This is a genomic window from Rhizobium sp. FY34 (assembly GCF_005222845.1).
Taxonomy (GTDB): domain Bacteria; phylum Pseudomonadota; class Alphaproteobacteria; order Rhizobiales; family Rhizobiaceae; genus Neorhizobium.
Genome location: NZ_STFZ01000011.1, coordinates 27,996 through 84,608 on the forward strand (window position 1 = coordinate 27,996; position 56,613 = coordinate 84,608).

55 protein-coding genes and 1 riboswitch (1 of these 56 cut by a window edge) are annotated in these 56,613 nt (G+C 59.9%); of the genes, 29 read left to right on the plus strand and 26 right to left on the minus strand.

From position 1 onward, the window contains the following. Positions 1–96: 96 nt before the first annotated feature. Positions 97–552, plus strand: coding sequence for a DUF3828 domain-containing protein (locus E8M77_RS07290; protein WP_137129974.1), 456 nt, complete (start codon positions 97–99; stop codon positions 550–552). Positions 553–1,928: 1,376 nt separating this feature from the next. Beyond that, a complete protein-coding gene (locus E8M77_RS23860; protein ID WP_170975778.1) occupies positions 1,929–2,081 on the plus strand; it encodes a hypothetical protein in 153 nt (50 codons plus the stop codon). Positions 2,082–2,338: 257 nt separating this feature from the next. Here the strand turns inward: E8M77_RS23860 and ribB are convergent, their stop codons facing one another. The 5 genes from ribB to E8M77_RS07320 all read right to left on the minus strand — a co-directional run bounded on the left by ribB (position 2,339) and on the right by E8M77_RS07320 (position 7,659). After that, complete coding sequence (gene ribB, locus E8M77_RS07300; protein WP_137129975.1) at positions 2,339–2,974, minus strand: 3,4-dihydroxy-2-butanone-4-phosphate synthase; 636 nt, start codon at positions 2,972–2,974, stop codon at positions 2,339–2,341. A gap of 113 nt (positions 2,975–3,087) precedes the next feature. After that, positions 3,088–3,232, minus strand: a riboswitch (FMN riboswitch). Positions 3,233–3,308: 76 nt separating this feature from the next. Then, positions 3,309–4,097 carry an SDR family oxidoreductase gene (locus E8M77_RS07305; protein WP_137129976.1) on the minus strand — a complete coding sequence of 263 codons (789 nt, stop codon included), beginning with the start codon at positions 4,095–4,097 and terminating at the stop codon, positions 3,309–3,311. A 15-nt stretch (positions 4,098–4,112) separates the two neighbouring features. Beyond that, positions 4,113–5,606 (minus strand): sugar ABC transporter ATP-binding protein, encoded by a 1,494-nt coding sequence (locus E8M77_RS07310; protein ID WP_137129977.1) that lies wholly within the window; start codon positions 5,604–5,606, stop codon positions 4,113–4,115. Positions 5,607–5,626: 20 nt separating this feature from the next. Beyond that, entirely contained in the window at positions 5,627–6,562 is a 936-nt protein-coding gene (locus tag E8M77_RS07315; RefSeq protein ID WP_137129978.1) for a substrate-binding domain-containing protein, read from the minus strand. 122 nt (positions 6,563–6,684) lie between these two features. Beyond that, the gene (locus E8M77_RS07320; RefSeq protein WP_137129979.1) at positions 6,685–7,659 is read right to left on the minus strand and encodes an ABC transporter permease; all 975 of its coding nucleotides are present in this window, start codon (positions 7,657–7,659) and stop codon (positions 6,685–6,687) included. 212 nt (positions 7,660–7,871) lie between these two features. Here E8M77_RS07320 and E8M77_RS07325 point away from each other — a divergent pair, with 212 nt between their 5' ends. From E8M77_RS07325 to E8M77_RS07345, 5 genes are all read left to right on the plus strand, one after another. Then, the gene (locus tag E8M77_RS07325) at positions 7,872–8,681 is read left to right on the plus strand and encodes a transketolase (RefSeq protein WP_137129980.1); all 810 of its coding nucleotides are present in this window, start codon (positions 7,872–7,874) and stop codon (positions 8,679–8,681) included. Next, positions 8,681–9,649: a transketolase family protein gene (locus tag E8M77_RS07330; protein ID WP_137129981.1), complete on the plus strand. Its 969-nt coding sequence runs from the start codon at positions 8,681–8,683 to the stop codon at positions 9,647–9,649. Before E8M77_RS07325 ends, E8M77_RS07330 begins: the two co-directional genes overlap by 1 nt. A 76-nt stretch (positions 9,650–9,725) precedes the next feature. Further along, the gene (locus E8M77_RS07335) at positions 9,726–11,195 is read left to right on the plus strand and encodes an FGGY-family carbohydrate kinase (protein WP_137129982.1); all 1,470 of its coding nucleotides are present in this window, start codon (positions 9,726–9,728) and stop codon (positions 11,193–11,195) included. Positions 11,196–11,217: 22 nt separating this feature from the next. After that, positions 11,218–12,168, plus strand: a complete 951-nt coding sequence (locus E8M77_RS07340) for a sugar-binding transcriptional regulator (protein WP_137129983.1) — start codon at positions 11,218–11,220, stop codon at positions 12,166–12,168. Positions 12,169–12,219: 51 nt separating this feature from the next. Beyond that, positions 12,220–13,005 (plus strand): SDR family oxidoreductase, encoded by a 786-nt coding sequence (locus E8M77_RS07345; protein ID WP_137129984.1) that lies wholly within the window; start codon positions 12,220–12,222, stop codon positions 13,003–13,005. 280 nt (positions 13,006–13,285) lie between these two features. Here the strand turns inward: E8M77_RS07345 and dusA are convergent, their stop codons facing one another. Next, positions 13,286–14,428 (minus strand): tRNA dihydrouridine(20/20a) synthase DusA, encoded by a 1,143-nt coding sequence (gene dusA / locus E8M77_RS07350; protein ID WP_137129985.1) that lies wholly within the window; start codon positions 14,426–14,428, stop codon positions 13,286–13,288. A gap of 99 nt (positions 14,429–14,527) precedes the next feature. On the opposite strand from dusA, the gene E8M77_RS07355 reads away from it, so the two are divergent. Then, a complete protein-coding gene (locus tag E8M77_RS07355) occupies positions 14,528–15,283 on the plus strand; it encodes a hypothetical protein (protein WP_205910470.1) in 756 nt (251 codons plus the stop codon). Between the two features lie 8 nt (positions 15,284–15,291). On the opposite strand, the gene E8M77_RS07360 is transcribed toward E8M77_RS07355, so the two are convergent. From E8M77_RS07360 to E8M77_RS07395, 8 genes are all read right to left on the minus strand, one after another. After that, positions 15,292–16,305, minus strand: coding sequence for an aldo/keto reductase (locus tag E8M77_RS07360; RefSeq protein ID WP_137129986.1), 1,014 nt, complete (start codon positions 16,303–16,305; stop codon positions 15,292–15,294). A gap of 103 nt (positions 16,306–16,408) precedes the next feature. Next, the gene (locus E8M77_RS07365; RefSeq protein WP_170975779.1) at positions 16,409–18,019 is read right to left on the minus strand and encodes a carbohydrate porin; all 1,611 of its coding nucleotides are present in this window, start codon (positions 18,017–18,019) and stop codon (positions 16,409–16,411) included. Positions 18,020–18,275: 256 nt separating this feature from the next. Continuing rightward, positions 18,276–19,529 (minus strand): cytochrome P450, encoded by a 1,254-nt coding sequence (locus E8M77_RS07370; RefSeq protein ID WP_170975780.1) that lies wholly within the window; start codon positions 19,527–19,529, stop codon positions 18,276–18,278. Positions 19,530–19,669: 140 nt separating this feature from the next. Then, complete coding sequence (locus E8M77_RS07375) at positions 19,670–20,908, minus strand: FAD-dependent oxidoreductase (RefSeq protein WP_137129989.1); 1,239 nt, start codon at positions 20,906–20,908, stop codon at positions 19,670–19,672. Next, positions 20,908–21,222 (minus strand): 2Fe-2S iron-sulfur cluster-binding protein, encoded by a 315-nt coding sequence (locus E8M77_RS07380; RefSeq protein ID WP_246659187.1) that lies wholly within the window; start codon positions 21,220–21,222, stop codon positions 20,908–20,910. Before E8M77_RS07380 ends, E8M77_RS07375 begins: the two co-directional genes overlap by 1 nt. Before the next feature lie 356 nt (positions 21,223–21,578). After that, on the minus strand, positions 21,579–22,454 hold the full coding sequence (locus E8M77_RS07385; protein WP_137129991.1) for an SDR family oxidoreductase: 876 nt from the start codon (positions 22,452–22,454) through the stop codon (positions 21,579–21,581). A gap of 333 nt (positions 22,455–22,787) precedes the next feature. Then, positions 22,788–24,254, minus strand: a complete 1,467-nt coding sequence (locus E8M77_RS07390) for an aldehyde dehydrogenase family protein (RefSeq protein WP_170975781.1) — start codon at positions 24,252–24,254, stop codon at positions 22,788–22,790. A 103-nt stretch (positions 24,255–24,357) separates the two neighbouring features. Beyond that, positions 24,358–25,902 carry an aldehyde dehydrogenase gene (locus E8M77_RS07395; protein WP_246659166.1) on the minus strand — a complete coding sequence of 515 codons (1,545 nt, stop codon included), beginning with the start codon at positions 25,900–25,902 and terminating at the stop codon, positions 24,358–24,360. 510 nt (positions 25,903–26,412) lie between these two features. On the opposite strand from E8M77_RS07395, the gene E8M77_RS07400 reads away from it, so the two are divergent. Genes E8M77_RS07400 through E8M77_RS07425 form a run of 6 tightly spaced genes read left to right on the plus strand, consistent with a single transcriptional unit; the run spans position 26,413 to position 33,293 of the window. Beyond that, on the plus strand, positions 26,413–27,546 hold the full coding sequence (locus tag E8M77_RS07400; RefSeq protein WP_137129993.1) for a thiolase family protein: 1,134 nt from the start codon (positions 26,413–26,415) through the stop codon (positions 27,544–27,546). A 4-nt stretch (positions 27,547–27,550) separates the two neighbouring features. Further along, positions 27,551–27,961, plus strand: a complete 411-nt coding sequence (locus tag E8M77_RS07405; RefSeq protein ID WP_137129994.1) for an OB-fold domain-containing protein — start codon at positions 27,551–27,553, stop codon at positions 27,959–27,961. Beyond that, positions 27,961–28,740: an enoyl-CoA hydratase/isomerase family protein gene (locus E8M77_RS07410; RefSeq protein ID WP_137129995.1), complete on the plus strand. Its 780-nt coding sequence runs from the start codon at positions 27,961–27,963 to the stop codon at positions 28,738–28,740. The genes E8M77_RS07405 and E8M77_RS07410 overlap by 1 nt, the downstream gene beginning before the upstream one ends. Next, positions 28,737–31,061 carry a CoA transferase gene (locus E8M77_RS07415; RefSeq protein ID WP_170975782.1) on the plus strand — a complete coding sequence of 775 codons (2,325 nt, stop codon included), beginning with the start codon at positions 28,737–28,739 and terminating at the stop codon, positions 31,059–31,061. Before E8M77_RS07410 ends, E8M77_RS07415 begins: the two co-directional genes overlap by 4 nt. Positions 31,062–31,085: 24 nt before the next feature. Beyond that, on the plus strand, positions 31,086–32,573 hold the full coding sequence (locus E8M77_RS07420) for a CoA transferase (protein ID WP_137129997.1): 1,488 nt from the start codon (positions 31,086–31,088) through the stop codon (positions 32,571–32,573). Positions 32,574–32,615: 42 nt separating this feature from the next. After that, positions 32,616–33,293 (plus strand): GntR family transcriptional regulator, encoded by a 678-nt coding sequence (locus E8M77_RS07425; RefSeq protein ID WP_137129998.1) that lies wholly within the window; start codon positions 32,616–32,618, stop codon positions 33,291–33,293. A gap of 41 nt (positions 33,294–33,334) precedes the next feature. Here the strand turns inward: E8M77_RS07425 and E8M77_RS07430 are convergent, their stop codons facing one another. Both E8M77_RS07430 and E8M77_RS07435 read right to left on the minus strand, forming a co-directional pair. Beyond that, on the minus strand, positions 33,335–33,982 hold the full coding sequence (locus E8M77_RS07430; RefSeq protein WP_137129999.1) for a TetR/AcrR family transcriptional regulator: 648 nt from the start codon (positions 33,980–33,982) through the stop codon (positions 33,335–33,337). Between the two features lie 239 nt (positions 33,983–34,221). Next, the gene (locus tag E8M77_RS07435; RefSeq protein ID WP_137130000.1) at positions 34,222–34,428 is read right to left on the minus strand and encodes a hypothetical protein; all 207 of its coding nucleotides are present in this window, start codon (positions 34,426–34,428) and stop codon (positions 34,222–34,224) included. 3 nt (positions 34,429–34,431) lie between these two features. On the opposite strand from E8M77_RS07435, the gene E8M77_RS24370 reads away from it, so the two are divergent. Then, complete coding sequence (locus E8M77_RS24370; protein ID WP_281408176.1) at positions 34,432–34,554, plus strand: hypothetical protein; 123 nt, start codon at positions 34,432–34,434, stop codon at positions 34,552–34,554. Between the two features lie 862 nt (positions 34,555–35,416). On the opposite strand, the gene E8M77_RS07445 is transcribed toward E8M77_RS24370, so the two are convergent. Further along, on the minus strand, positions 35,417–36,127 hold the full coding sequence (locus E8M77_RS07445; protein ID WP_137130001.1) for a GntR family transcriptional regulator: 711 nt from the start codon (positions 36,125–36,127) through the stop codon (positions 35,417–35,419). 200 nt (positions 36,128–36,327) lie between these two features. Here E8M77_RS07445 and E8M77_RS07450 point away from each other — a divergent pair, with 200 nt between their 5' ends. The 12 genes from E8M77_RS07450 to E8M77_RS07505 all read left to right on the plus strand — a co-directional run bounded on the left by E8M77_RS07450 (position 36,328) and on the right by E8M77_RS07505 (position 46,650). Beyond that, entirely contained in the window at positions 36,328–37,365 is a 1,038-nt protein-coding gene (locus E8M77_RS07450) for an extracellular solute-binding protein (protein WP_137130002.1), read from the plus strand. Next, positions 37,365–38,438, plus strand: coding sequence for an ABC transporter ATP-binding protein (locus E8M77_RS07455; RefSeq protein WP_137130003.1), 1,074 nt, complete (start codon positions 37,365–37,367; stop codon positions 38,436–38,438). The genes E8M77_RS07450 and E8M77_RS07455 overlap by 1 nt, the downstream gene beginning before the upstream one ends. Beyond that, positions 38,435–39,298, plus strand: a complete 864-nt coding sequence (locus E8M77_RS07460; RefSeq protein ID WP_137130004.1) for an ABC transporter permease — start codon at positions 38,435–38,437, stop codon at positions 39,296–39,298. The genes E8M77_RS07455 and E8M77_RS07460 overlap by 4 nt, the downstream gene beginning before the upstream one ends. After that, positions 39,295–40,092, plus strand: a complete 798-nt coding sequence (locus E8M77_RS07465) for an ABC transporter permease (protein ID WP_137130005.1) — start codon at positions 39,295–39,297, stop codon at positions 40,090–40,092. The genes E8M77_RS07460 and E8M77_RS07465 overlap by 4 nt, the downstream gene beginning before the upstream one ends. Before the next feature lie 4 nt (positions 40,093–40,096). Then, positions 40,097–41,005: a polysaccharide deacetylase family protein gene (locus E8M77_RS07470; protein ID WP_246659167.1), complete on the plus strand. Its 909-nt coding sequence runs from the start codon at positions 40,097–40,099 to the stop codon at positions 41,003–41,005. Then, the gene (locus E8M77_RS07475) at positions 41,002–41,670 is read left to right on the plus strand and encodes an aspartate/glutamate racemase family protein (protein ID WP_281408177.1); all 669 of its coding nucleotides are present in this window, start codon (positions 41,002–41,004) and stop codon (positions 41,668–41,670) included. The genes E8M77_RS07470 and E8M77_RS07475 overlap by 4 nt, the downstream gene beginning before the upstream one ends. Positions 41,671–41,844: 174 nt before the next feature. Then, the gene (locus E8M77_RS07480; protein ID WP_137130007.1) at positions 41,845–42,588 is read left to right on the plus strand and encodes a FadR/GntR family transcriptional regulator; all 744 of its coding nucleotides are present in this window, start codon (positions 41,845–41,847) and stop codon (positions 42,586–42,588) included. A 65-nt stretch (positions 42,589–42,653) separates the two neighbouring features. Then, positions 42,654–43,001, plus strand: a complete 348-nt coding sequence (locus E8M77_RS07485) for a cupin domain-containing protein (protein ID WP_137130008.1) — start codon at positions 42,654–42,656, stop codon at positions 42,999–43,001. A 140-nt stretch (positions 43,002–43,141) separates the two neighbouring features. Then, positions 43,142–44,164 carry an ABC transporter permease gene (locus tag E8M77_RS07490; protein WP_137130009.1) on the plus strand — a complete coding sequence of 341 codons (1,023 nt, stop codon included), beginning with the start codon at positions 43,142–43,144 and terminating at the stop codon, positions 44,162–44,164. Continuing rightward, positions 44,164–45,048, plus strand: a complete 885-nt coding sequence (locus tag E8M77_RS07495; RefSeq protein WP_137130010.1) for an ABC transporter permease — start codon at positions 44,164–44,166, stop codon at positions 45,046–45,048. Before E8M77_RS07490 ends, E8M77_RS07495 begins: the two co-directional genes overlap by 1 nt. Before the next feature lie 4 nt (positions 45,049–45,052). Further along, positions 45,053–45,889: an ABC transporter ATP-binding protein gene (locus tag E8M77_RS07500; protein ID WP_137130011.1), complete on the plus strand. Its 837-nt coding sequence runs from the start codon at positions 45,053–45,055 to the stop codon at positions 45,887–45,889. Beyond that, complete coding sequence (locus E8M77_RS07505; protein WP_137130012.1) at positions 45,889–46,650, plus strand: ABC transporter ATP-binding protein; 762 nt, start codon at positions 45,889–45,891, stop codon at positions 46,648–46,650. The genes E8M77_RS07500 and E8M77_RS07505 overlap by 1 nt, the downstream gene beginning before the upstream one ends. 24 nt (positions 46,651–46,674) lie before the next feature. On the opposite strand, the gene E8M77_RS07510 is transcribed toward E8M77_RS07505, so the two are convergent. The 5 genes from E8M77_RS07510 to E8M77_RS07530 form a co-directional block, all read right to left on the minus strand. Beyond that, positions 46,675–47,205, minus strand: coding sequence for a hypothetical protein (locus tag E8M77_RS07510; RefSeq protein WP_137130013.1), 531 nt, complete (start codon positions 47,203–47,205; stop codon positions 46,675–46,677). Positions 47,206–47,360: 155 nt separating this feature from the next. Next, positions 47,361–48,959 carry an ABC transporter substrate-binding protein gene (locus E8M77_RS07515; protein ID WP_137130014.1) on the minus strand — a complete coding sequence of 533 codons (1,599 nt, stop codon included), beginning with the start codon at positions 48,957–48,959 and terminating at the stop codon, positions 47,361–47,363. Positions 48,960–49,040: 81 nt separating this feature from the next. Then, positions 49,041–49,670, minus strand: coding sequence for an SGNH/GDSL hydrolase family protein (locus tag E8M77_RS07520; RefSeq protein WP_137130015.1), 630 nt, complete (start codon positions 49,668–49,670; stop codon positions 49,041–49,043). A gap of 6 nt (positions 49,671–49,676) precedes the next feature. Further along, positions 49,677–50,825 carry a mandelate racemase family protein gene (locus tag E8M77_RS07525; RefSeq protein ID WP_137130016.1) on the minus strand — a complete coding sequence of 383 codons (1,149 nt, stop codon included), beginning with the start codon at positions 50,823–50,825 and terminating at the stop codon, positions 49,677–49,679. A gap of 231 nt (positions 50,826–51,056) precedes the next feature. Continuing rightward, entirely contained in the window at positions 51,057–51,320 is a 264-nt protein-coding gene (locus E8M77_RS07530; protein ID WP_281408183.1) for an oxidoreductase C-terminal domain-containing protein, read from the minus strand. Positions 51,321–51,582: 262 nt separating this feature from the next. Between E8M77_RS07530 and E8M77_RS07535 the strand changes: the two genes are divergently transcribed. Next, on the plus strand, positions 51,583–52,428 hold the full coding sequence (locus E8M77_RS07535; RefSeq protein ID WP_137130018.1) for a hypothetical protein: 846 nt from the start codon (positions 51,583–51,585) through the stop codon (positions 52,426–52,428). A gap of 129 nt (positions 52,429–52,557) precedes the next feature. Here the strand turns inward: E8M77_RS07535 and E8M77_RS07540 are convergent, their stop codons facing one another. The 4 genes from E8M77_RS07540 to oiaX are packed head-to-tail and all read right to left on the minus strand — an operon-like array spanning position 52,558 to position 56,403. Beyond that, a complete protein-coding gene (locus E8M77_RS07540; protein ID WP_137130019.1) occupies positions 52,558–53,013 on the minus strand; it encodes an RpiB/LacA/LacB family sugar-phosphate isomerase in 456 nt (151 codons plus the stop codon). Positions 53,014–53,026: 13 nt separating this feature from the next. After that, on the minus strand, positions 53,027–53,794 hold the full coding sequence (locus E8M77_RS07545) for a triose-phosphate isomerase (protein WP_137130020.1): 768 nt from the start codon (positions 53,792–53,794) through the stop codon (positions 53,027–53,029). After that, positions 53,791–55,143, minus strand: coding sequence for a four-carbon acid sugar kinase family protein (locus E8M77_RS07550; protein WP_137130021.1), 1,353 nt, complete (start codon positions 55,141–55,143; stop codon positions 53,791–53,793). The genes E8M77_RS07545 and E8M77_RS07550 overlap by 4 nt, the downstream gene beginning before the upstream one ends. A gap of 3 nt (positions 55,144–55,146) precedes the next feature. After that, on the minus strand, positions 55,147–56,403 hold the full coding sequence (gene oiaX, locus E8M77_RS07555; RefSeq protein WP_137130022.1) for a 3-oxo-isoapionate-4-phosphate decarboxylase OiaX: 1,257 nt from the start codon (positions 56,401–56,403) through the stop codon (positions 55,147–55,149). Positions 56,404–56,551: 148 nt separating this feature from the next. On the opposite strand from oiaX, the gene E8M77_RS07560 reads away from it, so the two are divergent. Continuing rightward, positions 56,552–56,613 carry the 5' portion of a transcriptional regulator NanR gene (locus E8M77_RS07560; protein ID WP_137130023.1) on the plus strand. Its footprint extends 655 nt past the window's final position, so the window shows 62 of its 717 coding nt (coding positions 1–62); it begins with the start codon at positions 56,552–56,554; the stop codon falls past the right edge of the window.

The window sequence follows — 56,613 nt, forward strand, 5'->3', positions numbered from 1 at the left end:
CTCCATTGCCCTTGCAATTGCACCCAGAAATGTCCCTGGTCTCCCGCCCTCCGTTCATGTACCAATCAAACATACGCAACCAGGAGTTTACACATCATGCGCGCAGCATCCCTTTTCTTCGGTGTCCTCCTGCTGGCCCTCTCAGCAGCCGGTGCCTGGGCGCAGACCTTCAAGACCCCCGAGGTGCTGATCAAGGCACTCTACGCCTATGACATCGAAAAGACGCCAGAATCTGCACCGACCTTCTACACACCCTTCTTCTCGAAGGACCTGATCGCCCTCTTCCGGACCTACAACGAGGCATTGCAGGGCGAAGTGGGCCCGCTGGAATTTGATCCGGTGATCAATGGACAAGATGGTGCGGCGACAAACCTCAAGATCGGCACGCCCGCCATACAGGGCGACAAGGCCCAGGTGACCATCACCTTCCGCAATGGTAAAAAGGTTACGCTCCTCTATTCGCTGGTGCGTGAACAAGGCGGCTGGAAGGTGGACGACATCGCCGAGCCGAACTCGCAATATCCCTGGCGCCTGCGCAAGCTGCTGGAATAGGCGTCCTATTTGGAGTGTAGAGCAGAGCCACGACTCACTTCTCCCCGTCAAGACGGGGAGACGGTGGCGGTAGCCGGATGAGGGGCACTCCCTCCCCCACGTGGGGAGATCGGCAGGACGCACGGCCTCCACCCCACCAACCTATCGTATGCCAGCAACCGCCACCCAGCACGCCGTCATTCTTCGGCCTTGAGCCGAGGATCTACGCACGGTCCCGCAAACACGGCGGTGCAGTTGGTCTTTGCGCAAGAACGCCCCCCTCTGCCCTGCCGGGCATCTCCCCCTCCAGGGGGGAGATCACCGTGTGGCCGATGCTTCCTCTTACAATAGACCTTTCGTTCAACGCTGCAGCGTCTTTCGGACTGAGCGCGGTCTACTGGCCGATCTCCCCCCTTGAGGGGGAGATGTCCGGCAGGACAGAGGGGGGTGCGCCACCCGCACGCCGACAACGGTCGTCGTTAAGAACCCAAAACCCCTCCCAACCCTCCCCACAAGGGGGAGGGCTTTAACCCAGCCGACCCGCTTACGCCGATCGGAGCCTGGGCGGGTGCCGCCTACGGTCTCCCCCTTGAGGTGGGGTGAGGAGCGGTTCGCGAAGCGAAGCAATCGATCCTGTGAATCGATTGCAGGGACGAACGTGGCAGCCAGTGTGGGTCCTTTTTCCTCGCCCGACAAAAAATCTCATCCCCGCCGCCACACGCCATGCCTACACTCTCCCTGTCCCGCAGCGGATACACCGGCAGGCGTGCCGGCGATGCGGGGCCGGTCCGGGTCATGGGGGCAAGACGCAAAACCCCATCATCCGAGTCCGTCAAAACGGTCTCCCCCCGACGACACGGGAGGAAGGAGAGGCGCGTCGGACGAAAGCGCCAATCCTTGTCAAACCGCCCAGCGGCGCGTCGGGTGTGTGAGCATGTCCCGTTCGGCGCAGCCGAACGAAAGCTACATGCTCCAATATTTGAATCGAAGCCAGCTTGCCGCGATCGAAGATCGCGGGCGGCTTCGTGGGGCACGCAAGGGGAAGGACGGTTCGGGGCCTCATCGCCCGTTGTCCGCTCGGGTTTTCCACCCATGGAAACACCGGGAACGGCGATGGAAAAAGGCAACAGCCGATCCTTTCAGGCAGAGAGGCCGAACCGGCGGATAAAAATGCCGAACGGGGCGCAGAAAGGTGTCACCCTAACAAACCCTTACGAGGCAGCTTTCAGCGCCCCGACCGAGAAAAGCGCATGGCAGCGGCCATGCGACGACGACATCAGGAACACAGCACGGGCCGCCATGGGTCGCGTGACGGCAAAGCCGTGTCCGCGCATGAGCGGCCAAAGGTTGAGGCAAAAGCAGACACAGCAGGACACCAGAGGCGGGAGACCGGACAGATGCAAGACAGTATGGAGGATGACCAGAAGATCCGCCTTCTGGCGGCGGCGATGAGGGATGCCGGCCTGCCCACCCAGTCCTGCCGGATCGTCTGGCGACCGCCATCGCCACGCTGCACCACAGCCTGCCAAAGCGAGACTGGCGGCCGTTGAAGCGCTGGCTTGTCACCGCCGGTGTGTTCCACAGCGCTGATCCGGCGTCTGCAGCCTGTGAGCAGGCCAGCTGGGAGAACAGTCAGCCGGGCAGCCGGGCGCCGGCGCCCGCGCCAATCCCCTGCCCCTTGCTCTGATCGGAGCCAGAGCCCCTGCTATGGCCAGAGCAATGGCCATGGCCATTGCCTGAGCTTCCCGATGCGGCTTTTGCACCGCCTCCGTCCACCTGACCTGTCTCCCAGCCAGACGCGCAGTATTCAGGCAGCAACCGCAGATACCGGCGTACCTTGCGTCTTGCGATAGGCAATGAGGTCCTTGATGCTGATCAGCGGCAAGCCGTGAAACTGGCAAAATGTCATGAGGTCCGGCAATCGCGCCATCGTACCATCGTCATTGGCCACTTCGCAGATAACGCCGGAGGGCCGCTTGCCCGCCAGACGCGCCAGATCGACAGCGGCCTCCGTATGTCCAGGCCGTCCCAGCACGCCGTTTGGATGCGCGCGCAATGGGAAGATGTGGCCGGGCCGGGCGAAATCCTCGGAGCCGGCTGTCTCGTCCATCAGCGCCCGCACGGTCGCCGCCCGGTCGGCGGCGGAAATTCCCGTTGTCGTCCCCTTTATGTAATCGATTGAGACGGTGAAGGCCGTCTTCAGATATTCCGTATTCTTGGGAACCATCAGCGGTATGTCGAGCGCATCCAGCCGCTCGCCTTGCATGGCCACGCAGACAAGTCCACGGGCATGCTTCATCATGAACGCAATGGATTCGGGGGTCACGGCATCGGACGCGATAATGATATCGCCTTCGTTTTCGCGATCCTCATCATCCACGACGACAATCATGCCGCCGTCAGCCAATGCGTGGATTGCTTCTTCAATCGTCGAAAGTGTCATTCCTGTGCCTTTCAAGGGTCACCGCGTCAGCGGCCAAACCACGACCTTACGGTCGCCATCCATCCCTTGGGCGAACAAAGCCTACGCCTTCCCCTTGCGGGTGGCGTCGCAGACGATGTCCTCTTCCATCCGGACTATAACCGTCGGCTCCGGCATCGCACCGGATCTGCTGCCTTCCACCGAAATGGAAGCGCTCGCGGGCTCCCGGCAAAGCCGGATACCGCCGGTGGGGAGTTACACCCCGCCCTGAGAACATTGTAGAGATAAGAGCACTTGCAGCATAATTTCAAGCGCTAAAGTCAGACTGTCACCGATCCGGAAATGTTTATCCGGCTCACCAGCAGCAGAATCCACCATCGACGAGAAGATCGACACCGGTGACAAAGCTTGCGGCATCCGAGAGAAGAAACACGGCAGGTCCCACCATTTCATTCACCGAGGCCATGCGCTGCATCGGGGTCTGTTCCTCGAAAAGCTTCGTCTGGTGCACCATTTCCGCCCGCGTGTTCATCGGCGTTGCCGTATAGCCGGGGCTGATCGTGTTGACGCGGATGCCGCGCCCGACCCATTCCATGGCCATGGATTTCGACATGTGGATCACGCCGGCCTTGGACGCATTGTAATGGCACTGGTTGAGGCCGCGATTGACGATGACGCCGGACATGGAGGCAATATTGACGATCGATCCGCGCCCGTTCTTCAGCATGGCACGCGCTTCAGCCTGGCAGGACAGGAAGACGCCTTTCAGGTTGATGTCCATCATCGTCTGGAACTGGCTTTCCTCCATTTCCTCTGCCGGATTGGCATTGGCAATGCCGGCCGCATTGACGGCAAGCGTCAGCGGCCCCAGTTCCATCTGGCAGCGTTCGACTGCCTCGGTCAGTGCAGCCGACTGCGTGACGTCAGCGGCAATCTGGATGCTGCGACGGCCAGCCTGTTCAATCATCCGCGCGGTATCGGAAAGACCCGCATCCGTGCGCCGATCAAGCAGCGCGACATCGGCGCCGCATTGGGCCAATCCGATGGCGATCCGCTGGCCGATGCCGCTGCCGGCGCCCGTCACCAGCGCGACATTGCCACCAAGATCAAACAGCTTCGGGGCGTTCAGTGTGATGTCCGACATGATGTCCATTCCTCTTCAAATCGTTGCCAGTTCCATGACCGAGACGTCGTTTGCGTCCCTCCGGTCCAGAATGCCGGCCTGCTTTCCCTGCGCCATGACCATGATCCGGTTGGAAACGCCAAGCACTTCCTCCAGATCAGAGCTGACGACGATAACCGCGACACCTTCGCGGGCCAGATCCATGATCGTGTCATAGATCGATGAGCGCGCGCCGACATCGATACCGCGTGTCGGCTCATCCAGCACGACCACCTTTGGCTTGCGCGCCAGCCATTTTGCCAGGACGACCTTTTGCTGATTGCCACCGGACAGTTCGCCGGCATTCTGGCTGCCCCGGCCCTTGACCCCGAAGGTTCCAATATATGCATCGGCAAATTGGCTCATCTGGCGCGATGTGACCACACCGCGGCGCGCCACCCTATCCAAGTTCGCATAGCCGATATTTTCCTGGATGGAATGATCAAGGACAAGTCCCTGCAGCTTTCGGTCTTCGGGCACAAGCACAATGCCGTTCCGGATCGCATCGCGCGGCGAGCGCGGCGTGATCGTCACACCGTCAAGAATAACCTCGCCGCTCGAAATCGGATCGGCGCCGGCAATGGCCCGCACCAGTTCGGTGCGCCCTGCCCCGACAAGGCCGGCAATCCCGAAGACTTCGCCGCGCTTGACCGAAAAATTGATATTGTTGAACGTGCGCGCCGGCGATGAGAGGTCCCGCACCTCGATCATCACATCCGTCTGCGGCACGGGAATGGCTGGGAACATACGCTCCAGCGACCGGCCGACCATGGCTTCCACGATGGTGCGCACCGGCACATTGCCGCTGTCGAATTCCTGCACCTTGGCACCGTCGCGCATGACGACGACGCGATCGGCGACCTGGCGGATTTCATCCAGGCGATGGGAAATATAGATGATACCGACACCATCGGCCTTCAGCCGTTCGATCTGCCGGAACAGCAATTGTGTTTCTTCGCCGCCCAGCGCCGCCGTCGGTTCGTCAAGGATCAGAAGCCGTGCATTGAGCGTCATCGCCTTGGCAATTTCGATCAGCTGCTGCTTGGCCGTCGAAAGACCTTCAACCACACGGCGTGGCGAGATATCGAGCCCGAGGCGCTGCAGACCGGCATGCGCCCTCTCTTCCATGCCGCGCCGGTCAATGCGGCCGCCCTTCATCAGGTAGCGCCCCATGAACACGTTTTCGGCAATCGACAGCTGCGGCAGAAGCTTTAGCTCCTGATGGATCATGCCCAAGCCGGCATCCATGGCTGCACGGGGGCTGGCCGGGGCGTAAGGCGCCCCGAACCATGTCATGTCACCGCCGGAGGGCTGGACGGCGCCGGAAATGATTTTCGACAGGGTCGATTTTCCGGCGCCATTTTCACCCAGCAACGCCACGACTTCGCCTGGCCTCACATCGAGATCGATGCCATGCAGCACCTGCAATGATCCATAGACTTTACGGATCTGGCGCAGGGAGAGAATGGGAGTAAGGTCCTGGGCGGTCATGGCACTGCCTTCCGTTCAGATCAGGGATGCTCGGCGACGAACTTGGCCGCATTGTCCGGCGTCGTCAGGAAGCCGGGAAGCAGCTGCTCGGCGGGAAGCTTTTCGCCGGCGGCCAGCTTGATCGCGCTGTCAACGGCCAGACGGCCGATACCGCGCACCTGCTGGGTAGCTGTCGCATCGAAGCCACGCTGTGCAAGGATCGGCAGAGCCGTCGTATCGCCGTCAAAGCCGCCGATATAGACGCGCTGCGACAGGCCGGAGACCTTGACTGCCTGGGCAGCGCCCAGAGCCAGGCCATCCGACTGCGAGAAGATCAGCGTAACGTCGGGATGGGCCTGAAGAAGGTTCTGACCGATATTGAGGCCTTCAGCCTGCGACCACTGCTCGCTCCACTGCTCGGCGACAACCTTGACGCCCGCATTCTCGCCAACGGCCTTCATGCAGCCCTTGGTGCGCTCGACTTCCGGCGTCGTGCCCTTCTGGCCGTGGATCATCAGCATATTGCCCTTGCCGCCGGCAAGACCGATGATGTGCTTGCACACTTCATAGGCCGACGTGGCATTGTCGGTGGCGATGAAAGTATCGCCCGGCGCGTCAGCCGCATTGCGATCGACGTTGACGACCGGAATGCCGGCCTGCTTGGCAAGACGGGTCGGAACGGCGGCAGCGGCGGCACCGGCAGGAATGTAGATGAAGGCGTCGATGCCCTGCGTCAGAAGATCCTGGACCTGGCTGACCTGCGTGGCGCCGTCATTCTTGGCGTCCACGGTGATGACCTTGATGCCCTTCTCCTTGGCATAGGCTTCAACGCCGATCTTGATCTGGTTGAAATAGTCGGCCTGAAGGTTGGAAACGGCAAGGCCGATCTTCTTCACTTCGGCAGCCGAAGCGCCGAGCGGGTTCAGGGCGGTGGTGGCGAGCGCGACGGCTGCCAAAAGAACTGTCTTGAATGTCATGGTAGATCTCCTCCGTTGAATTCGGGCACCTGCTACCATCGCAGGGCCGAAGTTTTGCCTGGCATGATCGCCCGGCGTTGAACTGGCAGCGCCGCCACCAGGGTTTGGCGCAACGCCAAATTTCATTTTTGCTTGACGGCTTCGGCGGCCACCGCAAGGGCAATCACCACACCGATGACAACCGCCTGCAGGAAGGGCGAAACACCCAGAAGATTGAGACCGTTGCGCAGCACGCCGATGATCAGCACGCCGATAATGGTGCCGATAATGCCGCCCTTGCCGCCGCTAAGGCTGGTGCCGCCGATCACGACCGCTGCAATCGTATCAAGCTCGTAGGAAACGCCGGCGGTTGGCTGCACCGAATCCAGCCGCATCGCCAGAACGACACCGGCAAGTCCGGCCAGCAGGCCCGAGACCACATAGACGCCGATCGTATAGAAGCTGACATTGATGCCGGCGAGACGGGCGACTTCCTGATTGCCGCCAATCGCATAGAGGGACCGGCCGCCGGGCGTATAGCGCAGATAGAGCCAGCCCAGCACGAAGACGACCAGCATGATGGCCACGGTCAGCGTCAGGAATCCGCCAAAGCGGGTATAGGCAAGCAGGCTGAACCAGGACGGAAAGCCGACGATCTGCTGGCCATCGGTGATCATATTGGCAAGCCCGCGCGCCACCGACATCATGGCCAGCGTCGCGATAAAGGCCGGCACACCGAGCGCCGTGATCAGCACACCGGATATAGCCCCCGTGACCGCCGCAACCGCCAGCGCCAGGAGTATTCCCGCTCCAAGCGGAAGACCGATCTGGCTGGAAAGATAGCCCATCACCATCATTGTCAGCGCCATGACCGAACCGACCGCAAGATCGATCCCGCCGATCAGGATCACCAGCGTCATGCCGACGGCCATGATCCCGAGCACGGTGATCTGGTCGAGGATATTGAGGAGGTTGCGCGCAGACATGAACTTGTCTGTCGCAAAAGAGAGAAAGATGCAGAGCAGGATAAGCCCGATCAGCGGCCCCGTGGCGCCTCTCAACACGGAAAACACGCCGGCACCGGCGTTTCGGTTGTCATCTTTTACGGATGCGAGCATCCAGCCCTCCCAAATGCACATGCAGAGCCATTAGTTGAATGGCACAGCATAATTATTCATGCTTGTGTGTAAATTCGTATCCGATCGAACTTGGACCTGTCAACCACCGCATAAGCAACAGATGAACAATAATTTCTGCGGCATACGCTTGACACCCTGCCAACAAATGCAATTATATTACCTAACGCATATTTATTCAAAGTGAGGATTCCATGCAGCCGAATGATCTCGAGCGCATCGCCAGACAGATACGTCTTCGCGATCTTCAAGCGGTCTATGACGCCGGTGCCGGCCATATCGGTGGAGAAATGTCGGCCATCGATATCTTGACAGCGCTTTATTTCCAGGTCCTGCGCATCTGGCCGGAACAGCCCAAGCATCCCGACCGGGATCGTTTCATCCTGTCGAAAGGACATGTGGCGCTGGCGCTCTATGTGACGCTTGCCAAGCGCGGCTTCCTGCCGGAGGACGAGATCTCGACCTTCCTCAAGCCGCATTCGCGGCTGAATGGCCACCCGAACTGCAATAAAGTGCCCGGCGTCGAAACCAATACCGGACCGCTCGGCCACGGATTGCCGGTCGCGGTCGGCATCGCAAAGGCTGCAAAGCTGACCGGTGCGGGCTATCATACCTATGTCCTGACCGGCGACGGCGAGATGCAGGAAGGTTCGAACTGGGAAGCGATTTCCTCAGCAGCGCAGTTCGGCCTCGACAACCTGACACTGATCATCGACCACAATCGCTTCCAGCAGGGTGCCGCCCTGAAGGATACCAATGATCTGGCCCCCTTCGCCTCGAAGCTTCAGGCATTCGGGTGGGACGTGACCGAGATCGACGGCAATGCGATGAGTGAGATCATTCCAGCCCTGCAACACCGCACGACCCGCCCGCATTGCATCGTGGCCCATACCAACAAGGGGCATGGGATTTCCTTCATGCAGGACACGGTCGACTGGCACCACAAAGTGCCCAATGCAGAACAATATAAGATTGCCCTAGCCGAGCTTTCCGAGGTGCTTTGATGAACGCCGTGACGACACCTGCCAAACTTCACGATTGCCGCGATGCCTTTGTCTCCGTTCTGGAGCGGATGGCGGCGGACAATTCCAAGATCGTCGCCGTGTGCAATGATTCCGTCGGCTCCTCGAAGCTCGGTGGCTTCAAGGCCAAATGGCCGGAACGCCTGGTCAATGTCGGCATTGCCGAGCAGAACATGGTCGGCGTTGGCGCAGGCCTTGCCAATGGCGGCCTCCTGCCCTTCGTCTGCGGCGCCTCCTGCTTTCTCACCGGGCGCTCCCTGGAGCAGGTCAAGGCCGATATTGCCTATTCGAATGCCAATGTGAAACTTGTCGGCATTTCGTCGGGCATGGCCTATGGCGAACTTGGACCCACACACCATTCGATCGAGGATTTCGCCTGGATGCGGGTGCTGCCGAACCTGCCGGTGATCGCGCCCTGCGATTCGATCGAGACAGCGGCTGCCGTGGAATGGGCGGCGCAGTATGAGGGACCCGTCTTCCTGCGCCTGTCGCGCGTCGGCGTGCCGGATCTCCTGCCACCCGGCCACATATTCGTGCCCGGCAAAGCCAATCTACTGCGGGACGGCGATGCCATCACGCTGATTGCCAACGGCACCTTGACGCATCGCATGATGAAGGCCGCCGCCATTCTGGCTGCACAGGGCATTGAAGCGCGCGTGCTGAACATGGCAACCGTGCGCCCGATTGACGTGGAGGCCGTGATTGCGGCAGCCTCCGATACCGGCGCCATTCTGACGGCGGAAGAACATTCCACCTTTGGGGGCCTTGGTTCAGCCATTGCCGAAGTCGTCGTTGCCGAAGCGCCCGTTCCGATGAAGATCCTCGGCGTGCCGGGCATTTTTGCACCCACCGGATCGGCAGAATTCCTGCTTGACGAATTCGGCATGTCGCCTGATGCCATTGCCACAGCAGCCCAGGCCTTGATCGCGCGCAAAACCGGCCGCGCCTGATCGCCAGACTGCCCCATCGTCCCTCTGAAGCGGCCGGCAGCTTTTGCGGCCGCTTCCTTTCCTTTGCGGAGCCAGCATGACCACGGCGATCCTTGCCATTGACCAGGGCACCACCAATTCGAAGGCGGTACTTGTTTCGACACGCGGCGAAATCCTGTCGCGGGGCGCCTCTGCCGTCGGGATTTCCCACCCGCAGCCGGGCTGGGTCGAGCAGAGCCCTGAGCGGATCTGGGCCTCTGTCCTGGAGGCGATTGCCGCATGTCTCGGCAAGGCTCCTGCCGTCGAAATTGTCGGGATTGCCATCTCGAACCAGCGCGAATCCGTCACCATCTGGGATGCCGAGACCGGCAAGCCGCTTGGCCCGGTGATCAGCTGGCAATGCCGGCGCTCGGCACCGGCCTGCGCCGCACTGAATGCGGCCGGCCATTCTACAAAGGTTCAGGCCCTGACTGGCCTGCCAATCGACCCGATGTTTCCCGCCCCGAAGATGAAATGGCTGATCGATCGCGCACCCGCCGACCGGCCCATTCGGCTGGGCACGATTGATTCCTGGTTGATCCATTGCCTGACGGATGGCGCAGTGCATGCCTGCGATGCATCGAATGCAGCCCGCAGCCAGCTCTATGATCTCAATCGCCGCGACTGGAGCGACGATCTCTGCCGCCTGTTTGAAGTGCCACGCTCCGCTCTGCCGCAGGTGCGCGACAGCGCGGCCCGGTTCGGCGAAACGCGCAATGTGCCAGGCCTTGCCGATGGCATTCCGATTGCCTCCGCGATCGGCGATAGCCATGCCGCGCTGTTTGGCCACGGCGCTTTCAATCCCGGCGACGGCAAGGTGACCTTCGGCACCGGATCGTCGATTATGACCACGCTGCCAAACTTCATTGCGCCAAGCCTTGGCATCACCACCACCATCGCCTGGTCGATTGGCGGGCGGCCGACCTATGCATTCGAAGGCAATATTCTTGTGTCGGCGGCGGCCCTGCCATGGATGGTGGAAATCCTCGGGCTTGCCGATGTGCAGGCACTCGTTGATCTGGCCGCGACCGCTGCACCGGAAGGCCCCGGCTTCGTGCCGGCCTTTGTCGGGCTTGGCGCCCCCTATTGGCATGCCGATGCGCGAGCGCTGTTTTCCGGCATCACCTTCAACACATCGCGCGCCCAGATGGCGCGGGCGGTGACTGATTCCATGGCCTTCCAGGTTTACGATGTCTTCCAGGCCATGGCCGCCCAGTCGCCTGCGCCGCTTGGCCACCTCTATGCCGATGGCGGGCCAAGCCAGAATACATTTCTCATGCAATGCGTGGCCGACACGCTGGGTCACGCCATCTTCCAGTGCGATGCCCCGGAAGCATCGGCACTGGGTGCCGCCTATCTGGCGGGTCTCACGCTCGGCGTATGGCCGGATCTCGCCGCCATCGCAGCCCTGCCGCGCGCAAGGACAGCGCTTTCCCCGCAACCATCCGATGCAAACGCCCGGCTTCAGGTGTGGCAGGATGCAATCTTCCGCTCGACCGCTCCCGCGACTTCAACTATGGGTGAATAAAAATTCACACCCTGGAGGGATCATGGGACGTCTCAACGAGCTTCGACTGATTGCCCGCGTTGCGCAGATGTATCATGTCGAAGGCAAGCGCCAGGCAGAGATTGCGCTTACCATGCACATGTCGCAGGCAACCGTGTCGCGCATGCTGAAGCGGGCCGAGGTGGAAGGCATTGTGCGCACCACCGTCATTCCGCCGCCCGGTACATTTGCCGATCTGGAGACGGCACTGCGTGAACGATATGGCCTGACAGAGGCGATCGTCATCGACTGCTCGGAAGATCGCGATGGCGCCATTATGGCGCGCATCGGAGAGGCGGCGGCGCATTTCCTCGAAGTGACGCTTCAACAAGACGAAATCATCGGCGTGTCCAGCTGGAGCCAGACCATTCTGCGCATGGTCGACAACATCCATCCGCTGAAGAGCGGCAAGGCCAAATATATTGTGCAGATCCTTGGCGGCATGGGTGAGGCCGCCGTCCAGACCCATGCCACGCAACTGACCGCGCGTCTTGCAAAACTGACCGGCGGAGAGCCGCGGCTTCTGCTGGTGCAGGGCATTACATCATCGCGTGAGGCAAAGCTTGTGATGCTGGCCGATCCGGTCGTGCGCGGCACGATGGATCTCTTTGGCCGCCTGAGCCTTGCCATTATCGGCATCGGCGCAGTGGAGCCATCCGAACTGCTTGCCCGGTCCGGCAATGTCTTTTCGCGCCAGGAAATGGCCATGCTGCAGGATGCCGGTGCGGTGGGTGAAATCTCCTATCGCTTCTACGACAAGGACGGCAAGCCGGTGGAGACCCCCCTCAACGAGCGGGTCATCGGCATTTCGCTGGAAGACCTGAAAAGCGCCAGTCGCGTCATGGCGCTGGCCGGCGGGGAATCAAAGACGCAGGCGATCGCCGGTGCCCTGAGACTGGGCGTCATCGACGTGCTCGTCACGGACAAATTCACAGCAGCCAGACTGACGGCCTGATCTCGCCCGAGACCGACCGCTGCTTGGCTGCGCAATGGGAGGTTGGAAACCATGAGACGTTTTGCAGGCCAGACAGTGTTCGTCACGGGTGGCAATAAGGGGATCGGCGCAGGCATTGCCAAGCGCTTTGCAGAAGAAGGCGCGAAAGTCGCCATCGCTGCCATCGACAAGGACACGCCCGACACGGCATCGAAGCTTGCGGACATGACCGGCACGGAGGTGATCGGCCTTGTTCTCGACGTGACCGATGGAAAAGCTGTGCAGGACGCCTTTGGAGAGGCCGAAGCAAGACTTGGTCCCCTGTCCATCTCGGTTCAGAACGCCGGTGTCATCACCATCGCCAAGGTGGAAAACCTGACCGAGCGGGAATGGGATCTCAATCTCGACGTCAACACCAAGGGTGTGTTTCTCTGCTGCCAGGAGGCCATCCGCCGCTTTCGCGCCAGCGGCATGAAAGGCCGCCTGATCAACACCGCGTCCGGCCAGGCGCGGCAGGGCTTCATCTATACGCCGCATTATGCCGCGTCCAAATTCGGCGTCGTCGGCCTGACCCAAAGCCTTGCCAAGGAACTGGCGCGAGAGGGCATCACCGTCAACGCCATCTGCCCCGGCATCATCCACACCGAAATGTGGGACTATAACGACCGCGTCTGGGGCAAAATGCTCGGGCAATATGGGCCTGGTGAACTGATGGCCGAATGGGTAGAGGGCATCCCGATGGGGCGCGCCGGAACGCCAGCCGAGGTCGGCGCGCTCGTGGCATTTCTCGCCTCCGCCGACGCCGCCTATATCACCGGCCAGACAATCAATATCGACGGTGGCCTGATCATGTCCTGAGCACCGTATGCAGGCACAAGCAACGCAAGTGAGGTGCTGATGCAGGGCGACACAGCACGCTTGCGGTGCGGATTCTCTGGCGGGCGTGCGATTGACCGCTGCCAGGCAGCTGGCCGAACGGATTGGCGATATGGCGGTATTGGCCGTGACCTCAACCGATAGGCTCAATGCCGGCGGGACGGCAACACAGTGCGCCACAGCCTGCCAAAGCGCCACTGACGCCCGCAGCCTGTGAGCAGGCCAGCCGGGAGGACATTCAGCCGGCGCGTCTGCCGGAAACTCAGCCGGCCAGCCGGGTACCGTCGCCCGCGCCAATCCCCCGCCCCTCGCTCTGGTCAAAACCAGAGCCCTTGCCATAGCCATTGCCAGAACTGCCCGATGCGGCTTTTGCGCCGCCTGCGATATCCACGGCGGCAAAAGCTTCCGCGATCAGCTCCGGCCCGACGCCGGGCGTGGTGGCCTTCGAGGACAGGATCTGGCGATAGCGGCGCGCGCCGGCAAAACCCTGGAACAGGCCAACCATATGGCGCGTGACATGATTGAGCCGCCCGCCGGAGGCCACGACGCTCTCGGCATAGGCCATCATCCTCTCGCAGAGCGCCAGCCAGTCGAAAGGGGATGTCCCTCCCCCTTGTGGGGAGGGATCAGGGAGGGGTCTTTTGCCATAGATCGCCGAATCCACCTCCGTCAGCAGGCCGGCATTCTGATAGGCGGCGCGGCCGAGCATCACCCCGTCGACCTGGGCGAGATGCGCGAGCGCCTGGTTAAGATCGGTAATGCCGCCATTGATGCCGATGAAAACCTGCGGATTTTCGCGCTTCATCCGGGTGACGAGATCATAATCCAGCGGCGGAATATCGCGGTTTTCCTTCGGGGAAAGCCCTTGCAGCCAGGCCTTTCGCGCATGGATCCAGATCGCGTCTGCACCGGCGCCGACCATGCGGGCCAGAAAGTCCGGCAGAACCGCATCCGGCTGCTGGTCATCGACGCCGATGCGGCATTTGACGGTGACAGGCAGATCGGTTGCCCGCTTCATCGCCGAAACGCAGTCCGCCACCAGTTCCGGTGTGCGCATGAGACAGGCACCGAACGTGCCGGATTGCACCCGGTCCGAGGGGCAGCCGACATTCAGGTTAATCTCGTCATAGGCGAAATCCGCAGCGATCCTGACGGCCTCTGTGAGCTTTCTCGGGTCGGATCCGCCGAGCTGCAAGGCGACGGGATGCTCGGCCGCATGATGGCCAAGCAGCCGGTCGCGCGGCCCATGAATGATCGCATCAGCCACCACCATTTCGGTAAACAACAGCGCCCGGCCCGACAGCTGCCGGTGGAAATAGCGGCAGTGCCGATCCGTCCAGTCGATCATCGGCGCAACGGCGAAGACGGGAGCTTTGAAATAGGTATTTTGTTTTCTTACAGACACTTACAGAACCTTATTCATCTTCTCGTTTACGCTCGTTCAGTGTTTCTTGCGCCGATTATAGCACTGAATTTGGTACAAAGTACCAACTGAGGCACGGTTATGGGCACTATCACCGCACGCAAGCGCAAGGACGGCAGTACGGGCTACATGGCACGAATGCGGGTTGTGCGGGATGGTGAAGTCTATCACGAGACCGAGACCTTTGACAGACGTCCGGCGGCGGCAGCCTGGATTTCAAAGCGCGAGCGGGAACTTTCGAAACCAGGGGCAATCATCACATCAAAAAATCCCGATCCGACGACGCTGGGCAAAATCATTGATCGCTACACCGAGGAAACCGTCAAAGGGGTTGCTCGAACCAAAGCGCAGGTCCTAACGGCGATCAAGAACTACGACATCGCCAACATGCCCTGCTCATCGATTAAAGCGAAAGACATCGTTGAATTCCTGCAGTTACTCACGGCAAAGCCACAGACCGTCGGAAACTACGCCAGCCATCTCGGGGCAATCTTCGCAATCGCGCGGCCGATGTGGGGCTATCGGTTCAACGAGCAGAAGATGAAGGACGCTGTCAAGGTTGCCCGCCGAATGGGTATCATAACCCGGTCAGCGCAACGCGATCGAAGACCCACGTTGGATGAACTCGACCGGCTGATCGGGCATTTCATCGAACGGCGGAAGAAGGTCCCCCATGCCATCAAAGGGGCCGTCCAGAGGTCCCGCTCCATGACACCGGAAACCATCGCCATAATGAGCGATGATCCACTGATCCGCCTGCCAGCGGCAAGCCGACCCATTCCAGGCTCTGTCCGCAAGGCACGGCGGGCATCGAAGCTACACCACCCCATGGGATAGGATCCCACTCATTGCGCGCGGTGGTTCTCAAGTCGGTCGTCATTGCCCGAGGTCAGCAGCCGACGCGCGTATTCGGACGCAATGAATTCATGCGGAAATCCGAGATCCACCCGGCTTGCCGCTTCGAGCCTCTCCATTTGCGCCTCGTCGAGGCGGATATCAATACAGGCCAGATTGTCCCGCATCTGTTCGACGCTACTCGCGCCGATGATGGGAATGACCTTCGGATGACGGCCAAGCTGACGCAGGGCAGCCAACGCAATCTGGCCAGCGGAAACTCCCTTCTCGGCGGCAACAGTGGCAACAAGACCAGCAATTTCAATGGTTTTTGCATCGGTCCGAATGGCGCGCATACGGTCACGCGGGCCGCTGCCGGAAACAAGCGCACCGCCAGCAAGCGGCGCCCAGGCGAGAACACCCAGATCGAGCTCGGCTGCCATCGGTAAAAGATCGCGCTCTGGCGTGCGCTTGGCAAGGCTGTATTCCACCTGGATGCCAATGAATGGTGCCCATCCGCGCAGATCAGCCATCATATTGGCGCGGCTGATCTCCCAGGCGGGCATGTCCGACGCCGCGACATAGGCAACCTTGCCCGACGAAACCAGATCTTCAAAGCCGCGCATCATCTCATCGAGCGGAGTGGTGAAATCCCAGGCATGGACATAGAATAGATCTATATAGTCTGTACCAAGCCGTTTCAGGCTCTCCTCGACACAGCGTATCATCGTGCGACGGCTATTGCCGGATCGCAGTATGTCCCGTCCGTTGCTGAGCGCATATTTCGTCGCCAGCACAAAATGATCGCGATCGGCGGCAATGAATTCACCAACAATCCGTTCACTTTCACCATCGGCGTAGATGTGGGCGGTATCGAGGAAATTACCGCCCGCCTTGGCGTAGGCTTCCATGATCGCCCGGCTTGGCTCTTGCGCAATGCCCCAGTCCGTATTCCCGAAGTTCATGGTGCCAAGGCAAAGCTCCGATACGCGCAAGCCTGACCGTCCCAAGAGAGTGTAACGCATGGTCGCTCCATTGCTTTCCGATTTCTCTACCGTCGCGCGACGATAGGCGATTGAATACCTCCGCAAGCCAAACGTCCTGCGGAGGCACAGCTTGTGGCAAGGCTTAGAACGCCGTGAAGAGGCTTGCGACAATATTGAAGGACGAACCCTGACCGTCGAAATAGCTGATGCTCGGATTGTCGGTATAGGAAACGCCGATCGAAGCGAATGCACCGGGTCGGACATGAGCGGTATAGGCGGCCGAGATGGTGTTGGTATTCCGATTTGCGCCGATATTGGTGAAAGACTTGAAGCCATTGACGAAATTGGACAGGTCCGGGCTGACTTCATTGCGGCTGTAGATGACCGAGACCATGTCTGTCGGCCTGGAATCGAAGGGACCGATCCAGTAGAGACGCGCTTCATAGTTCTGATAGAAGGCGGCCGTTTCCGGCGGCGTGTACATGGCGCTGACGCCGCCATAAATGCCCCGATAGGCCGTCATTGGCGAAGACGGATCCTGCTGCCAGAGTTGCCGATCGGCCAGGAAGTAGAAGCCGTGAGAACCGGATTTGGTGCCATTCGTCGCCAGCTGCGAAAAGTCACGGAAATCCGACGTATTGTATATGGCGCCCGCCCTGATCCAGGTCGAGGGGCTGCCCGGCATGGCCGGCGTCTTGTAGCCGAATTCATTGGCAAACAAGACACGGGTACCATCGACGTCGGAACCGAAATTCAGCCCGCCGCTGCGCCCGCTATTGACCTCGTCATAGATCGGATTGCCGGTTGGACCATTGACGGGCAGGCTGCGCTGGACAACGAACTGGTTGTAGAAAGCATTGTCGATATTCCATTTCAAACGTGCGGCAGGTGCCGCCGCCGGCGAGAATGACATGCCGAGCTCGACGGGAATCGTGGCGCTGGAACCGAAGGGACTGCCGTAGTTGCCCCCGATGTTTACCCCGATCAACTCGTTGGATACCGACAGCCAGCCAACTTTCAGCTCGAGCTTATTGTCGAGCATGGGTTGATAGTAAGACAGCGTATCCAGGCGGAATGTGTCGGGGCTGAAAGCCTCGTCATCGGTCCGGGTCAGCATGGCGCTGACAGCCAGCTGGCCTCCATCAAGCCCGACCTGACCCAGATCATAGGTGAGAAAGGGATTGTAGATGCTGTAATAGGAAGGGCTCTGGCCGAAATAGGCCTGATTGCCGGCACAGATGCCGCCGAGATGATTGGCGGGTGTGCAGGCCGGAAAGGATGCAGGCACCTGACGCGGCGTATCCAGCATATTGGCCTGGAAGATCTGGCCCGACAGCATCAGGAAGCCAAAGCCGTAGTCGGCAAGCGTAGAGCGATATCCGCCGGCATCCTGCGACAGGGTATCGGCATAGGAGGGAAAATACGTGGTCCAGCCCTTATATCCATATGTCGCATCCAGCCGCCCCGGCGACAAGGGCGCGGCCGGCTTCTCAGCATCACCGCCCGCTTGGATTGCGGGCGCGGCCTTCGCTTTGGGCTTGGCTGGAGCCGACGGAACCGAGGCAGTTGTGGTGCCCTTGGCTGGCGGGGCTTTGGGCTCAGCAGTCTTTTCCTGCGCAAAGGCTGGCGTAACCAAGCCCCCGGCAATCAGGGCTGCAGCAAGGGTTCCGGTCCACGCATCTATCCGGCGCAGCCGGTATTTTACCAAGCCTTGTCTTGCGCCAAAAAATCCATTGTGATTCACATCGTTCATGCGTTCCTCCTCCAAATTATGCTTCAACCCAGGAACGGATGCATGAATGCAGCCCATCTCTCCTCCAGATGGACTTCCGGATCTCGTTCCCATCCCTTCCCCGCACCCTCAATTTCGCGGGAATACATTCGCCTGATACTCAGTCCCTGGCATTCCTGCCTCACATAGCCGCGCAGAAACGCCGGCTGGCAGCGACCCCGCCGCCAGCCACAAGCTGAACCTTGTCTGCCCTGTCAGATTGACCGGTAATCGGTGATTACGATGCGACCCGGCGCACGGGCAAAGCAGTGATCTGGTTGATGAAGACCGACCAGCCGCGCTTGGGCGTGCCATTCAGTTCAAGCTTGATCTTGCGCTTGTGGATTTCCTCCCAGAGAACGCGAAGCTCGAGATTGGCGAGATAGGCGCCAATACAGCGATGCACGCCGCTGCCGAAGGCCAGCGTATCCGTCTCGGTGCGCCAGGGATCGAACTCATCGGGATTCTTGAAGACGGCAGCATCCCGATTGGCCGATGTGAAGTAGAGAACCATCACATCGTCCTTGCGGATCTTTTCACCGGCAAAGTCCATGTCACGCGTAGCGGTGCGGGCCATTTCCATAGGCGGGCTGATCATCCGGACGAATTCATCCACGGCGCGCGAGGCAATGCCTTCTCGGATGGCGCGTTCCGTGCGTTCCGCAACAGTCGGATTTTCGAGATACATGCGCATCGATTGCCCGATTGCGGTGTGGGTCGTCTCGAATCCGGCCACCATCATCAGGAACATCCAGTTGAAAAACTCGCTTTGCGTTAGTTCGCCACGATCGACGCAGGCGCCAAGTTCGGTGAACATGTCGTCTGCCGGATGTTCCCGCTTGATCTTCTGGATCTTTTCCGCATAGGGCATCACCTCCATCATGACCTTGTGAAGACCTCTGATCATGTGCGTGCCTTCGGGCAGGTTGACGGTCTCCTGCAAGGCCTCGAACGTCATCAGCGCCCATTTGACCAGTTGATCTTCATCTTCGCGCGGCGTGCCGAGAACACGCGCAACGACCCTTGCCGGAACGGTGCGCGCGACTTCTTCCACGTAGTCGAACTCATCAAGGGTCTCGAGACGGTCGAGCACATCATTGACGATGTCACGCACCCATGGCTCGAAATTGGCAACCACGCGGGGGCCAAATCCCTTGGCCGCTGCGCGGCGCAAGTGGCTGTGGCGCGGCGGGTCGGTCATCATCAGGTTGTCAGCGCTCATGCCGGCAACCTCGGGTGACTGGTTCATCCCCGGATAGGAGCCGCCACGGGTCGACGTGAAGGCGTCGGTATCCTTTTCCACGGCGAGAATATCGGCAAAGCGCGTCACGGCCCAGAAACCGCCATTGGCCGTGCCCAGATTGGTCGGCTGCCAGTACAGACCGGGCAGCGCCCGCATCCGGGCAAAGGCCTCGTGCGGCACCGCCTCGACAAAGCTGCGCGGATCAGTCAGGTCCGGAAACTCGACATCCATCTTTTCATGTATTCCCATAGCATTACTCCTCCAAAATGCGCCGCAACGCGACATTCAATCAACCGGTTGGTTGCTTCATAATGCAGGAAACGGACCCTCCTCGGTCGCGATGTCCCCTACATTCCCAAAACGTATTCGAGATCCTCAGCAGGATCGGCTTATCCGGCTTTCAGAAAGCTGCGCGGATTGGAATTCGGATCGGCAAGAAGAACCGGATCGACCACAGCACCATTGGCGATCAATTTCTTGGCCACGGCAAAATCTGCAGGGCTTCCCACCACATCGGCGGCGCTCAAGACACCCTTGCGCAGGTAATAGACCGTGAGTTTGCGGCCTTCGCTCACATCTCCGCGCACCACGACTTCGTCATCCGGGGCCGAAAGACCAACCACCTGCATCTTCACGTCATACTGATCGGACCAGAACCAGGGAATGCACATGAAACGGGTCGGCGTTCCCAGCAGCGTTGCTGCGAGCGTTCGGGCCTGCTCGGCGGCATTGGGAACGGATTCGATGCGCCGCAGGGTTCCGCTCAACGTATCGGGAAAGCGTGCCACATCGCCGATGGCGTAGATATGCGGATCGGGTGTGCGCAGATAGTCATCAACCAGGATACCATTGTCCACGCCAAGGCCGGCCTGCTCGGCAAGAGACGTGTTCGGGATGAGGCCGATGCCCACGACGAGAATGTCCACATCAAGCCGCTCCCCATCGCCCAGCACCAAAGCACTGACATCACCACCAGCATCGGTCACATACTCGGACACTGTGCTCTGCAGCTTGATCTGCACGCCTTCTTCGGCATGAATGCGCTGGAAGAAGTCAGACACCGGTGGGCAGGTGACGCGCGCCAGAACGCGGTTGGTAGCCTCGATCAGCGTCACCTCAAGGCCCGCACGCCTTGCGACCGAGGCGATCTCCAGGCCGATATAGCCACCGCCGACAATGGCGAGGCGAATGCCGGAATGAAAGCGCTGCCTCAGCCTGTCCACATCCTCAAGCGTGCGGATGTAAAAGACGTTCAATGCGTTTGCCAGTTCCGGATTCGGCAGACGCCGTGGTGAACCGCCGGTGGCCAGGACAAGGTCGCTATACGCAATCGTCTCGCCGTCTTTCAAGGATACCGTCTTTGCGTCTCTGTCGATACAATCGACTTCAACACTCAGACGAACCGTTACACCCTGCTGCGCATACATGCTCGCATCGCGGATCAGGAGGTCTGCGGTACCGCAGTGCCCCAGCAGATAGGCCTTCGACAACGGAGGACGCGAATAGGGATATTGCGCCTCCCGCCCCAGAAGCGTGATCTGGCCGAGATAGCCCAGGGAGCGAAGCGAGGCCGCAAGTTCGGCGCCTGCCTGCCCGGCGCCAACGATGACGACATTGTCCTGTTGCATCACCGTTGTATCCTTGGAATATGGATGACGATGCCATCCGTTTCACGACCACAATAGATCTGGCAGCAAAGGCGGCTGAATTCGGTCGGCTCTTCGGCGGTAACAGCCAGCATGTCATCTTCGGCAGCTGTCTTGGTTGGCACCGACTGGGCCCAGGCTGCATCGACAAAGACATGACAGGTCGCGCAGGACAAATCGCCGCCGCATTCCCCGATGATGCCAGAAACGAGATTGCTCGTTGCGACGCGCATCACCGATTGCCCATCACTGCCCTCATGCTCTTCCCGACGACCGTCCGGATGTACAAATACCACTTTCGCCAAATGACCCTCCCGTCATGCAATTCAACTCGTTACACCTGCAGGCCGCTATCCTTTGAGACGACCGGTATCCTGCTTAGTCTGCTCCCCTGTCCTGCCCGACACCTCCCCCTCAAGGGAAAGACCAGGCCGCTCAAACGGCCACGCCCCTCACAAACCTCGAAATCCACTCAATCATGTCGACCAACTGATCCCGAGAGGCGCCGTCCTGCTGATCTCCCGCCTTGTGGGGGAGATGTCCTGCAGGACAGAGGAAGCTGCATTCACACGTCAAACCCTTATGCTCTTTGGTCGGGATTGCCTGTCATGCTTTCACTGCTTGTCATAAGATATCAGGTCGCCTGCGCGCCCTATCGTGCGGCGGCCAGATGGGCAAACGGACACTTGCCCGGATCACCGCCCGCGCCGTGATGCGCCAGATCCTGCAATTCGGATGCCAGCGGCTGCTCGAACTCCGCAACCATTTTTCGGGCCCGCTCCAGGGCAAAAGCCCGGCTGACCGGATTGGTCACGATCGTGTCCTTGCCAGCCAGAAGGCCGTCCCAGGCCAGGCGCGCCACAAGAACGGTCTCTTGCGCAAAGGGATCGATCGCGGCTGCAAATTCGGGCGACGACGCAATTGCCGCCTGGATTCTTTCCGTTCGCACCCAACCCGGCGCCAGAAGCGAAACGCCGACGTCATAGGATTGAAAGTCACGCCGCGCCACATCCGTCAGACCGAGAACCGCATACTTGGAGGCCGTATAGGGGCTGATCGGCATCACATGCGGAGGAACACCCAGGGAATGCTCCGAACCGACATTCAAGATCGCGGCAAAATGCCCTTGAGCCGCTTCGGCCTTGATCACATCGGCAAATGCGCGGATGCCATTGAAGACACCCAGGATACCGATGTCGAAAATCCGCTTCACGGCAAGCGGATCAGCAATATCCAGCGGGGCAGACCCCTCGCCCACCGCCGCATTGTTGACGATGACATTGACACGACCGTAAGCATCGACTGCCTGCCGGGCCAGTTCCGCCATGCTGTCGAAGCTTGCGACATCGACCTCGACAGCGATTGCCTGCCCGCCCGATTGCCTGATCGTTTGGACCGTGTCGCTTGCGTCGGAAATATCCGCTGCCACGATCGCCGCGCCGCGTCTTGCTGCCTCCAGTGCCAGAGCACGCCCTATGCCGGTCGCTGCCCCCGTAACCACCACAACGGAATGTGCCAGAGTATGCATGCCAGTCCCTCCCAGAACCTGTTGCAAAACCGGGAAATGCCGCTCCTCTAGCAGTGCCCCGGATAGCAATTGTTAATATTGGTAGATCAGATAGTATCGCTCGTCAACCAACCAGTCTGTTGAAAATTGAAGCTGAAAAGCCACTTCGCAAGTTTCATTTCAGATTTTTTTCACATATTTTCCCGTGGCTTAAGGAGAATCGTACCGCCTTTTTCAAGCCTCCAGGAACACGATATAGCGCATTACGAAGGCCTTACCTTCGCAAGTATATCCACGCGTTGGTGGGCACGACCATCATGACACGGCGCGATATTCATACCACCGCCCACATATTCAGCAGCTGAACACCGCCTTTGTTTCCAGGTAAGCTTCCAGCCCCACAGCACCATGCTCGTAACCATAGCCGGATTGCTTGAAGCCGCCGAAAGGCACGCCGTAATCCATGTAGCCGCCATTGTTGACATAGACATTGCCGGCCTCGATCTGCTCGACGAAACGCTCCACCGTCGCGGTGTTTTGTGACCAGATGTAGGAGGCAAGACCATATTCCGAAGCGTTCAGTTCCGGCATCAGCGCATCCAGATCATCGAAGGGCTGGGCACAGACGACGGGACCGAATATCTCCTCCTGCATCACACGCATATCCCTGGTCGCGCCGGTAATCAGGGTCGGCGGTAAGAAATAACCTGGCCGGTTCACAGGCTCGCCGCCGAAGGCGATTGTCGCGCCTTGCGCACGACCGGATTCGACAAGCTCCAATACGCGATTGAGATGCCGCTGCGAGACGAGCGGCCCCATCATCGTGTCAGCATCCTTCGCATCACCGATCTTGATATGCTGAATGACCGCCTTGATGCGCTCGACAACCTCATCGTAAATGCTGCTGTGGATGTAGAGGCGCGTACCGGCAACGCAGGCTTGGCCGCTATTGACGAACATCACTGAGGCTGCCGCCTGCGCTGCCTTTTCCAGATCGGCATCCGGGAAAATCACCAGCGGCGACTTGCCGCCAAGCTCGAGCGTCAGCCTCTTCAGATTGCCGGCAGAGGCTTCGACCACTTTCTTGGCCGTCACACCCGAACCGGTAAACGAGATTTTGCGGATCAGCGGATGGGCCGCAATGGCAGCGCCAGCCTCGGCATCGCCAGTGACGATATTCACAACGCCGGCCGGCACGCCCGCCTCTTCGATCAATTCGGCAAGCCGCAGGGTGGAAAGCGGCGTTTCCAGTGCGGGTTTCAGAACGATGCTGCAACCTGCTGCAAGGGCCGGCGCAATCTTCCAGGCCGCCGCCATCAATGGGAAGTTCCATGGGGTAATCAGCCCGACAACCCCGATCGGCTGCTTTCGCGTATGCGCAAACATTCGCACACCGGACGAAGAAACATCGCCGGCCTGACCCGTGATCTTCGACGTCCAGCCGGCATAATAGCGGAAACTCTCAGCAGCCTTTGTCACCAAATACTGGCAGAAATACCGTGCCGAACCCAGATTGGAGATCTCCATCTCCAGAAGTTCAGCGCCATGCAGCTCGACCAGATCGGCGATCCGCCAGAGGATGCGCGCCTTCTCATCTGCAGTCTTCGAACGCCAGATGCGGCTTTCGAATGTGGCCGACGCTGTAGCAACCGCCATGTCCACCTCGGCATGGCCCGCGACCGACGACTGGGCGATCGGTTCGCCGCTTGCCGGGTTGACGATATCGACCGTCTTGCCGGACGCCGCCAAGACCTTGCGTCCGCCGATCCACATCGGAAGAATGCCATTCTGATCGTCGACTACCGATATCTTGTCCAACATGTCACTCTCCAGAACATAAAACAGGCTTGCGTCAATGCCTTGTCCGGCGCACCAGCGCGCCGGATGCTGGCCATCGGTTCGATGACCTTTGGGGTGAGACAACTCACGACTGCGCGTCGGTGTTGATCCAGACGCTCTTGGATTCGGTATACTGATCAAGCGCGTGCAGACCCATTTCGCGTCCGACCCCGCTTGCCTTGAAGCCGCCGAACGGAATGACATGCCCACCCATGCGATAGGTATTGACCCAGACCGTTCCGGCGCGGATCTTCTTGATCATCCGATGGGCAAGCGACAGGTTCTGAGTCCAGACGCCGGAGGCCAGACCAAAAATCGTATCATTCGCCAGCGTTACCGCTTCCTGCTCGTCATCGAACGGCATGACCATCGCGACGGGGCCGAAGATTTCCTCTCGCACGAGACGGGAAGCTTTCGGCGGATCGGCATAGACTGTCGGCGAAACGAACAGACCCGGACGGTCCAACCGTACACCGCCTGCCGCAAGGTTGAGGTTCTCGCCCCTGGCAATGTCGAAATAGCTGGTGACCTTCGCCATCTGGGCGCGCGAGGACAGCGGGCCGATCTCGGTATCGGCGGCCAGCGGATCTCCCATGCGAAAGGCATTTGCCCTTTGCGACAAGCGCTCAAGGAATTCATTGTAGACACCGCGCTGCACAAGCACCCGCGAACCGGCATTGCAGGCCTGGCCGGCTGCCGCAAAGATGCCGCCGATGACACCATTGATGGCAGACGACAGGTTGGCATCGTTGAAGACGATGTTCGGCGACTTGCCGCCCAGTTCCAGCGACACGCGCGCCTGGCGCTCGGCGGCAATCTTGGCAATCGCCACGCCGGTCTGGGTCGAGCCGGTGAAGGCGATCTTGTCGACATCCGGGTGCTGCACAAGTGCCTGCCCCGTTGCGCCCGCGCCGGTTATGATATTGACGACACCGGCAGGGATGCCCGCCTTCTCGATCAACTCGCCCAGCATCAGCGTCGAGACCGGGGTTACCTCCGATGGTTTGATGACGATGGTATTGCCAGCCGCAAGCGCGGGGAACAGCTTCCAGCCCAGCAGGACCAGCGGGTTGTTCCACGGCGTGATAGCTGCCACAACACCGATCGGCTCGCGGCGGGTATAGGCCGTGAAATTCGGAATGCTCGGCTCGACGGTGTAACCATGCGTCATTTCACCCAGCGCGCCGAAGAAATGCGAATCGCTGGCCACCGCACGGGTGCTCGGCACCATTTCCGTCATCAGCTTGCCGTTTTCGCGAACCTGGGCCAGCGCCAGCGCCTCGACATTATCCTCGATCAACTGCCCAAGCCTGCGCAGCGCCGCAAAACGGGCCGCCGGCGGCGCATTCGACCAGATGCCGCTGTCAAAAGCGCGTCTGGCAGAAGATACCGCATGATCGACATCCGATACGGTTGCAACCGGAACTTCAGCCCATTCCTGCTCCGAATAAGGATCAAGGCAGCTAAGCGTCGCCTGGTCGGAGGCCGCCACCCATTTGCCGTCGATGAGCATATTCTTGCGGACCAAAGGCTGACCCGCCCACGTGTTCCGGAGACCTTCATACATCAGATATTCCTCCCGACAGCCATCCTCGCTGCCCAATGCCTGTTCGTAGGTAAGGAGGTTCATCGGCTCGCTCCTCCGACACAGCGCCTCCCCTCGCTATATCCGAACCGTCAATTGGCACGTCATTTTTGTATGACGATAAATTCGTAACGCAGTATCCGATTGCCGTCAACCGCTTCAAAATCTTTTTAGAGTCACTCTCGATATACGGGCACGCACATCCTGGCCCCAACCCGAGCACAAAGAGGTTTAGATCCATAAATAACTGATATTTATTGCTATATTAGGTAGATGGCGCAATTCTGAACCCACAAACACACCGATTTCTCGTGTAAAAACTTCTCCCAATCGCCGACGCTTGACAGGATATTCGTATGGCTGTAGCGATATTTTCGTCATACGGAAACTTCATCTGACGTTTCCGGGGAGGATGGCGCGACAACAGACTGACGGGCTTTTGGCGACGAGACCACAGGGTCCTCGCGCAGGCTCGATGCACGTCAATCAGGAACGTCGCGACCAAAACGCGGCAGGGATCTGCGGATTCCTCTGCAAATCGGCGAGGAGGCTTACATGAGTTCAAAGAGACAGGTGGCGGTCGTCGGGGTCGGGCAAACCGATTTCGGCGCGCTTTACGCCCAAAAGGATGCCCGGCGGAACGAAACCGCTCTCGGCATAGAAGCGCTGAAGGCCGCGCTGGATGATGCGGGTCTACACAAGAACGAAGTCGACGGTCTGATCACGTCGCGCATCGAATATGCGGCATCGGCCGATGCCATGGGCTTCAAGTCGCTGCGCTATGTCAACGGCCTGGAAGGCTCCGGCCGCATGAGCGGCGTATCCTTTCAAATGGCCACGACATTGATCGAGACAGGACAGGCCGATGTGGTGGCCTGCGTCTACGGCAATAACGGTCGCTCGGTGCAGATGAAATATGGCGGCTATGTCGGCACGCCCACGATGCAGTATGACGGCATATACGGGATGACGTCGCCGGGCGCTTCTCTGGCGCACATGTATCGGCGCTATCAGCATCTCTACAATGCGCCGGACAATGCGCTTGCCAATATTGCGATCAACAATCGCAACAATGCGCTTCTCAACCCCGTGGCTGTGATGCGCGAAGCGTTGACGGAAGATCAGTATATGGCATCGCGCTATATTGCCGAGCCGCTTCGCCTGTTTGACTATTGCATCATCAATGACGGCGGCGTGGCCGTTATTCTGGCCTCGATGGACCGCGCCAAGGACCTTGCCAAGCGCCCGGTTCGCGTCGCCGCCAAGGCCGCGGCAACAACGATCAGCAACTTCTATTCCGATACCAACCTGTTTTACGACATCTGCCAGGATGTCGGCGGACGCGTTTACGGCGAAAGCGGTCTTCAACCGAAAGACATGGACTGCGCGCAGATTTACGACAATTTCACGCCCACCGTCCTCTTCAGCCTTGAAGGTTTCGACTATGCCCCGAGAGGCGAAGCCTGGCGCTGGGCAAGCCTCGACCGGATCGGTCTCACAGGCGAAATGCCGATCAACACGGCCGGTGGCCACACCGCCGAAAGCTATATGCAGGGCTGGGGACACCATGTCGAAGCCGTTCGCCAGATACGTGGCGAGGCCGGCGCGCGCCAGATCCCCAATTGCAACATCGTCCAATACATGTGCGCATCACCGATCGTGTCGTCGCACATCCTGATCGGGGAGTGATGCCATGGACACCGCAAAGCTTATCCAGATGATGCCCGAAATCACCGACGGCAATCGCGGCTTTTGGGAAGGAACGCTCGCCGGCGAGTTGCGCCTGCAATATGGCACATCCGGCATTCCGCAATTCCCCGATTATCCCGTGGATCGGGTCTCGCTGGAGCCTGGCCTTGAATGGCGCAAAGTCAGCGGCCGCGCCAAGCTGTGGTCGTGGATCGTCATGCACCAGAAATACTTCCCGGCCTTTGCCGATGAAGGTCCCTATCTCGTTGCCTTCGTTCAGCTCGAGGAAGGTCCATTCATGATGTCCACCATCGTCGATCCGCCTGAAAACCTGCACTGCGACATGAATCTTGAAGTGGTTTTCGAACAGTTGAGCGACGAGCGCGCAATCCCCAAGTTCAAGGTGGTGAAGTGATGGACGCAACCAGCGAAACCCCGATCCTCGTCGAACATTTCGATGATGGTCTGACAAAGATCACCTTCAACCGCCCCAACCAGCGCAATGCCATGAACCGCGCCTCGCGCGTCGGCATCATCAAGGCGCTGGACGAATGCCGCGAGACCGCCAAGGTGATCCTCATCACCGGCACAGGCTCGGCCTTTTGCGCCGGCGTCGATATCAAGGAAGGCCAGGTCAGCTCTGGCGACGCCGAACTGGACCGCCGCTCCAACTGGGCCGAAGTGCAGGAAGAACTGCGTGGCCACCCGGCCATCATCATCGCCGCCGTCAATGGCTTTGCACTGGGCGGCGGCCTCACCCTCGTCAATGTCGCCGATCTGGCGATTGCCGCAGACGAAGCCACCTTCGGCATGCCGGAGATCGGCTTTAATATGTATGCCGCAATGGCCGGCCCCTCGACGCAGCTGCGGGTGAGCAACAAGCGGGCCGCCTGGCTGCTGCTCACCGGCGAACGGATCGACGGCCAGAAGGCCGCCGATTGGGGCCTCATAAACCGCTCTGTTCCCGCAGCAGCGCTTGAAGAGGAAGCCATGGCCTTGGCGCGTCGTCTGGCCAAGGTCGATATCGAATGCCTGCGTGCCTGCAAACGTATGCTGTGGAAGGTTCCATCCGAAGTCTCGGAATGGTCCGCAGCCATTGCGCTGGGAGAAGCGACAGTTCCCCCGCTGATGGCCCGCAGCAAGGAACTGGCAAGGATCAGGGAAGGCAGCGCCAGTCCCGGAACGCCGTCATGACAGGCCGCTCCAACACATTGCGCGTCGTGGAGGTTTCCTCCACGATTGCGCCGGCCGTTTGCGGGCGTCTGCTCGCTGCACTCGGCCATCACGTGGTGCAATTTGGCCCCAGACAATGCCCGGCATTTCAGGAGGGTCCTTTCACCTATGTCGCCTTTCATGCAGGCAAGGCCACGCATGATCTTGCCATAGACGCCACTCTCGCCAGCAGGATCATCGCGGAATGCGCCTCAGCCGATATTCTGCTCCTCGACCTGACGCCGACAGAGGCAAGCGCGCTCGGCCTTGAACCGGCCCGCCTTGCAAGCCTCTACCCGTCTCTCGTCATCGTATCGCTCACCGCCTTCGGCCTTGAGGGGCGTTTTGCCGACCTTCCCGCCGACAGCATGCTGGCCGAAGCCTATGGCGGCCTGATGAGCATGATCGGCGAACCGGGTGCGCCGCCCTTGAAGCTTGGCGGCAACCAGGCGGAAAATGCCTCAGCCTGGATCGGCCTTTACGGCGCCATGCTGGCAATCCTGAAGCGGGAGGTGAACGGCAGCGGTGATATCGTCGAGGTCTCAAGCGCCGACGTGGTTGCCTATATGGACTGGAAGAGCGATGTCGCCTTCCAGACATCCGGCACGGCACCGACGCGCAGCGGCTCATCCATGGGTGCCTGGCGCATTCTGCCTGCCACGGATGGCTGGGTGGGCGTGATCTATCAGCTCGACCAGTGGCAGGCGATTGTTCAGCTGCTTGGCGATGAACGGCTGGCCGATCCCGCCTTGAACAGTGCAGCAGAGCGCAACCGACGCGCGGATGAAGTCTGGACGGTCCTTGCCGAATGGGTCAGCACCCGCAGTGCCCAGGACATCTATCACCAGTCGCAGGCGCTGGGGCTGCCTTTCGGCTATGCAGCGGACCTCGCCACATTGCTGAGTGATGCGCAATTCATCGATCGCGGTTTTGTGCTGAACCCAGAGGAGCGACGCCAAAGCGAACCCGTTGTCCGCCTGCCCTTCCGGGAGACGCCTGCCACCAGCACGAAAAGCTGGAAACCTGCGTCCACACTCGGGAAGGGTCCGCTATCCGGGCTGGTCGTCGTTGATTTCGGCATTATCACCGCCGGTGCTGCGACCTCACGGCTTCTGGCAGACTACGGCGCAACCGTCATCAAGGTGGAATCCGTTAGCCGCCCTGATCCCTTCCGCCAATGGGGCAATAATGGCGAAGGCAAAGCCCCGCCGGAATCGCCGGTCTTTGCGTCCAACAATGCCGGCAAGATCGGTCTCAACGTTGACATGAAGACGCCACATGGCCGCAAGATCGTCCAGGAATTGTGTGCCCGTGCCCATATCGTCGTCGAGAACTATCGGATCGGAGTGACGCAAAGGCTCGGCGTGGACCCGGAAAGTCTGAGCAAGCTCAACCCCAATCTGATCTACCTGTCGCTTTCAAGCCAGGGACAAAGCGGACCGGAAGCCGGCTACAGTTCCTATGGCTCGACGCTGGACCTGATATCCGGCCTTGCGGCGATGACCGGATACCGGCAAGGGCCACCGCTTTGGACAACGCTTGCCGTGAACTACCCCGATCAGGTGATCTCGCTTGCCGGGGCGGCACTCATCGCCCATGGTCTCGTCACCGGTCGTGCCGGCGTGCATATCGACGTATCCCAGAGAGAAGTCGTAGCCTGGACGCTGGCGCCAAGCCTTGCCGAGGTGGCCTTTGACGCCAAGGAACCCGTTCGCGATGGCAACCGCCTGCGCGGCAAGGTTCCACATGATACCTATCCCTGCAAAGTGGAAGGCACATGGATTGCGATTGCCTGCAGCACGCCCGCGCACAGGCAAGCGCTCGCCGACGTGATCACCGACCTTGCCAATCTACCGTCCTCTGACGCTTGGTTCGACAGTCAATCAGCCATTGATGCGATCATCGCTCGGTGGTCTCAGGCTTTGACGGTCGAACAGGCCATCGATCTGCTTCTGGATGCCGGGGTTCCGGCCGTGCCGGTGCGAACGGCGGCAGACCGGGCAGAGGATGTCGATCTTGAGAAACGCCGAGTGATCCTGAAGGGCGAAAGTTGGCTGAAGGGTTTTCCCATGCGCCTGCATGGGTATACACCTGCTTCTCCGGCTAAGGCTCCGGCCTTGACCCGGGATATGCCCGTCGAAGAAGCCGGCTCCGATGCGATGATTGCGCGGATCGTAGATCGGTTGCTCGACATGGAATCGGCAGATGAGGCCGTGGGAGAAAGCCTCATGGAGGGAACGAGGCAAGCATCGGATAAGGCGCCGCAGTTCGATCCCCTTCTGCGAAGTCTGGTTCGGAATTGAGTTAAAGGGCTGGGAGGCTTGATCATGAACATAAAACAGGACATCGCGCGGGCCACACATGCGCATGCCTTTCTCGCCGAGATCTGGCAGGGCCTTGGCGGCGCTGCTTCTCTGGCACAAGAGGTGCAATTTACCGGTGATCGGGCACTCCCCTCACCCTTTGCCGCGACGGATCTGGCTGCTGCATCCTTTGCGGCGGCAGGATTGGCGGTTGCCGAACTGATGGGTACGGCCGGGCAAAAGACCCCGAGCGTGACCGTTGACCGCACACTTGCCAGCGGCTGGTTTCACCTGCCGCCCGGCCCTTCTCGCCTCATCGGAACGAAGCAGACAACACATGGCACCGGCCCGTGGATGACTGAATTTGCCACCGGAGACGGGCGCTGGCTGCGGGTTCAGGGATCGATGCCCACGCTTCGGCGCCGCGCGGCAGAAGCCTTGGGCGTTGCAGAAACGCCGGAGGCCTTTGCCGCTGAGATCTGCAAATATGATGCAGACGACATCGAGCAACGGCTGATCGATGCCGGAGCAGCCGTTGCCGCAAGCCGCACGTTGAACGATTGGCGCGCGCATCCGCAAGGCCAGGCGCTGCAGGCCGAACCGATCGCGCAGATCGACATCAATGCCGGCACGGCAGGCTTTCGCAGCGCCTGGAAGCCCACACCGGGGCGACCGCTTGCAGGCCTGCGCGTGCTCGACATGACGCGTGTGGTGAGCGGCCCCGTCGCCACACGGTTTCTCGCCTCCTGCGGTGCGGAAGTGCTTCGGCTCGATGCGCCCGGTTCAGACGAAAGCCAGGGCATGTTCGGCGCCGGAAACGATCTTGGACTTGGCAAGCGCTGGGCCTTCCTCGACATGAGAAGCCCCGAGGGCATGCAAAGATTTCTCGACCTCGTCTCCAGGGCAGATGTTTTGTTTCATGGCTATCGCCCCGGATCGCTGGAAAAGCTCGGCATTACCAGCGAGCGCCTCGACGAGGCACAGCCGGATCTCGTTCAGGTCCGCCTCAATGCCTATGGCTGGACTGGCCCGTGGAAAGAGCGGCGCGGCTTTGACTCTCTCGTGCAATACAGCACCGGCATCTGCAACGCGACCAGCGAATGGGCCCAGGCAGATCTTGAAAACCGCCTGCCGCTGGTGGCACTCGGGCTTGAAGTGGATGCCAGCCGGCCCCGCCACCTTCCCGTCGAGGTCCTGGATTTCGGCACGGCCTACCAGTTGGCCGCTGCCGCAATCCGCGGCCTGACCCGGCGGCTCACGACGGGGCGCGGCTCCACGGCCCGGCTGTCCTTGGCCAGAACCGCGCGGCTGCTGTACGAACAGGGCTTCGTCAGCCCGCAACCGGTCATCAAGTTACCACTGGACGGTCCATGGGAGGCAAAGGTATATGCAAGCCCCAGAGGCGCTACCGAACAGCTGGTCTCGCCACTTGCAGTTGAAGGGAACCCGTTCTACTGGGATCGGCCTTACGAAAAGGCCGGCGCTTCGGTGGCCATCTGGTCCTGCGACTGACTGCCGTCAATGGCCTTGTAAAATCGACGGGAACCCGCATCCGTGAGTGCAGAAGACCACACCGATACAGACTCGCGAAAGCTGCTGCGCGATAAGGTTGCCGACCAGTTGCGGGCAGCGATTCTTGACGGCACGCTGCTGCCTGGCCGCCGTATCACGGAAGTCGAACTGATCGAGCTGACCAAATCCAGCCGGACATCCGTGCGCGAGGCCTTGCGGGTGCTGGAGGCTCAACGGCTGGTCGAACCCTCCGTCAGGGGCGTGCAGATTTCCCTGCCGAGCATGAGCGAGGCGCGCCACATTTATGAGGTACGCGCTGTCGTCGAATCCTATACCGCGCGCCTGTTTTGCGAACGCGCACTGGATGACGACATGCGGGATCTCCGCCGGGCCTTCGAGGCCATTGGGCGCGACAGCCGCTCGCCGGTGATGACGGCCTTCGATGAGATCTTTTTCACCCGTTGCGGCAACAGCGCCATCAAAAGCGTGATCGAACCCTTGTATGCGCGCATCTTCGTGCTGCGCAACCTTGCCTCCACCTCGCCTGCACGACGGGCGGCATCAAAGGCCGAGTATTACGCGCTGCTGGAGGCCCTGGAAGACAGAAATGCCGACCGCGCGGCAGCAGCCGTGGTCAAGCACGTCGAGGCGGCACGGGATTTCGCCCTCAATGCCCTGATGGACCATCAGGACTGGCGCGTCGAAATCAAGCGTCGATAGGTTTCGGCAGATCGCGAAATGAGAGCGATCGCGCCCCACACTTAGTCTTGTGCGGTTTCCGGCACGGCCACGGGCTTTGCCTTCGCCATTGTGTCCAGCATGGCAACGAAAGTCGCATACATTTCTTCGCGCAGACCGGGATCATTGGCCTCCTTGCCGGTGATCAATTTCGTCACTTGCGGCAGAAGTTCCGGCCCGATGCTGGCAATCGTCATCATCAGCGACAGGATTTTCGGATCGACCCCCTGCGGCAGGCAGCCTTTTTCGATCTCGCGTGCAACAATCTTTGTCTGGACGTCATAGGCATTCGCCCGCAGCTGTTCGAGGCGGATCGTCTGATGCGGATGCGCGCCATATTCGATTCCCTCCCAGATGAGCAGCCGGCGCCATTTTGCGCCGGTGCGATGACCTTTGCCGGAGAAGTAGGCCGTCAGCAGGCCCTTGAAGTCAGACTCGGCAAGAGTTTCCCATGCCGGCGTCGAGCGATCGACCATGCTTTCCAGCACAGCATCGTAGAGACCGACCTTACTGCCGAAATAGTAATAGATCAGTTGCTTGTTGATGTCGGCGCGCCGGGCGATTTCATCAACACGGACCGCCGCAAATCCCCGCTTGGCGAACTCCTCCACGGCTACGCGCAGGATCTCATCCTTACTGGTCTTTACGTCCGACTTTGTACGCCCCGCCATTCACCTAGCCCTCGCATGCATGGATGCTTTCTACAGGCGCATCATGTCAGCATGCAAGGTAGGAGGCGAACGACTTATACCTAAGCGAGAACCGAGGCCAGCTTGGATCGTTTCCGGACGACGGCCCCCGAATGATACGCCGCAGTGCCACGCTGTTAGGTCCTGCCGCCGCAGCCGGCAAGACTAAGTGGGCCGACTCATGAGCAGATCAAGAACTTTCATCGTGATTGTGTGGTAAACTATTGCCTCGTCCACAGTGTCCAGCCTGCCGCGATGAACAGGATCTGGACGAAGACACGGGTCAGCGCTGCAAATGGCGGCGCAAAGACCGGGTCGGGACGAAAGAAGTCCCATAGATGCAGCGGCATATAGGCGGCGCAGAGAAGCGCATAGGCAAGGCCTGAATGCGCGCGGCCGATCTGTTTTCCGTCTGGTCGTCGATCCATGGCATGGCGAACCTCATCCTCGACGGCAAGGCGAAATATCTCTTCGATAGGGCTGACCCGCAGCGTTTTTCAGACGAGATCCTGCCCGGCCTGCTGGAACGGGCCTGGCCTTACGGCAAAGGCTGATCGTGGCTGCGCTATCCATCTCGCAGTCGAGCATATCTCTGCCCAGAGCACGCCGATTTGGTTGCATCGGCCCCAGCAAACGACCTGTAGATCTGTCCCGGAGCGTCAGCCAAGCATACAAGGTCCGTCCCTCACCTAACTGACGTCATCAGATCGACTGAGCGTCGCCCGTTCACCTCGGGCGATCGAGGGTTTGGGCGAACAGTCAGCGTAACGCCGACACGATGCTGCTCATTGTTGAAACGGAAACGCCATCATGCCGACACTCGAATTTTCAAAATTCTAGGTTCAATCAAAATGCGGTTGGTACTTGGCACATTAAAACTAGTATATCGCATTGTTATATAATACAAAAAATACACCGATCCGTCCAGTCGATCATCGGCGCAACGGCGAAGACGGGAGCTTTGAAATGGCGCATCTTCGCCTCACTCATCGGTTCCTGCAGCACAATCGTCTCCGCTTTGCCATCCATCGCATTCACGCCCGCTCTCTATCAGATAGACTGCGCATTCGGCAATGTGAGGGCAAAGGGCGTACCGGCATGGGCGGATCTCGGTCGCGGGGGCTGCACGGATCACCGACGCAAGCCGCCATACCATCAAGGATCATCTCAAGGCGCTCGTGTATAAAGGGCACCTCGTCCTCACGGTGCTGGCCGCGGCGCCTGGTACGGTCTCTCCTAGCAGAGGGGGTGTTAAGCCCACCTCAAAAGATTTCCGCCATGAGGGGAACCGAAACCACGCGTCCTCCAACCCCATCTTCCAGATCATTGAAAGACGGCCTGTGACACCAAACAGCCCTTACGGCGCAATCCCGCCCCACAACCGTTTCTGCCCCGCCACACCGCGACCGCAACCAGTTACGGTTCAGGCACTCGAAGTGGCGTGAACAGCGAGGCCAGATCCGGTTTCTCGACCTCCGGCTTTTTCAGCCTCAACCGGCTCTCGATATGGCGAAAGTGCTCGGCGGAGAGCGAAATAGCTTTGTCGACATTGTTTGAAGCCAGCGCCTCGACAATGGCGGCATGCTCGTGCACGCCGCAAATGGAATCCGCGGCAGACTCGTAGACAGACACCATGATGGAGGAGCGCGTCAGGAGATTGCGCAGAAAGGCGGAGATCTCCGCATTGCCGAGCGCATCGGCAAGGAGCAGATGAAACTCTCCAGACAACCGAACGGAACTGGCGCGATCACGCTCCATCGCGGCCCTCTGCTCCCAGCCGATATGCGTTTCCAGACGCTGCAGAAGGTCTGCGTCGAGCCTTCCGGCAAGCGCGTGGAGAATGCCGGCTTCCAGCACCCGATGAGCCTGATAGACAGCGCGCACATCCTCAAGCGACGGCTCGGGAACGCGAACGCCGCGATTGGGGATTGCCTCCAGCCGCCGTTCGGCGACCAACCGATGCAAGACCTTGCGGATGCGCTCGCGCGAAACGCCAAACACCTCTGCAAGCGGCGTTTCGGCCAGCTTGGTCCCCGCCTCGATACGGCCCTCGAGGATTGCGGTCAGAACGGCTTTATAGACCGCTTCATCGGTTTCAGGATCGCCTTTGCCAGGCCTCGGCATCATTCCGTCGCTCATGAAAACATATATTGCAAATTAAATGTGCACAGTCACGCGATAATAATGTGCACATTAAAAGCGTGAGATTCAAACCGCAATTTCCAACCTTTTGATTTTACGGGATTAATATAAATGTGCACATTTGGCACGCCACTTGCAATGCATGGACTTGTAGTCAGTTCCTCACGTCACCGGAGATATCGACCATGTACAAGACCAGCATTCATCGTCGCAGCCTTCTGAAAGCCGGTGGCGCGCTTGTCGTCGCCTCGCTCAGTGCACCATCCATCCTGCGCGCCCAGACCAAGGAAATCGTTATCGGCGGCCCGGCAGGCGCTGCCAAATATTTCACGGAATCCGTCTTTCCGCTGCTCAAGCAAAAGCTTGGCGTGACGGTCCTTTACGAGGGCTCAAATTCGGCAACCAACCTGCAGAAGATGCAGGCCGATAGCGCCGCGCCGAAATTCTCCGTGGTCGTGATGGACGATCCGATCATGATCAAAGCGGCGGATGGCGGTCTGCTCATGCCGATCTCCACGAGCGGCGTGCCCAACCTTGGCAAATTGGTCGCCGGTGCGGTTCACCGCGACGGCATGTGGGCAAACTACCAGCGCCCCTGGGCTGGCATCGCCTACAACACCAAATCAGGCGCGCCAAAGGCCTGGGCCGATATGTGGGACAAGGCCCGTGCCGGCAAGATCATCATCCCCTCGATCCAGAATACCGAAGGTTTCTGGAACCTTCTGATTGCCGCGCATCTGGAAACCGGGAAACCCTTTGCAGAAGCGCAATACGAGATCGACGCAGGCTTCAAGAAGCTGAAAAGCCTCGTTCCCAATCTCCTCAACGTCTATACCAACGCGCCACAGGCCATGAACCTGCTGGAACAGGGCGAAGCGCAGATGATTGGCGGTCAGTTCTCCGCCTACACGCTTACCCGTAAGGCCGAAGGCGCACCGGTCGATTTGCGGATTCCCGCCGAAGGCGGCTTCGCCATGCCCTCGGGCATAGCCAAGGTAAAAGGCGGACCAGCGCCCGAACTTGCCGACGCGGTCATCGATGCATTCCTCGGCACCGAAATCCAGGCGGTCCTGGCCGCCAAGGCCGTGGTCGCGCCGACCAATACCGATGCCGCAATCCCCGCCGGTTATCCTGACCCGGCATCGCTGTTTGCACCGGACTGGGCATTCGTTGCCAAGGAACGCGGCAAGTGGGCTGAACGCTGGACGACGGAACTGCTCTGATGACCGCACCGGATGCTGGACTGCACCTTTCGATCTCCAACGTGTCCAAGCGCTTCGGCGCAACGACGGTCCTGGAGGATATCCATCTCGGCATGGCAAAGGGAGAACTCGTAACGCTGCTTGGACCTTCGGGTTGTGGCAAGACCACACTGTTGCGCGTCGTTGCGGGCCTGACGCATCCGGACACGGGAAGGGTCGAACTGGCGGGACGCGATATCACGCGCGCCCCGCCCTATAAACGCAATGTCGGCGTCGTATTCCAGAGCTATGCCCTGTTTCCACATCTCGACGTGGCGGGCAATGTCGGCTTTGGCCTGAAACTTCGCGGCCTGCCGAAAGCCGATATTGCTTCGGCGGTACATCGGGCGCTGTCGCTGGTGCATCTGGAGCGCTATGCGGATCGCCCCATCCGGGCGCTTTCGGGCGGCCAGCAGCAGCGGGTGGCGCTAGCGCGCGCCATTGCCGTCGAACCGAGCGTCATCCTTTTCGACGAAGCCCTGTCGGCACTCGACCGCAAGCTTCGCGAGGCGATGCAAAGCGAGCTTCGCCATCTACTGACGCAGATCGGTGCGACCGCGATTTTCGTGACGCATGACCAGGAAGAAGCGCTGACCATGTCAGACCGCGTGGCGGTGATGTACAAGGGGCGCATAGACCAGCTCGCCGATCCGCGCACGCTCTACGACCAGCCGGCCACCGCATTCGCCCTCTCCTTCGTCGGCCAGTCGCTGAGCCTTAAGGGGAAAGTCGTATCATCGGACGCGGACGGCTCGGTCGTGGAAACCTCCGCCGGCCCATTGCGTGTTCCACGCCGATTCCTGCGCGGCTCCAGTGTCATTGTCGCGACGCGGCCTGAGCACGTGACGCTCACCGCCGGCGACAACACGCTGACGGGCACTGTCGTCGGCGCTACGTTCCAGGGCTCACGCAGCTTGGTGGAAATCGATGCGGCAGGCACGCGCTTGACCGCAGAGATGCCCGGTCGCTGCACCTTGCCCGAGCGCGGCGAGACGGTGATCTTCAGTTGGCCGCTCTCGGAAACTCTGTCATTTTCAGGGGAGGAGCACGCATGACCGAAGCCATGCCTGCCCCGCCCAAACTATCGGATCCGGAACGGCGGACGGCCTTCCTGCTGTCGCTCCCCGCAGCCATGATCCTGCTCATCATGTTCATCCTGCCGCTTGGCCTGCTGCTCGGCGTCAGTTTCACCGGGCCGGAGGGGTTTTCGCTGGCTGCCTACCAGCGTCTGCTGACTACTCCGCATTATCTGTCCGTTATCTGGAACTCGTTGAAACTGGCCCTGGTGACCACCGCGCTGACCTTTCTCATTGGCTATCCTGCAAGCTTTGCCATCGCACGGGCCAGAGGCGGCTGGCGCAGCCTGATGCTTGGCTGCCTGTTCTTGCCGCTGGCGGCCAGCGTCATCGTCAAGGCCTTCGCCTGGACCATCCTCCTGCGCTCGGACGGCATCATCAACTCAACGCTGATGCTTCTCGGCATTATCGACGAACCAGTCCGAATGATCTTTACGCAAACCGCGCTGATTGTCGGCAGCGCCAATGTGTTCCTGCCATTCATGATCCTGCCGATCTTTGCCGTCGTCGCACAGCTCGATCCGCGCCTGGGCGAGGCAGCGGCCATGCTTGGGGCCAACCCGGCGGTCGCTTTCCTGAAAGTCACCTTGCCGGTCACCATGCCCGGCATCATTGCCGGCGTGGCGCTGGTCTTCTCGCTGTCCGTCTCGGCCTATGTCGTTCCAACGCTGCTGATCGGCGAACGCTATCCTACGCTCGCAGCCACCATCGCCAAGGCCTACCTGCTCACCCAACAGCCTGCCTTCGGCGCAGCCGCCGGCGTGGTGCTGCTCTCCATCGCCATTGCCGTGGTCATTCTCTCCAGCCGCTTCGGTCGCTCCAGCGGAGGCCTGTCATGAAACAGCTTGCAATCATCGTCTCATGGGCCGCGGCGGTCTTCGCCTGCCTGTTCCTGCTTGCTCCTCTGGTGGTGATCGCCGCCGCCAGCTTCTCGCCAACCCCAGTGTTCGATCTACCCACCGGCGGCGCTTCGCTGCGGTGGTATAGTCGGATCGGGACGCTGGACGGCTTTTGGCCGGCGCTATGGCTCTCGGTTGAGATTGCCGTACTTTCGACGCTGATATCGCTGGTCGTCGGAACGCTTGCGGCAATCGCCATCACGCGCGGCAAATTGCCGGGATCAGAAATCCTCGCGGCCGCGCTCGTCTCGCCGCTCATGATGCCGGGTCTGGTGCTCGGCATCGGCCTTCTGCAATATTACCGCAGCGTCGGCTTTACGGCCAGCTGGTCGGGGCTTCTGCTGGCCCATCTGGTCATTACCCTTCCCTATGTGGCGCGCACCATGATCGCCGGGCTGTCCCGCTTCGATTTCACACTGATCGAGGCGGGCCTGACGCTCGGCTGCACCTGGCCGCAAAGCATAGTGCGCGTGATGATACCGGCACTGGCGCCGTCCTTCCTGATCGCCAGCCTGTTCAGCTTCCTGGCCTCTTTCGACAACTATCCGGTATCGATTTTCCTGACCGATGTGCGCACCAAAACTCTGCCCATCAAGATGCTGCAATATATCGAGGAGGCGCCTGACCCCACCATTGCCGCCCTCTCCACCATCATCCTTGCCGGAACCGTGGCGCTACTTCTGATCGCCGACCGGGCCGTCGGGCTCTCGAGAATGGCCGGAACGGCAGAGTGACCTCATGACCATGTATCCTACCAACAAACCCGCCTCCCGCGACTTTCTCGGCTATGCGGGCCACCCCGCCAATCCGAAATGGCCTTCAGGTGCCAGGCTTGCCGTCTCCTTCGTCCTCAATTTCGAGGAAGGCGCAGAATATTCCATACGCGACGGCGATGACCGCAACGAGGCCGTCTACGAGGTGACAGACCGGCGGGATGGCCCCGATCCGTGTATCGACAGCCATTTCGAATACGGCACGCGCGCCGCCTGGTGGCGGATCATGGATCTGTTCGACCGTTATGATTTTCCCATCACCGTCAGCGCCTGCGGAAAGGCCGTTGAACGGCTACCAACACTGGCACGCGATGCCGTCAAGCGCGGGCACGAACTCTCGGCCCATGGCTGGCGTTGGGAAAGCCATGCGGGCATGGATGAGGCAACCGAGCGGGAGGTCATTGCCAAAACCGTCGAAGCCATCCGCACGGCGACGGGACAACGTCCAGTCGGCTGGCACACACGCTCGGCATCATCACCCAACACCCGCCGCCTGCTGGTCGAAGAAGGTGGCTTCCTCTATGACAGCGACGCCTATAATGACGATATTCCCTATGACCTGACGGTCGATGGAAAACGTCATATCGTGCTGCCCTATGCCTTCGACACCAACGACATGCACTATTTCCATACGCAGCGGTTTTCCGGAAACGACTTCGCCGACTATGTGAACAATGCTGCCGACTGGCTGCACGGTGAAGGCGGAAAGATGCTGTCGGTGGGATTGCATTTGCGGATGATCGGCCGACCCGGCCGGATGGGCGCGCTGGCGAAAATTCTCGATCACATCGCGGCGAAAGACAATGTCTGGGTCGCGCGGCGCGCCGATATAGCCCGCCACTGGCGCGATGTGCACAGCGAACCAGTGCTATGATACCCCGGTTGCTCATTGCCAATCCGAACACCACGCAGTCCATCACGGAGCGAATGATGAGCGTCGCGGGCGTAGTTGCCGGCGACCGTGCCACAATCATAGGCGCGACGGCACCCTTCGGCGCCCCTGCTCTCGAATGCCAGGCACATTTGCAGACGGCGGAACTGGCTGTCCTGTCCATGATCGATGCCCATCAGGATTGCGATGGCGTGGTCATCGCCGCCTTCGGTGATCCCGGCCTCGAACGGGCGAGAGGCGCCGGCAAAATGCCTGTCGCGGGTCTTGGAGAAGCCGGCATTCTGGCGGCCAGCAACACTGGTCGGCGCTTTGCCATCATAACGATAGGGCCAGCCATGGCGGAATCCATTCTTCAGAAGGTCGAAGCCATGAGCCGGCGCCCACAGCTTGCCCATGTCGAATTTCTGGACGGTGGCATTCTCGATATCGCCGCGGATCCACACCGCTTTCGAGGCCAGATTCTGGAAAAGGTGACCCAGGCCAGACTGCTGTGGTGCGCCGATGCCGTTCTCCTGGGCGGGGCGCCGTTTTCCGGTCTCTCACCATCTCTTGCACCAGAGGCAGATCTGCCTCTGTTCGATGGGCTGACCTGCGCCGTGTCGCAATTGATCGATTTATTTCCAAAACTTGGAACGCAATTCAGCTGAACAATTCGCCTCCGCCCTGCCCAATGGGAGATCATTGTTCAGCGATTGACGCGTGGGACTGGCTTGCCGTCGATGATTGCTGATCCACAATACCGCAACATGCCGAACAACCTCTTGCAGGCCCCAAGGAAGTCGGTAAACTTGGCAGACAGGTAGCAACATTGCGGGGAATGAATGGCGAGCGAGGCCCAAGCAAAGGTCCAACAGGGGCGGTCTCTGGCCTCCAAGATCAGCACAGCGTTGCGCCAGGATCTCGTATCGGGTGTGTTTCGTCCTGGTGATCGCCTGCCAAGCGAAAGCGCATTGACCCGTGAATACTCCGTCAGCCGCACGGTCGTGCGGGAGGCCATCGCCATCCTGCGTGCCGATGGCCTGGTCGAGGCAAAAAAAGGTGCCGGCGTCTTTGCTCTGGAAATTCGCCGTGAGCCAGAACGACCGTTCAACGATCTGGCGACACAACGTATTTCCTCCGTCATCGAACTATTGGAATTGCGCACTGTGTTTGAGGTGGAATCTGCGGCCCTGGCAGCACTTCGGCGCTCTGCCACGCAGATCGAGGAGATATTGGAAGCGCACCGCATCGTCCGGCAATGCCTCGAGGAGGGCGCACCGACGCGCGACGCGGATTTCAACCTGCATCTCGCCATCGCGGAGGCCACGCAAAACCGGCGCTTTCCAGAGTTCCTGCAGCTGATCCGCACCGGCATCATTCCGCGCGGCGACCTTCAGGGGGAAGCACCGGGGTCGCGACCAAAGGATTACAATCTCCATCTCCAGGAGGAGCACGGCCTCATCGTCGATGCCATTATCGAGGGCGATGCCGAAGCTGCACGCACCCATATGAAGGCGCATCTGCGCGGCGGCCTCGAGCGCTACAAGGCGCTTCTGCGATCGCAGCGAAAGCCGCAGCAGGCGTAAACGGAAGCTTGTCAGATAGCTTTTCAGGCATGTACGATAGGAAATCACCTTGCTGAGGAGTTTCCATGTCACTGCCCAATTATCCCACCGCCTATCCTGATGCCGGCGTAACGCGCCGCGTCCTTGCAGACAGCCCTGCCCTGATGGTGGTGTCGTTCAGGTTCGAAGCCGGCGCCGAAGGCAAGCTGCACAGCCACCCGCATGTGCAATCAACCTATGTTGCAAGTGGCCAGTTTGAGTTTTATCGAGGTGAAGAGACCCATCACTTGAAGGCCGGCGATAGCCTTGTCATCCCTGGCGGGGTCGAGCATGGCTGCCGCTGCCTGGAAAACGGCGAGTTAATCGACAATTTCACCCCCCGGCGCGATGACTTCCTGGCGCCGCCTGCAACGCCGTCCTCCGCAATGACCTGAGAGCCTATGCGAACAGCCGACGTGGCCAAAGGCCTGTAGCCAGGCTTGACAGCGCCCCAAGCCTGTGACAGGTTACCGATAGTTGTCAGACAGGAAAGGAGCCTGTCTCCGCCTGCGAGCGGTCGATGTTGGGAGGATCTATGTTATTCAGTCGCCTGCGTCTTGCCGGTGTCGCCGGCCAGCTTGGCAGTATCGCCGTCACACTTCTCGGTCTGTTGATGCTCACCTTCTTCATCGGTCGGCTGATGCCGGCCGATCCGGTGCGAGCCATTGTCGGTGAAGATGCCACCCGCGAGACCTACGAACAGGTCTATACCTCGCTTGGTCTCGACCGACCGCTTTACGAACAGTTCATCTACTATCTCGGCGATGTGATGACGGGTGATTTCGGCACATCCATCCGTACCGGCCAGCCGGTGATCGAGGATATTCTACAGGTCATGCCGGCCACCATCGAACTGGCCACCTTCGCCATCATCATTGGTGCCGTGCTCGGCGTGTCCATGGGTGTGCTGGCGGCAGTCAACAAGGATCGCTGGCCGGATCACATCGTACGGGTCTTCAGTCTGTTTGGCCATTCCATGCCGATCTTCTGGACCGGCATGATTGCGCTCATCATTTTCTATGCGCATCTGGGGCTTGTCGGCGGCAGTGGGCGCATGGACCAGTTCTATATCGGTCTCGTCGACGATCGAACCGGCTTTCTGCTGATCGACAGCCTGCTGGCCGGCGAGACGGACGTGTTCTGGTCCGCCCTCAACCACCTGATCCTGCCGGCAGCCCTGCTCGGCTATTCGTCCTCGGCCTACATTACGCGCATGACGCGCAGCTTCATGCTCGACCAACTGGGCCAGGAATATGTGACCACTGCACGCGTCAAGGGCCTGTCGCAGCGCCAGACCATCTGGCTGCATGCCTTCGGCAATATCCGCGTCCAGCTGGTGACCATCATCGCGCTGGCCTATGGCTCGCTTCTGGAAGGCGCCGTTCTCATTGAAACCGTGTTTGCCTGGCCGGGCTTCGGACAATATCTGACGAGCAACCTGATCATCGGCGACATGAATGCCGTGATGACCTGCGTGCTCATCGTCGGCGTCATCTTTATCGGGCTCAACCTCCTGTCCGATATCCTCTATCGCATCTTTGATCCCAGGACACGCTGATGACCACCGTTCCGCAACGCCGCAGCCTGCCGGGCTTCCTGATCGCGCTCAAGAACATCGTCGCCTTCCTATTGCGAAGCCCGACATCCACATTCGGACTGGCCGTGCTTGCCCTTCTCATCCTGACTGCCATCCTTGCGCCGTTCATTGCAACGCACGATCCTTACGTTCAGGCGCTCGGCAATGTGTTGCAGCCACCGGGCGCAGACCATCTGTTCGGCACGGATGAACTCGGCCGCGATATCTTCAGCCGGCTTGTCTATGGCGCTCGCATCACGCTGACGATCATCTTCCTGGTCTCCATCATCGTTGGACCGATCGGGCTCATCATCGGCACCTCCGCCGGCTATCTGGGCGGAAAGTTCGATACGGTAATGATGCGCATCACCGACATCTTCCTGTCCTTTCCGAGCCTCATCCTGTCGCTTGCCTTCGTGGCAGCGCTTGGCCCAAGCCTCAACAACGCGATCATAGCGATCGCGCTCACCTCATGGCCGCCGATTGCGCGTCTGGCCCGCGCGGAAGCCATGACCTTCCGCAATGCCGATTATATTGCAGCGGCGCGCCTGCAGGGTGCTTCGACAAGCCGGATCATCATCAAGTCGATCATGCCGATGTGCCTGCCTTCAGTGTTGATCCGCCTGACCCTCAACATGGCAACCGTCATCCTCACAGCTGCAGGCCTGGGCTTTCTGGGTCTCGGCGCCCAGCCCCCGATGCCGGAATGGGGCGCCATGATCGCAACCGGCAGGCGCTACATGCTGGACAGCTGGTGGCTGGTCACCTTTCCGGGCATCTCAATCCTGTCCGTCAGCCTGGCCTTCAATCTTCTGGGCGATGGCCTGCGTGACGCCCTTGATCCCAAGCAGATGAACCGGAGGTAAGTCGATGGACAAGACCATACTCGATGTCCAGAACCTGCGCATCCGCTACGCTGGATCACCAACGGAAGCAGTACGCGGCGTCTCCTTCACGCTCGGGCGTGAACGGCTGGGCATCGTTGGGGAATCCGGCTCTGGGAAATCGACTGTCGGGCGGGCACTGCTCCGGCTGCTGCCGGGAGCAAGCATCACTGCCGACAGGTTGCGTTTCGAGGATCTCGACCTCTTGGCCCTGAAGGAAAGAGAGATGCTGAAGGTTCGCGGCCGTCGCATGTCGATGATCCTGCAAGATCCAAAATTCTCGCTCAATCCCATCCGCCGCGTCGGTGACCAGGTAGCGGAAACCTATCTACGGCACTTCAAGTGCAGTCGCCGCGAGGCACATGACAAGACGATCGCGATGCTGGAGGCGGTGAAAATCCGCGATGCCGAGCGGGTCTTCAAGCAGTATCCGCACGAGATTTCCGGTGGCATGGGCCAGCGCGTGATGATCGCCATGATGCTGTTGGCGGATCCCGATCTGGTGATTGCCGATGAGCCCACATCCGCCCTCGATGTCACGGTGCGCCTGCAGGTTCTGACCATTCTCGACAGTCTCGTGCGCGACCGCGGTATCGGCCTGATCATGATCAGCCACGACCTCAACCTGGTGCGCAATTTCTGTGATCGGGTGCTGATCATGTATGCCGGCAACGTGGTCGAAACTCTGAAGGCCAGCGAGCTCGACCAGGCCCAACACCCCTACACCCAGGGTCTTCTGGCCGCACAGCCGCGCATTGGCGGCCCACGCCAGCCGCTCGCCGTGCTCGACCGCAAACCCGAATGGCTGAAGGAGCAAGCCTGATGTCCGTATCTGTCGAGATCCGTGATCTGTACATCGCCTTCGGCAGCGGTCCCGCCGCCGTAAAGGTCTTGCCGGGCGTATCTTTCAAAGTCAAAGCCGGCGAGTGCTTTGGGTTAGTTGGAGAATCGGGATCGGGCAAGTCAACAGTGCTGCGCTGCATCTCCCTGCTGACGGACTTCTGGAAGGGCGAGGTACTGATCGACGGGCGCTCGGTCCGCGATTTGGCCCTGATCGAACGCTGCCGCATGCTGCAGATGGTGTTTCAGGACCCGTACGGATCGCTGCATCCACGCCAGTCCGTCCGCACGGTCCTGCATGAACCGCTGGTCATTCACGGACTGGGTGATCGCGAGGAGCGAATGCAGCGGGCCATCACCGATGTCGGCCTGCCCGTCGAGTTCCTCGATCGATTTCCGCACCAGCTGTCCGGCGGCCAGCGTCAGCGCGTGGCCATCGCCCGCGCCCTGATCCTGGAGCCCTCCCTGCTGCTTCTCGACGAGCCCACCTCCGCGCTCGACGTCTCGGTGCAGGCGGAAATTCTAAACCTGCTACAGCGCCTGCGCGATGAGCGCGGCTTCACCTATATCATGGTGACGCATGATCTGGCTGTGGTCGATCACATGTGTGACCGCTTTGCGGTCATGCTGCGGGGTGAGGTGACCGAAATCCTGCCGCATGAGGCGATTGCCGTGAACGGCGCCACGCATCCTTATGCCCGCGAGCTGATCGGCGCCTCGCTGGACTATGAGGGTATTCGCTGAACCGCTTGCCGGCCTGCCGGCGGTTCAAGCACCATTGGCTGCAAAGGGTTCGAGTTCCTGATCGAAGGGAACCGCGACAACGTTGTTAAAGACGGCTGTCGCCAGCATGATACCTCCCAAAGCAACGAGATCGACCAGAATCTTGGCATCGTAACGGGCCTTGAGATCAGCCCAGATCTCGGGCGGGATGGCGCGGGAATCGCGCACGATCGCCCGGCCGAACCGATCCATGAGGCTGTCCACGTCGCGCAGGTCCAACGCATCCGGATCAGCGCCGGAGAGCGTGATGGCACGGCGGAAGAAGGTTACGGCAATCCTGGAACCAGCTTCCTCAGAGATGGCGCGGCAGAACACATGGATAGCACGATCATCGACATGCGGCAGCAATTCCGCCCGAAGCGTGAACCATTCCGCATAGATACGATGGGCCTGCGGCGAATGGAGAAGCGTCCGCTTCATGTTCGTCATGCGACCACGCAGACGCAGCTCCTCGTCATGAGCCGCACGAATGGCCTGCGATGCGCTATCATAATCGATCATCGGAATGTTCGGCATTGCAGATCCTGCCTGTTGCGTCGGCAGACAGACTAATATCTCCGACACTCGCCGCAATGCAATCGCGACAGACCAGGCTGCGTATCAACAGTAAAAGGGACGCATGTCGCCACGCGTCCCTCTCGAAAACCGCCAGGGAGGAGGTAACCGGCGGCCTATCTGGTCTTTGTCACACCCTCGAAACGCGAGAGCCATGGGCTAACGATCATGCCTCCGACGTCGCTCCGGAATGCTGCGGTATCGACCACTTCCGAGAAAGGCTGAATGGGCATGACAAGCTCGTCCATATAGGTCTGAACCTCTTCATAGAGCTTGGTCTGTGTGGCGGGATCACGCTCCACAAGCGCGGTCTCGATCTTCTTGTTCAGTTTCTCGTCGTAGAAACTGGTGCGCCAGCTCTGGTAGTTGGTCAGCTTTGCCTCATCCGAATTGTTCGGATTGTAAGCCATGGAGCGCAGATTGTTGTCCGGATGCGGCTGCTGGCCGCCACCGCCACGCCCCACCAGAAGCTCGAACTTGCGCTCGCGCATCGCGCCATAGATCTGGTCGCCCGAACCGCTGATCAGATTGGCCTTGATGCCAGCCTGGGCAAGTGTGTTCTGGATGGCGGTCGCGGCTTTCAGGAAGGGGTCTTCGGACAGGACACGCAGCGTCGTCTCAAAGCCGTTGGGAAAACCTGCCTCGGCCAGCAGCACCTTGGCCTTTGCGACATCCAGCGTATAGGCCTGGTCCGGCAGCGACCCCATGACGCCGCTGCTGAGCGAACGCTGGTGCAACTTTCCATAGAAAGGCATTACCGCCTCATCCACCCCCTTGTAATCGATAAGATAACGCAGCGCCTCGCGCACCTTCTTGTTGGCGAAACGCTCGTCCTTCATCGAGACGGCCAGATAGTAGAAACCGGAACCCGGCACGGACTCGATGGAGATCTGCTTGTTCGTCTCCAGCGCCTTCAGGTCCGGCGCCTGCAGCGAATAGGCGACGTCGATATCACCCTTCTCGATCATCAGACGCTGGGACTGCGATTCCGGCAAATGCCGCATCAGCACGCGGCGCATGGCGGGCTTTTTGCCCCAGTATTCGTCGTTTCGGGTGAGAATAATGAAATCGTTGGATTTCCACTGCGTGAGCGTGAAAGGACCGGATCCCGCAGAATTGTTGGTCAGCCACGCTCCACCCAGATCGCCGTCCTTTTCGTTCTTCAACGCGGTCTTGCTGTCGATGATCGAGCCTGGGCCATTCTGCGCCAGGATCATCATCAAGAGTTTGGGGTCATCCGCACCTGGAAGATTGAGGACGAAGGTATGCTCATCTTCAGCGACGAAATGCGTATCGGCGGATTCCAGCTTGAAACCGCGCGTCTTCAGAAAAGAGGATTGCGCCAGATTGCGCACCAGCAGGCGCTTCAGGCTCCAGGCGACATCCTGCGCCGTGACCGGATTGCCCGAGGCAAACTTGGCATCCTTGCGCAGATGGAAGCGGATGGACTTGCGGTCCTCGGCAATCTCCCATTTTTCCGCAAGCCTCGGCTGGAGATTGCGATCCTGCGGTGAGAGCATGACCAGCGTATCGTAGACATTGTTCAACACCTGCACCGTTTCGCGGCCGGTGATGGCAGCCGGATCGAGCGTCAGGATATTGCTCATGGTGGTGGCCACCACCAACTGGTCTTTCGGTGTTTCTGCAAACACGGCCTGTGGTGAGATGCCCGCAAGGAGCGCGGCAAAGGCTGCAGATATAAGAAGTTTCTTCATGCTTCCTCCCTTTCGGCCCCATTCATCATGGCGGCCTGTCAACGCAATGATCCGGGCCCCCTCTCCTCGAGGAGCACCAAATCAGACAAAAATGCTGCGAACGGGTGCTGCAAGCGCCTGCCCGATAGAGCGGGTGGCTTCGCCGCTCAAGTGAACGCCATCGATGGGCGACGCATTGGCAACACTGCCTGCGTCGAAGAACGCGTGGCCCAGTTCTTCGGCAAGCGCCCGATAAAGCGGGGCGAGACGCTGAGATTCCGCAATCCTGCGACCCGCGGCCGGACTGCCGTTCGGGCCGGCCACGCAAGGGGGCGGTGCCACGATCAACAGTCTCGGGATTGCCGTCCTGGGTTTGTAGGGAAAAGTCTCGACGATCTGCGCCAGACGCCGCATGCCCGAGACAGCCGGCTCCGCCTGCCCGCCAAAAACCGGCTTCAGATCATTGGTACCGAGCATGATGATCACGAGATCGAGCGGCATATGACTTGCGAGCGCCACCTGAAGCGCCTTTGCCCCGTTGCGGCAGCTCGGGCCGGTATGTTCATCATAACAGGTGGTGCGTCCACCAAGGCCTTCACTGATGACGCGGACCTCACCGCCAAGCTCCCGTTCCAGAACATCCGGCCAGCGAAATTCTGTCGGATGCCGAAGGCCCGTTTCAGGATCCGCTCCCCAGGTCAGGCTGTCGCCAAAGGCAAGGATGGTCTTCATATCCGCTCACAGGATCCGGTTGTTCTCGATGAAGTCGAAATCGATATCCTCGCCCAGACCCGGCCGATCCGGCACATGCACATAGCCCTCCTCATCCATCGGATCGGACAGCGATTTCAAATAGTCGTGGCCGTCGTCATATTCGAGGAAGGGGTGCAGCAGGCCGCGCTCATACCAGCGGCAGTTCTTGGAAGCCGCCACGACATGCAGGTTCATCGCGGTATTGCCGTGCACCTCGCATTCCATACCGAAGCACTCGGCCATGCGCATCGTCTTCAGCGCCGGCGTGATGCCGCCCACATCATTGACGCCGGTGCGCAGGATGTCACAGGCTCCAGCCTTCACCCATTCCGCGCGATGCCAGTGCTTGCCAGCGGCACTTTCCGGCCCGACGACCGGGATATCGAGATTGTCGGCCAACCACTTGTAGGATGACATGGACTGCTCATCCATTGGCTCCTCAATCCAGTCAAAGCCGAGCTTTTCCAGACCGCGACCCAGTTCCAGCGCATCCGTGCGCGAATACCAGTGAAACGCATCGATCATCAGTCGAATGCCAGGGCCGACCGCCTCGCGCACCGCCGCACAGGCCTTGAGATCCATTTTCACATCTGGTGCCCAGCTGACCGGCGGCATCCAGGTGTGTAGCTTGATGCCCTTGTAACCGCGCTTCACCAGCGTTTCGGCAAATCGGCCATAATCCTCGGGGGTGGCAAGACCGCCTTCCAGCTCGTCGCCACACATGACCGAACCATAGGCCAGAACCTTGTCGCGATAGGCACCGATCAACTTGTAAACAGGTGTATTGAGCGTACGGCCCGCGAGATCCCAGAGCGCGCAATCCACGACGGCCAACGTGCGATCCGTCAGCTGTGCCGCAGAACCGCGCTGCCAGTGGGCCAGATCCTGCCACAGACGTTCACGATCGCGATAATCCTGACCGATCAGAACCTTTTTCACGAACTTGTCGATAACATGCGGACGGACGATTTCGGGAGCGGTAAAGGAATGACCTTCGTGACCGTCTTCGGTGCGGATCGTCAACAGCGCCTGTTCCACCTGATGCGGTGGGCCGGGATGGGCATGCCCTGCGCTATCCGAATGCCGGCGCGTGGTCGTGCGAAATTTACGCACGGAAACTTCAGTAATGATCATCGGTATTCCTGTTCACCAATCTTGGCCTAGATCGCCAACATGTCAGATAGATAAAAACACAAATTCGAAATTATGTCAAAGATGTATTACAGATTTTGAGAAGGCGCGGATTTCGATGCGCGAAACAATCAAATTTTGCGGGCAAACGGTTGAGACAGCAATCATTGCAAGTAGATAAAAGGGCTCTCCCGCTGGTGGGTCGGGTTCAACCTGCCGGACAGAAGAACGCCGTCAGGACACAAGCGACGCCTTCAACGGCACGCACGTATCAGAAAGGTGCAAAGCTGAAATCCGCGCCTCCTGCCCAAGCCACCGCCTTGCCAGAGCAAAATCGCACACGCAGCCCAGCGCCCAGACACCGACGAGGACATCACCGCGTAGATGAAAGGCCATGCGGTTCGTCGCTCCTGTCAGCCGTTCGACAATCTGATCTTCACCCGAGAGGTTGTCGGCCATCTGAAGCCTGCTACCGAACTGATCGGACCAGAACCACAGGGGTTCGCCGGGAGGCCGTTCTCATCTTTTCGCCGGGCTCACCAAGCATGACGTTGGTCAATTGTTGGATACCAGTCAGTCTGTGCATGCATCCCCTCATGCGGTGCGACAAAGCCAAAACAGCCCGACTTCAAAGTAGCAGTGGTACAAAGGAGAATATGAGCTATTGTTAAAATTCTACTGCCCGATGAGAGCAGAACAGCGGGTATCAACAGACTGTAGCTGCACGAACTCAGTGTGACACCAGAAAGGGAGTCAACGCATGGAGATCAGGCCAGTACTACCGGAAAACTATAATCAGCTTGCCGGACCAATCGAAGCCGACAGAGCGCTTTGGACAGATCTGGAGGAGACTATCGCCGTCATGCGGGAAATTGGCGGCCTGGTAATTCTCGCGGGGCTTCAGGACGTTGTCTGCTTGCGTCTTCTGCATCGACATCTCCGGATGGACGCAGGGTCAATGATGTTGGAATACGATACGCGCGCAGCAGGTAGCAGGGCGCTTGTCACAGCACGAACACAGCGGGATGAAGCCTCCGATTTCCTGCCAAACATGCTGGCAGTCACGGATTTCGGACTGGCAAGTGCCGAGTATTCAAGCAGATCCGTATTCACCAGACCCCAAAGAATCGCGGACATCCTTGAAGAGGGTTCGGTTCTTTCTGCAATTCGCAAGCTTATCATTGATGCCGAACTGCAATCTGTGCTGGCGATTGGATTTCGCAACAAGTTCTTCTTCGACGCCGGCGGTGCCGACTCAATCATGATCGAAGTGACAGACGAGGCCAAGGGCCAGAGCATAATCAGCTGGGAGCCGGATGACGACATCAGTGAGGTCATTCAGACGCTGTGGGGATTTGAGCAACGACTCGCCGGCCAGACTGATGATGACGAGGAAGAAACCCCAGAACCGTCAGGAGAAATCGGCTCCGGCACGCCCGCGATCCGCTGCGCCGTCCGTTGCTTCGTGGGCTGCCGGCAGATCGACGGCGCCCACAAGCCGACAGGACACGAAGCTCATCATCTTGGATTGCCCGAGAACAAGCCAAAGCCGAAACCAAAGCCGAAACCCGGCAACGCCTCGGACACACCGCCTCTCTGGGTATAGCTGCCATCCAATCAGCGCCAGTCAACCCACGCGATCGGCGAACCGTGTGGGCGCGGTCGAGTTCCCATGAGGTCTATCAACATGGAGTTTTCAGGCGGAGCCTTCGGCGCAATCCAGGCCAACTTCGTCTCAGCGAAGATGGTATTTTGCATCCACATCGTTGATCGCCTGCACATTCGATGCGGAGCGGCCGTTTTGATCAAACACCTGCGCCAGGAAAGCATCGGCAATGGTCTTGGCCAGTTCCGGACCGATGACGCGTGCACCCATGGTGATGATCTGCGCATTGTTGGAAAGCGCCGCCCGTTCCGCCGAATAGGTATCATGCGTCAGCGCGGCACGGATACCCGGTACCTTGTTGGCGGAAATGCACACGCCGATACCAGTGCCACAGACAAGGATGGCACGGTCATATGTGCCCGCCAGCACCTCATTGGCCACTCGGTCCGAAATATCGGCATAGAAAGCATCGGCACCGACTGGCGTGCGCGAGATATCCGACACGTCATGCTTTGCCTGCAGATGCTCTGCAAGGATCTTCGCCAAACCTTCTCCGGCGCTGTCACCGGCCACTGCAATCTTCATGATCTGCTCCTGCTCAGAAACTGGCGGCGCATCTGGCCAGAATGTCGAGATAGCCTTCGACATTCCAGGCAGAGCGCCCGATGAAAAGCCCGTCGACATGCGGGCAGGCAATTAACTCTTGGCAGTTTTGCGCATTGACCGAGCCCCCGTAGAGGCAGGGCACAGGGCGCCCGAGGACATCTTGCGCCACTGCAATGATTTCGGCCTGCCGGGCATCGGCATAATCCGAGCTTGCCGGAATGCCGTTGACGCCGATGGCCCAGACAGGCTCATAGGCCAGCAGGATTTCAGCCTGTTTCTCTGCGCCGGCAAGCTTGCCCAGCGCGCCGCGAACCTGCGTTTCGAGAACCTTGGCAGTACATCCTGCTTCCCGCTCAGCCAATGTCTCGCCAATACAGATCAGCGGGATGAGCCCGTGTCGCACCGCAGCCTCGACCTTCAACCCAATGGTTTCATCCGTCTCGCCGAAATGCGCCCGGCGTTCCGAATGGCCAAGCTCGACAATGTCGAGATGGCAATCTTTCAGCATCGGGGCCGAGATCTCACCCGTCCAGGCGCCGTCATCGGCCCAATGCATATTCTGCGCACCGACCTTCACGGATGTGTCCGCAAGCATCGCCTTCACTTCGCGCACGGTCGTGAAGGGCGGAATGACGAAGCGCTGGATGTGGGGATCACGTCCGGCATCGGCAGCCTTCAGGCCGGCCGCAAACGCTTGCGCCTCTGCCAGCGTCTTATTCATCTTCCAGCTGGTGCCGATCCACATATGCGGCGTGATCATGCGGCTGTTCCCGATCGTTCAATCATGTGCTTTTGATCAGTTGCGGAAAATCCTCCCGCCCGGATCATCGAGAAGTAATCGTCATTGCCCACCTGCCCGCCCTTCAGCGCGATCTGAAGCCCATCAACGGGGCCGCCATGCGCCACGCAGAGCGGCGAGCCGGGCGTCTGCGGCAAAGGCAATTTCAGAGTGAGTGCGGCAATGCCCATTTCACCCAGAGCATGGCTGGACGTGTCGCCACCGGCCACCACCGCGCGAGAAAGACCGGCACGCGACACGAGTTCCACCTGGATGCGACCAAGTGCCCGGCCCAGCCGATGGCGGGCAGTGCCGGATTGATCAAGCGCCGCCCCTCGGTCTGCCTCTGGTCCAAGGGCCGTATAGAGCACTACGCTTCGGCCGGCTTCTAGGGATGAAAGGCCGGCGCTAACGGCATCGGCGATCCGCGCCTCGCTTTCGTCACCGGAGAGCGCCACGGGATCAAGCGCCACGCCATCAAAGCCATCCGAAAGCGCATGGCGGATCTGCCGCTCCGTGGTGGGCGACACACTGCCGGACACCACCGCCAGGCGATCAACGGGACCGGGTGCCTCAAAGACAGGTTTCTCGCCGATCAGACCCGCAGCAAGCCAGGCCGGGATCAGCGCATATTCCACACCGGAGGAACCGCAGACGAAAGTACTGCCCGTCTGGCGCAACTGCTTCCACAGCAAGGATCCAGCCGCCTTTTGCGTTGCTGTATCGAGGACATCGATCAGCAGCATGTATGCCTTTTCCGGCTCCTCGCCCGCCATCAGCGCGACATTGTCCAGATGCGCTGCAGAAAGAGAAGTCTGATGCGCCAGATGGCGAAGGATATTGGCCTCCTTCATCGGCGTCACCGGATGGCGGGACATGACCGGATGCCGGTCAATGCGGTAGTTGCGGCCCTGATAGGCGGCGAATAATTCGCCAAACGCCGTGTAGCGGCGGATCTGCGGCGCACCGACAATGAGCGGCACGGTCTTTGCGCCAAATACCGCCCTGCCTATCTCGATGGCCCGGCCGATATTGCCCATCTCAACGGAGGAATCGAAGGTGGAGCAGACCTTATAGTGGCAAAGCTCGGCATTCAGCGTCTTCAGCCACTGGAAGCCTGTGCGCAGATGCGTCTCCATCCAGTTCGGTGACTGGCTGCGGCTGGTGCCGGCCAGACCATAGGCACGCGCGCCGGCAAAGCGCTGCATCAACGCCTCATCCGGCTCTTGCAGAAAAAGAACTGTCTCGATCCCGTGTGAGGCAAGCGCCTCCATCACATCGGTCGAACCGGTGAAATCATCGCCATAATAGGAAATCAGCGGACGCGTCATCGATTATGCCGCCTTGCCGTCAGAGAACTTGTCGATCGATTGGGCAAGTTCCACATAGTCCTTGGCGTAAACCGCAAGTGGAATGCCGGCGACCGCCGCTTCCCAGGCCTGACGAACCGCCCGCACCCCTGCGCCCGGACCGCCCGGATGGCTGACAATGCCGCCGCCGCAAAGATAGAGGAGGTCCGTCGAGCCGCCGGTCACGGCAATCGTATCCGGCGCCTGCCCTCCCCATTGGCCGGAGCCAATCACCGGCAGCACGACATCATCCGGCGAAAACATCGGCTTGGTCACCGCCTGATAGGACCGCGCAAAACTCTCGTCCGGCTCCCAGTATTTGACGCCAATACCGTTGATCTGGAACTGATCGACGCCGAGCAGGCGCCAGAACTGCTGCCAGACCGAGAACTCGAAGCCGAGCCCCTGGTGGCGCGTCAGGATATCCCAGCCATTGCGGTGCGCATGCAGCACAAGACCGGAACGCTTGCGCAGAAAGGACATGCCGCCAAAGCCGATGGACTGGATATTGACGACGGCGCAGTTGCCACCGGCAGCCAGAACCAGATCGTGATTGCGCATCATCTCATCCGGATCGGCATGGCTGATGCCGAAGGCATACATCACCTTCTTGCCGGTCTTCTGCTCGTGATCGAGAATACGCGGCATGATGGCAGCCACCCGCTCCTTCAGCGGAGAATAGGCGGGGCTCATCAGTTTCTCGTCGTCCTTGATGAAGTCGACGCCAGCATCGAGCAGTTCAGCGACCATCTCCGCCGTCTCATGTGGCCGAAGCCCGAGCGCCGGCTTGACGATGGTACCGATAATCGGCCGGCCCGTCACACCCGTCAGCGCAAGACTGCCGGAAACGCCGAACTGTGGGCCGAGATGGGCTACAGCAAATTCCGGCGGCAGTTGCATGTCGACAATGCGAATGCCGGTCATACCCTTGATCGAAAACACGCCGCCTATGGCTATCGTCATCAGCGCGGAAAGATCGACACCGACGGCATCCAGCGGAAACTCGATATCGACATCAGCGCGATTGAACTGCGTTGCGGTGCCAGCCTCGTCGGGAAACGAGGCCGAAGATGCAGGCGGCAGTGGACGCACAGCCGTGACACGGGCAGCGACACGCGCCTTCAGCGCCTCGGTCTCTCCCGGCAGAGCAACAAATGTCCCTGTGGACTGATCGCTGGCGATCTTGGCGCCCATGGCTTCAACGGAGCCCGGCGTTTCAATCCGATATGTCAAACGGATCACGTCTTCTCCCTCCGTGTTCCTGGGCTGACCTTGTGAAAGCTCATTAGCTGGTATAATGAGTATTTATGTGATTGCAAGCCACAGCACGAAAAAGTCGTTGCGCCAATGGCTTCAACTGCTATTCAGAAGCGTTGACATCAGGTGACCCATGAGCATCGTTTCCGAACCCATCCTGCGCAGGAAAATTGCTGACGAGGTTTTTGCCCGGCT

Excerpts from the sequence above, each read along its gene's own strand:
- E8M77_RS07290 (WP_137129974.1), top strand. The coding sequence starts at position 97 with ATGCGCGCAGCATCCCTTTTCTTCGGTGTCCTCCTGCTGGCCCTCTCA.
- E8M77_RS23860 (WP_170975778.1), top strand. The coding sequence starts at position 1,929 with ATGCAAGACAGTATGGAGGATGACCAGAAGATCCGCCTTCTGGCGGCG.
- ribB (WP_137129975.1), bottom strand. The coding sequence starts at position 2,974 with ATGACACTTTCGACGATTGAAGAAGCAATCCACGCATTGGCTGACGGC.
- E8M77_RS07305 (WP_137129976.1), bottom strand. The coding sequence starts at position 4,097 with ATGTCGGACATCACACTGAACGCCCCGAAGCTGTTTGATCTTGGTGGC.
- E8M77_RS07310 (WP_137129977.1), bottom strand. The coding sequence starts at position 5,606 with ATGACCGCCCAGGACCTTACTCCCATTCTCTCCCTGCGCCAGATCCGT.
- E8M77_RS07315 (WP_137129978.1), bottom strand. The coding sequence starts at position 6,562 with ATGACATTCAAGACAGTTCTTTTGGCAGCCGTCGCGCTCGCCACCACC.
- E8M77_RS07320 (WP_137129979.1), bottom strand. The coding sequence starts at position 7,659 with ATGCTCGCATCCGTAAAAGATGACAACCGAAACGCCGGTGCCGGCGTG.
- E8M77_RS07325 (WP_137129980.1), top strand. The coding sequence starts at position 7,872 with ATGCAGCCGAATGATCTCGAGCGCATCGCCAGACAGATACGTCTTCGC.
- E8M77_RS07330 (WP_137129981.1), top strand. The coding sequence starts at position 8,681 with ATGAACGCCGTGACGACACCTGCCAAACTTCACGATTGCCGCGATGCC.
- E8M77_RS07335 (WP_137129982.1), top strand. The coding sequence starts at position 9,726 with ATGACCACGGCGATCCTTGCCATTGACCAGGGCACCACCAATTCGAAG.
- E8M77_RS07340 (WP_137129983.1), top strand. The coding sequence starts at position 11,218 with ATGGGACGTCTCAACGAGCTTCGACTGATTGCCCGCGTTGCGCAGATG.
- E8M77_RS07345 (WP_137129984.1), top strand. The coding sequence starts at position 12,220 with ATGAGACGTTTTGCAGGCCAGACAGTGTTCGTCACGGGTGGCAATAAG.
- E8M77_RS07355 (WP_205910470.1), top strand. The coding sequence starts at position 14,528 with ATGGGCACTATCACCGCACGCAAGCGCAAGGACGGCAGTACGGGCTAC.
- E8M77_RS07360 (WP_137129986.1), bottom strand. The coding sequence starts at position 16,305 with ATGCGTTACACTCTCTTGGGACGGTCAGGCTTGCGCGTATCGGAGCTT.
- E8M77_RS07365 (WP_170975779.1), bottom strand. The coding sequence starts at position 18,019 with ATGAACGATGTGAATCACAATGGATTTTTTGGCGCAAGACAAGGCTTG.
- E8M77_RS07370 (WP_170975780.1), bottom strand. The coding sequence starts at position 19,529 with ATGGGAATACATGAAAAGATGGATGTCGAGTTTCCGGACCTGACTGAT.
- E8M77_RS07375 (WP_137129989.1), bottom strand. The coding sequence starts at position 20,908 with ATGCAACAGGACAATGTCGTCATCGTTGGCGCCGGGCAGGCAGGCGCC.
- E8M77_RS07385 (WP_137129991.1), bottom strand. The coding sequence starts at position 22,454 with ATGCATACTCTGGCACATTCCGTTGTGGTGGTTACGGGGGCAGCGACC.
- E8M77_RS07390 (WP_170975781.1), bottom strand. The coding sequence starts at position 24,254 with ATGTTGGACAAGATATCGGTAGTCGACGATCAGAATGGCATTCTTCCG.
- E8M77_RS07395 (WP_246659166.1), bottom strand. The coding sequence starts at position 25,902 with ATGAACCTCCTTACCTACGAACAGGCATTGGGCAGCGAGGATGGCTGT.
- E8M77_RS07400 (WP_137129993.1), top strand. The coding sequence starts at position 26,413 with ATGAGTTCAAAGAGACAGGTGGCGGTCGTCGGGGTCGGGCAAACCGAT.
- E8M77_RS07405 (WP_137129994.1), top strand. The coding sequence starts at position 27,551 with ATGGACACCGCAAAGCTTATCCAGATGATGCCCGAAATCACCGACGGC.
- E8M77_RS07410 (WP_137129995.1), top strand. The coding sequence starts at position 27,961 with ATGGACGCAACCAGCGAAACCCCGATCCTCGTCGAACATTTCGATGAT.
- E8M77_RS07415 (WP_170975782.1), top strand. The coding sequence starts at position 28,737 with ATGACAGGCCGCTCCAACACATTGCGCGTCGTGGAGGTTTCCTCCACG.
- E8M77_RS07420 (WP_137129997.1), top strand. The coding sequence starts at position 31,086 with ATGAACATAAAACAGGACATCGCGCGGGCCACACATGCGCATGCCTTT.
- E8M77_RS07430 (WP_137129999.1), bottom strand. The coding sequence starts at position 33,982 with ATGGCGGGGCGTACAAAGTCGGACGTAAAGACCAGTAAGGATGAGATC.
- E8M77_RS07435 (WP_137130000.1), bottom strand. The coding sequence starts at position 34,428 with ATGGATCGACGACCAGACGGAAAACAGATCGGCCGCGCGCATTCAGGC.
- E8M77_RS24370 (WP_281408176.1), top strand. The coding sequence starts at position 34,432 with ATGGCGAACCTCATCCTCGACGGCAAGGCGAAATATCTCTTCGATAGG.
- E8M77_RS07445 (WP_137130001.1), bottom strand. The coding sequence starts at position 36,127 with ATGATGCCGAGGCCTGGCAAAGGCGATCCTGAAACCGATGAAGCGGTC.
- E8M77_RS07450 (WP_137130002.1), top strand. The coding sequence starts at position 36,328 with ATGTACAAGACCAGCATTCATCGTCGCAGCCTTCTGAAAGCCGGTGGC.
- E8M77_RS07455 (WP_137130003.1), top strand. The coding sequence starts at position 37,365 with ATGACCGCACCGGATGCTGGACTGCACCTTTCGATCTCCAACGTGTCC.
- E8M77_RS07460 (WP_137130004.1), top strand. The coding sequence starts at position 38,435 with ATGACCGAAGCCATGCCTGCCCCGCCCAAACTATCGGATCCGGAACGG.
- E8M77_RS07465 (WP_137130005.1), top strand. The coding sequence starts at position 39,295 with ATGAAACAGCTTGCAATCATCGTCTCATGGGCCGCGGCGGTCTTCGCC.
- E8M77_RS07470 (WP_246659167.1), top strand. The coding sequence starts at position 40,097 with ATGACCATGTATCCTACCAACAAACCCGCCTCCCGCGACTTTCTCGGC.
- E8M77_RS07475 (WP_281408177.1), top strand. The coding sequence starts at position 41,002 with ATGATACCCCGGTTGCTCATTGCCAATCCGAACACCACGCAGTCCATC.
- E8M77_RS07480 (WP_137130007.1), top strand. The coding sequence starts at position 41,845 with ATGGCGAGCGAGGCCCAAGCAAAGGTCCAACAGGGGCGGTCTCTGGCC.
- E8M77_RS07485 (WP_137130008.1), top strand. The coding sequence starts at position 42,654 with ATGTCACTGCCCAATTATCCCACCGCCTATCCTGATGCCGGCGTAACG.
- E8M77_RS07490 (WP_137130009.1), top strand. The coding sequence starts at position 43,142 with ATGTTATTCAGTCGCCTGCGTCTTGCCGGTGTCGCCGGCCAGCTTGGC.
- E8M77_RS07495 (WP_137130010.1), top strand. The coding sequence starts at position 44,164 with ATGACCACCGTTCCGCAACGCCGCAGCCTGCCGGGCTTCCTGATCGCG.
- E8M77_RS07500 (WP_137130011.1), top strand. The coding sequence starts at position 45,053 with ATGGACAAGACCATACTCGATGTCCAGAACCTGCGCATCCGCTACGCT.
- E8M77_RS07505 (WP_137130012.1), top strand. The coding sequence starts at position 45,889 with ATGTCCGTATCTGTCGAGATCCGTGATCTGTACATCGCCTTCGGCAGC.
- E8M77_RS07510 (WP_137130013.1), bottom strand. The coding sequence starts at position 47,205 with ATGCCGAACATTCCGATGATCGATTATGATAGCGCATCGCAGGCCATT.
- E8M77_RS07515 (WP_137130014.1), bottom strand. The coding sequence starts at position 48,959 with ATGAAGAAACTTCTTATATCTGCAGCCTTTGCCGCGCTCCTTGCGGGC.
- E8M77_RS07520 (WP_137130015.1), bottom strand. The coding sequence starts at position 49,670 with ATGAAGACCATCCTTGCCTTTGGCGACAGCCTGACCTGGGGAGCGGAT.
- E8M77_RS07525 (WP_137130016.1), bottom strand. The coding sequence starts at position 50,825 with ATGATCATTACTGAAGTTTCCGTGCGTAAATTTCGCACGACCACGCGC.
- E8M77_RS07535 (WP_137130018.1), top strand. The coding sequence starts at position 51,583 with ATGGAGATCAGGCCAGTACTACCGGAAAACTATAATCAGCTTGCCGGA.
- E8M77_RS07540 (WP_137130019.1), bottom strand. The coding sequence starts at position 53,013 with ATGAAGATTGCAGTGGCCGGTGACAGCGCCGGAGAAGGTTTGGCGAAG.
- E8M77_RS07545 (WP_137130020.1), bottom strand. The coding sequence starts at position 53,794 with ATGATCACGCCGCATATGTGGATCGGCACCAGCTGGAAGATGAATAAG.
- E8M77_RS07550 (WP_137130021.1), bottom strand. The coding sequence starts at position 55,143 with ATGACGCGTCCGCTGATTTCCTATTATGGCGATGATTTCACCGGTTCG.